The sequence below is a fragment of the Helicobacter pylori genome (assembly GCF_001998165.1).
GTDB classification, from domain to species: Bacteria; Campylobacterota; Campylobacteria; order Campylobacterales; family Helicobacteraceae; genus Helicobacter; species Helicobacter pylori_DL.
Map to the genome: position 1 here is coordinate 1 of NZ_MTWR01000030.1, position 57,671 is coordinate 57,671.

Below are 57,671 nucleotides of genomic sequence, written 5' to 3' on the forward strand. Positions count from 1 at the left end.
TTTTGTATTAGTTAGATGCTCCCTTAAAAAATGGGTTGGTGGTACACAGGGAATTGACTAGCCATGGCCTTCAATTCTTCTTTCACATGCAATTGCAAACTAACATTATTAATATCATTCAAAATATCTGATATTTTATTCCCTATGATTTCAAATTCCTTAGCTCCCATGCCCCTTGCGCTCAATGCCGCTGAGCCAATCCTTATCCCACTCGTTACAAAAGGGCTGCGCGTTTCGCCAGGAATGGTGTTTTTATTCACGGTGATCCCGGCATTCCCTAAGGCAATATCAGCGTCTTTCCCGCTATAAGGCTTATCCAAGAAATCCATTAAAAGCAAATGGTTAGAAGTGCCACCGCTCACTAATTTGTGGTTTTTTTCTTTTAATACTTTAGCCAAAACTTGCATGTTAGATTTCACTAATTTTGCATAAGCTTTAAATTCTGGTTTTAAATTCTCTTTAAACCCCACCGCTTTAGCAGCAATCGCATGCATCAAAGGCCCGCCTTGAGTCCCTGGAAAAATCGCTTTATCAATCTTAGCCGCTATCTCTTCATCATTAGTTAAAATAAGCCCCCCTCTAGGCCCTCTTAAGGTCTTATGAGTGGTGCTTGAAACCACATGGCAATGCGGAAAGGGATGGGCATGCTCATTAGCGACTACAAGCCCTGCCACATGAGCTATATCGCCTAGTAGTAACGCCCCCACTTCATCAGCGATTTCTCTGAATTTCTTAAAATCAATCTCCCTTGGATAGGCTGAAAACCCACACACAATGATTTCTGGCTTAACGATTTGAGCGATTTTTAGCGCCTCTTCATAATCAATATAGCCATCCAAACCCACGCCATAAGAAAAGCTCTGATAATGCTTGCCGGTTAAACTCACTTTAGCGCCATGCGTTAAATGCCCTCCACAGCTTAAATCCATGCCTAAAATCTTATCATAAGGCTTTAAAAGGGCGTGATAGACAGCGTTATTGGCTTGTGAGCCTGAATGCGCTTGCACATTAGCGAACTGGCAATTAAAAAGCTTTTTAGCCCTTTCTATGGCCAAGCTTTCTATTTTATCCACCACTTCACAGCCTCCATAATAGCGCTTGTTAGGATAGCCTTCAGCGTATTTGTTGGTTAAAATGCTTCCCATAGCTTCCATAACACTAGGAAAAGTGTAATTCTCGCTCGCTATCATTTCTAAATGCTCATTTTGCCGCTTATATTCTTCAAAGATCAATTCAAAAATTTCACTATCCGTTTGTTCTAAAAAATACGCCATTATTCTCCACTCTCAATATTAAAATCGTTTTTAACAGGACGCATCGCTGGGAATAAAATCACATCTTTAATGCTTTTAACTCCAGTGAGTAACATCACTAATCGGTCAATGCCTATGCCTTGCCCTGCAGTGGGGGGCATTCCATGAGCTAGGGCCCACACGTAATCTTCGTCCATGTATTGGGCTTCTTCATCGCCTTTTTCTTTCTCAGCCACTTGGTTTTTAAAGCGCTCTAGTTGATCTAATGGGTCATTCAATTCGCTAAAGCCATTAGCGATTTCTTTTCCTGCAATGAACAATTCAAACCTGTCAGCAATATTAGGGTTACTATCGTTGCGTCTGGCTAAAGGGCTAATCTCAATGGGATATTCGGTTACAAAAGTGGGGTTAATGAGCTTATGCTCTACAAAATGATCAAACGCTTCAGCGAGCAATTTGCCATGAGTGAGGTTTGGCTCTACTTTAATGCCCTGCTCTAACAAATAAGCCAAAAGCCTGTCTTCTTTTTCTAAAATGCCCTTGCTAATGCCCCCTATTGTTTCTAAAGCGTCCAAATAAGAAATCACGCTCGTTTGGTTGAAATCCACTTCCATATCGTTGTAAATGATTTTTGAATCTAAATTTAAAGTCTTTAGCAAGTAGTCAAACAATCTCTTACTGAGTTCAATCAAATCTTCATAAGTGTGATACGCCCAGTAAAACTCAATCATCGTAAATTCGGGGTTATGGCTGTGATCCATGCCCTCATTCCTGAAATTACGATTGATTTCAAACACCGCTTCAAAACCCCCCACAATCAAGCGTTTGAGGTATAATTCTGGAGCGATTCTCAAATACCTTTCAACTTCTAAAGCGTTGTGATAAGTGATAAAAGGCCTTGCGTTCGCCCCGCCAGGAATGGGGTGCATCATGGGGGTTTCCACTTCTAAAAACCCTTCCATTTCAAAGAATTTCCGCACGCTAGAGACAATCAAACTGCGCTTTTTAAACACATCTTTAACGCTAGGATTGACGATCAAATCCAAGTAGCGCTGGCGGTAACGCAATTCTATATCGCTTAATCCATGAAACTTTTCAGGTAAAGGCACAATGGTTTTGCTTAAAATATGAAATTCTAGGGCATGAATGCTTAATTCACCGGTTTTGGTAGCAAAAGGGAATCCTTTCACCAACACAATATCGCCCACTTCTAAATGCTTTTTCAAGCTTTTAAATTCATCGTTCAATTCATTTTGCGAAACATAAGCTTGCAAAATCGCGCTTTCATCTTCAACTTTAATAAAACATGCCTTACCCATTAAACGCAAAAGCTTGACCCTCCCTACAATACTCTCGCGTTTTTCTTTGTCTTTAGGCTCTTCTAAATCCTTAACATAAGCGTATTTTTCTAAAAAAGCGGCGTTGGTTAGGCTTCGTTTCAAGCCATTTTTATAAGGATTTTTGCCTTCTTCTCTCAAGCTATTGGCTTTATGGATGCGTTGTTGGATGTATTGGTTAGAAAACATGTTGTGCCTTTATAGGGGTTCTTTATTAGATGGGGTTGGGATTGGTGGGGTTTGGTTGGGTTTATTGTGTTTTGGCTCTAGCATGTTTTTAGGCAAATCTTTAGCCTTTTCTTTTAAAGCTTCTACGCCCTTATCCGTAGCCTTATTAAAAGATTCTTTGGCGTTATCAATAGATCCTTTATTTTTGACTTCATCGCTCATTTCTTCAAGGTTGTCTTTAAGGTTTTTCTCCACATGTTTGACGCCATCAAGACGCATGATCTTACTAGCGACGCTTTTCATGGTGGGGAAAATAGCACTCTTTTCTTGCAAATAGGCGTTAGCGTCTTTCATTAAATCCATTTTAGAGAGCGCATAAAGGATGAAAGAAAGCACTAAAAAAGTCTTCAAACATGAAAAAATAAACCCTAACGCCTTGTCTATAATGCCTAGACCGCTAAAGACTAACACCTTGCCTAGCAACACTCCAAGAGCTAAAAAAAACACCCAAATGGACGCCAACACCAATAAAAAACCAATGAGATTGGTCATGGTTTCATTTCTTAGATCATACAAATGCTGTGAAAATAAATTCCCAACAGCCACAGAATAGCGAGACGCCAAATACACGCCAAGCACAATCCCTAAAGTCCCCGCCACTTCACTCACGAAGCCATGATAAAACCCCCTAATCCCAAAGGCTACCACCACCACAAGTAACGCCAAATCAATATAGTTCAAACCCTAAACCCAAACCTTTCTCTCATATATCTCGCATAAAGATAGTCATAGCGTCTTAAAACAAACACCCATCACTCTTAAATCATGCCAATTCACGCTCTTTAGACTTGAAATTTGAAAATAATAACACAACTTAAAAAAAACTACCCTTAAAAAAATCAATCTAAAATTCTTAAATTAAAATATAGCTATAATACACTAAAACAATCTCAAGGTTTCAAAATTTAGCCATGCGTCTTATTCTGTTCAATCAAAACGCTTTTTTATTAGCATGCATGTTTGTTTCAAGCGTGTATGTGAACGCTGTTTTAGACGCTTATGCGATTGAAAACCCTTATATCACTATCATGCTCACAAGCCTATTAGCCCCTTTAAGCATGTTGGCGTTTTTAAAAACCCCTAGAAATAGCGCTTTTGCTTTGGGGTTTTTCGTGGGGGCGTTATTGTTTTACTGGTGCGCTTTAAGTTTTCGCTACTCGGATTTCACTTATTTATTACCCTTAATCATTGTTTTAGTAGCGTTAGTTTATGGGGTTTTATTTTATTTGCTGCTCTATTTTGAAAACCCCTACTTCAGGCTTTTGAGTTTTTTAGGCTCTGGTTTTATCCACCCCTTTGGATTTGATTGGTTAGTCCCGGATAGCTTTTTTTCTTATAGCGTGTTTAGAGTGGATAAATTATCGCTAGGGCTTGTTTTTTTAGCTTGCATTTTTTTGAGCGCTCAAAATCTTAAAAAATACGGGATCATAGCGGTTTTATTGCTGCTTGGCGCGTTGGATTTTCATTTCTTTAAAACAAGCGATTTAAAAGAGGTTGGAAATGTTGAATTAGTTTCCACAAGAACGCCCCAAGATTTGAAATTTGACTCAAACTACCTTAACAATATTGAAAACAACATCCTTAAAGAAATCAAACTCGCTCAAAGCAAGCAAAAAACCTTGATTGTTTTTCCAGAGACCGCCTACCCTATCGCTTTAGAAAATTCCCCCTTTAAAGCCAAGCTAGAAGATTTAAGCAATAATATTGCTATTTTAATAGGGACATTACGCACCCAAGGCTATAGCCTTTATAACAGCTCGTTTTTATTTTCTAAAGAGGGCGTTCAGATCGCTGATAAAGTGGTTTTAGCCCCCTTTGGCGAGACGATGCCTTTACCCAAGTTTCTTCAAAAACCCCTTGAAAAGCTCTTTTTTGGCGAGAGCGCTTATCTATACCGCAACGCTTCTAGTTTCAGCGATTTTACATTAGACGATTTTACTTTTCGCCCCCTGATTTGCTATGAAGGCACCTCCAAACCCGCTTATTCAAACAGCCCTTCAAAAATTTTTATAGTGATGAGCAATAACGCATGGTTTAGCCCAAGCATTGAACCCACCCTACAAAAAACGCTTTTAAAATACTATGCAAGGCGTTATGATAAAATCATCTTGCACAGTGCGAACTTTTCAACTTCTTACATTCTAAACCCTAGTTTATTAGGCGATATTCTTTTTAGGAAACGATAATGATTAAAGCGATTAATATTTCTCATGCTTTCGAAAAGCCTCTTTATAATGGCGTGAATTTACACATCAAGCCCAAAGAAAGCCTAGCGATTTTAGGCGTGAGCGGGAGCGGTAAAAGCACGCTTTTAAGCCATCTAGCCACCATGCTAAAACCGGATAGCGGGACGATCAGTTTGTTAGAACACCAGGATATTTATGCCCTAAATTCCAAAAAACTTTTGGAATTACGGCGCTTAAAAGTGGGCATAATCTTCCAATCGCATTACCTTTTTAAGGGTTTTAGCGCTTTAGAAAATTTGCAAGTCGCTTCAATTATAGCCAAGCAAGAAATAAATCATTCTATATTAGAACAATTAGGTATAGCCCACACCCTAAAACAAGGCGTGGGTGAATTGAGCGGCGGCCAGCAACAACGCTTAAGCATCGCCAGAGTGCTTTCTAAAAAACCCCAAATCATTATCGCTGATGAACCCACCGGGAATTTAGACACCACTAGCGCTAATCAAGTCATCAGCATGCTGCAAAATTACATTACAGAAAACGAAGGGGCGTTAGTCTTAGCCACGCATGATGAGCATTTAGCCTTCACTTGCTCTCAAGTCTATCGCTTGGAAAAAGAATCTTTAATTAAGGAAAAATAAGAAAATGTTACAACGCCCTAAAATTGTCGCTGAATTGAGCGCTAATCATAACCAAGATTTAAACCTAGCCAAAGAAAGCCTTCATGCCATTAAGGAAAGCGGCGCGGATTTTGTCAAGCTCCAAACTTACACGCCAAGCTGCATGACTTTAGATTCTAAAGAAGATCCTTTCATCATTCAAGGCACTTTATGGGATAAAGAAAATCTGTATGGATTGTATCAAAAGGCTTCTACCCCCCTAGAATGGCATGCTGAATTGTTTGAGTTGGCTAAAAAGCTTGATTTAGGCATTTTTAGCTCGCCTTTTAGCTCAAAAGCTTTAGAGCTTTTAGAGAGCCTAGATTGCCCCATGTATAAAATCGCTAGTTTTGAAATCGTTGATTTAGACTTGATTGAAAAGGCCGCTCGCACACAAAAGCCCATTATCCTTTCTAGCGGTATCGCCACACACGCCGAATTGCAAGACGCTATTTCTTTGTGCAGAGGCGTGAATAATTTTGACATCACCCTTTTAAAATGCGTGAGCACTTATCCCAGCAAACTAGAAGACGCTAACTTGTTGAGCATGGTTAAATTAGGCGAAACCTTTGGCGTTAAATTTGGCTTGAGCGATCACACGATTGGCTCTCTTTGCCCCATTCTAGCCACCACTTTAGGGGCGAGCATGATAGAAAAGCATTTCATTTTAAACAAATCCTTGCAAACCCCAGACAGCGCTTTTAGCATGGATTTTAACGAATTTAAAAGCATGGTTGGAGCCATCAAACAAAGCGTTTTAGCCTTAGGCGAAGAAGAGCCAAAAATCAATCCAAAGACTTTAGAGGAGCGAAGATTTTTTGCGCGCTCTTTATTCGTCATTAAGGACATTCAAAAAGGCGAAGCATTGACTAGCGATAATATCAAAGCCTTACGCCCCAACCTTGGCTTACACCCTAAATTCTATAAAGAAATTTTAGGCCAAAAGGCATCAAAATTCTTAAAAGCCAACACCCCTTTAAGCACTGATGATATAGAACGCTCATTGTAGGTTTGTTTTGATTAAAAAATGGGATTTTCAATTTTGTTTTATGGTTTTAGATTTGATTTTTGATTAAAATTTTTAAAAATTATTTTTAGTTTCTTTCACATTTTTTGCTAGTAACTTTAAAAGATCATTGGATTTCTTATTATAGTTTTGCATTAAAAATTTAGTGTCTATTAAAATTCCTTGTATATTTTCATATTGCTTTAGGTTGTCTCTCCACTCTCCATTTGCAAAGCCTATATTTTCAAAAATATTGCTCAATTTTAGCGGATTGTTAAATCTGTTGAATGGCATTAAAAAGATATTGTAAACCTCTTTTTTTGTTTCTAGTTTTGCCACATATTCGCCATAAACAATCTGTTTTATTATGGATGCACTATTGGGTAAATCGCTTGCAACTCCACTTATGCCATATCTATAATATTTTGCATCTAATATGTAAATTTTATCGTCAAACAGCATGATGCTATCTGGTTGCAATAAATAATCAGGGTTTTGATTAGAACACCGCAAATTCCACTTCGTTTTAGGAAAATAAACTTCTTTATTTTTTATACCAAATGCTCTGTCTATCATTCTTTCCCAAACAACATAAAAATGATATGTTCCAAATTTAAAATCAGTCTTATCCAAAATATTATCATCTTGTAAAAGAATATTTTTCATGGATTGAAAAAGGATTTTCTTGTCATCATTAAAGGTGTTGTGTAGCTTGTTTTCAAGCAGATAAATGCAATAATTTTTATCAGTGGGTAGGTTAAATTTTGGTGGCATAAACGAGCTAAAAACAAAGCCAAATTTAGAAAACGCTTCATGCACACAATATTTGTTTATAGCTGTTATCAATTCATTTTCATTTATCATCTTCCTTTTAACTTGAAAACGAGTATAAACAAAAGAGTTTTTATTGTTAAAAGTTTGAATAATAGGTCTATTTTTCTTAATCGTTTTGGAAAAATTGATTTTACCTTTTGCGTTATTTTCATAATAGCTTTTATTTTCTGCATAATAACCATGCGATAAAAAATATTCTATGATATTTTTATACGCTATGAGTGGAAAATTTGAGTTTATAATCTCATTTTTATTATTTAACAAATTTTCACATGCAATTGTTTTATTGTATTCTAAAAGAATAGAAATGAGCTTTTTTACATCTGCTCTAATGTTTTTATCATCGCCTGCATCAAATCCTAGTGGGAAACAAATTTGTAAATCATTATTGATGCTTCTAATACCTACAAAATTGTCGTTCAATTCATTGTCTGTAAAACAGTGCTCTTTTAAATTAAACATTGAATAAAAGTTCTTTTATATCATCACTAAAAACATCAAATTGGGTTCTACCTTTTTCTTTGATAAAATTTTTTACAACAGCTTCAAGTGTATTAAATTTTATAGTGTTAAATATTATATTTCTATCAAATTTAAAGACATCGTCCCAAAGGTATTTTATAACTTTATGTGCAAAATTTTCTTTGCTCTTTAGATCATCAATATTTACAAAATAAACGCCAAATCGCTTATCTTCCATAGAACTCAGCCCCTCGTTATTTGAAGCTATTTTTTCATTGATGGTGGTGCAAAATTTTTGCCAAGTTATATCAGTATCTAAAATTTTCATATTTTTAAAATCATCATCAACATTTTCAAAGGAATTTTCAATGAGTTGCATAGAAAATCTACGCTGAAACGCAGTATCTAGTGTGAATACATTTTGATCGCTCGTATTCATTGTAGCGATTATCCATAAATTTGATGGGATTCTTATACTTGCATGTTTATCGTTATGGACAATATTGGCAATATCCATATTATTGATAGCATACTCACTAGAACCTTTTTTAAAGCCATCTTTGTCATATTTTAGTCTGTCAAGAAGTTGAAAAATTTCTCCAAATATGGCAGGTGCATTACCACGATTTATTTCATCAATCACTAGAACATGCTTAGTTTGTGGGTTATGATACGCTTTTTTAAGGATATTTGTAAAAGGTCCAGGATTAAATTTGTAACTAACGATACCGCTATCATCTACACTTGGCATAATCTGTCCCACAAAATCACTATAAGAATAATCAGGATGGAACACTATCTTTTCTACCACGCTATTATTGCAATAATCTCTTTGCAAAGTATAACTTTTGCCGCTACCAGGAACACCATAAAGGATGATATTTTTTCCCCCATCTATTCTAACGCTTTCATCTATTTTACCATCATCTAAAGTTCTCGTTTCATTCTTGCTAAAAACCAATAAATGCTTGCTATTATTGATTAAGCCATTTAAAACATTGTATCTTGTATCAGCTGGTAAAATGATTTCTAATGTGTATTTTTTATAAGATATGTAAGTAAAAAGCAGAATATCATCAACATTTAATTCATAGTTTGATCGGTTTTCTTTTATTTTATCAACTTCTGCACTGATGATTTTCTTAATGCCTCCACCAAGTCTAGGGTCTGTTGCTAAGAGGATGCTAACTTTATCACTATAGTTAGATAAGATACCACTCATATCTACTTCGTCTTGGTCGTTGGCTTTATCAAAAAAATGCTCTAAAATACCTCTTGTAATACTAATTTGCTTGTTGATGCATTGGTTATCAATTTTCCTTAAATAAACTTTCATTTTTCACCTTTTTAAACACCTCGTTTTTTACAAACTCCCCCCACTGCTCTGCCATCGCCTTTGCAAACCCTGGAAATGTTTTACTCCTCCAAATTTGACGCTCTTTAGCTGATTTTGTTTTAGTCAGTCCATCGCTATACCATTTTGCTATTTTTTTACCGCTTTTAAATTCTATAAACTCGCCAGGATCAACGATGTTTGTATGTTTTAAAGGCGGTAAGTTTTTAAGCCACAAACAAGTCTTTTTTGATGCGCTATCGCCAAAGTGGTAAGGTTGGACTATTTGATTGGGTTTTTTGTATCTTGTATTCATTATACCAATAGGGTTTTCTATTGCAATATAAGGGATTTTTGCATCCACTAAATCCATAAAGAATTTTGAAGCTTCTTCTCTGTCTTTTGCACGGTTTGGGAATTTGGGGTGAGGTCTTTTTTGCTCTACGGGCAAATCTTTATCTTTAGGGTGGTAATACCACTTTGCTCCACTAACAGCCAAGAAAGTGCAAGGCGGGTGCGCTATCATCATATCCCATTGCGAAACTTTTGCATGTTTGCCATTTTGCAAAACACCGCCTTTATTTTCAATCACTTCAAAAACATCGCAATTAAAATGCCACTCAGGATGCCCGCCACTACACTCTAATAAATCACAACTATAAGCGTTGAAACCAAGCTTTCTAAATTCATTGCACACTCTTTGGCTTTCTTCACAAGCTATTAAGATATTTATATTAGTTTTTTTCATCTAAAACCTTTGCCACTGCTAGGGCTATATTTGTGGCAAAATTGACTGGCACTGCATTGCCTATCATTTTAAAACAAGCCGCTTGTGATCCGATAAATTCAAAATCATTAGGAAAAGTCTGCAAAATCGCTGCTTCTCTTATGGTGATTGAGCGGCTTTGATCGGCTTCTGGATGTATAAACATAAAACCATCTTTTTGCAAATGCGCCACTAAGGTTGGCGATGGTTTATCCCATTCTAAATTTCTGTATTTGTTATGGTTTGAGACTTTTCCTGTAATCTTAGTGTAAAAGTCAAGCTTTTCTTTTGCGGAAGCGTTATTCATGTTGTTTTCAATCCAAAATTTCATCGCTTTTAAATCTCGTAAATTATTATATCGTGGAAAATTTTGTGTCAAATTATTTGTGCCAATAAGTTCATGAGAAATGTTTTTATTATTGATTTTTAGGGGCGTTTTGAGCGGTCTAAACTTGGGCAAATGGCCAATAGCGTCTTTAACGGTAAGCGGTGGGTTTTTTGATTTGAGATTGTCTAGGTTTTGATAAAATTTGAATAACCATTCTTTATTGTCTTTACGAACGCCAAATACGATCACTCGTTTTCTGGTTTGTGGGACTTCGTAATCATCGCTAGAATAGATTATCTCTTTCATTTCATTTGGTTTTTTAATTTCATACCCTATTTTTGAAAAAGCTTCATAAATCCTGTCTTTTACAAATTGATTACCCGGTTTTGCACTAAGCATGCCAGGAACATTTTCAAACACAAAACATTGTGGTTGGTAATAATCAACTATCTTAACAAAACTTTCAAAAAGATAATTCCTATAATCATATTTCATAGAGTGCTTATCTTGCGCTCTCCCCACAAGAGAATAAGCTTGACAAGGAGGACCGCCAAAGATAACATCTATTTTTTTACCACTAATTACGCCATTTAGCCCAAATTGGCTAACGCTTTCATCATTATCAGATCCATAAATTTTAAGAGTTTCATCACTCCAAGAGCCATTTATCAATTCATCAGTTTTTTGAATATCAAATTTGATAACTCTTTTTTTTGTTTCTTTTTCACTGATCTTAAAGCGTTTGATTAGAGCATTTCTCAGTGTAGTAACCATAGGTTTTTCCCATTCAATGTGGGCTAAAATATTAAATCTATTTGTATTCGCAAAGCCCAATGATAAACCGCCAGCCCCACTAAATAAATCTATGCAATTATATTTGCTCATTTAAACTCTTAACGCCATCATGGTTATAGTATTGTAAAGCCTATTTGATATTTTATTTCTTGTTTCATTTTATCCGCCAACTATCTTCTGCTTTATGATTGTAGCAAAATAAATTAGGGTCAAAATAACTTAAGTGGATTTTTTGTATCTATTTCAATAAAACTCGGTGCAAGTTCTCATTATGCCTAAACCCACACTCTTTTAAATGGGGTAAAATTCTCTCTCTTTTATCCCCTAACCCCCAAAGAATGCTTTTTAAGAGGTTATCCGTTTGATTAAATCAATCTCTTATGTTTAATCTTAAAAAATGCCTTTGAATATTTTTATTGATGATCAATAAAAAAAGTCAATCCATTTTAAATAATTTTTAACTACAGATTTCACATGCACTTTAAACAAAGTTCAAATAAGGGGGCTGATAATACCCCTTATGACAAAAAGGCTGTGTCTAAAGCACTAGCTCAGTAAAAAGATAATTTCATTTCACTTTTTCAAGATACTCTTCTGTTTCCGTATTCACCTTAATCGTCTCACCCTCTAAAACATGGAAAGGCACTTGCACGACCGCACCGGTTTCTAAAGTCGCTGGTTTTTTGCTCGCGCTGGAAGTATCGCCCTTAAAATTAGGAGCCGTTTCCACAATCTTTAAAGCCACAACTTGCGGCACATCCACTGAAATCGCCTTGTCATTATGCAATAAAACCTGCACTTGCATACCGTCTAGCATCCATTTAGAAGCCTCGCCCACTTGAGAGTCGTTTAAAGCGATTTGCTCATAGCTCTCTATATCCATGAATTGGTATGTATCGCCATCGTGATAAAGGTATTGCATCGTTTTTTCAACTAGGTTAGGTTCTTCGCACTTATCCCCCGCATGGAAAGTCTTTTCAATCACCTTGCCATCTAAAAACGACTTGATTTTCGCACGCACGAAAGCCGCGCCCTTGCCGGGCTTGACATGCTGGTATTCTACAATCCTATAAGGCACACCGCCCAATTCAATTTTCAAGCCCTTTTTGAGCTCGCTCATCCCAATTGCCATGTTACACTCTTTCCTTGTTGATTAAATTTTATTAGCGCTACCCAAAAGTTTCATGCGCTCCTTGACCACATTTTTAAGCGCTAATTGGGCCGGAGAAAAAAACTTCCTCAAATCAAATTGGCTCTTATCTTCATTGGCCACCTTGCGCACTTCTGCGATGAAAGCGATCCTTAAATCCGTGTCGGTATTAACCTTATTGATCCCCCCTTTTATGGATTCTTGTAAAAATTCAAAAGGCACGCCCTTAGAGCCTTTCAAATCGCCTCCAGCGTCCAAATAAGATTTCCTCACATCATCCGGTATCGCGCTCGCTCCGTGCAAAACTAAAGGGATATTAGTGAGCCTTTTGACTTCTTGCAAGCGTTCAAAATCCAATTTGGGCTCGCCCTTAAACTTAAACGCTCCATGGCTTGTCCCAATGGCTGGGGCTAAGTAATCCACTTGAGATTCTTTGACAAACTGCTCCGCTTCTTTAGGATTCACTAACACCGCGTCTTTTTCATCTACTGAAATATTGTCTTCAATCCCCATCAAACGCCCCAGCTCCGCTTCCACGCTCACTCCAGCGTTATGCGCCATTTTGACCACTTTAGAAGTCAATTCCAAATTTTCTTCAAAAGCATGATGAGACGCGTCAATCATCACAGAAGTGAAACCCGCTTTCACGGCTTTTTCGCAGCTTTCAAAAGTCGTTCCATGATCTAGGTGTAAGGCTACAGGAATGTGCGGGTAGCGTTCGCACATGATTTTCACCATGCCCACCGCCATATCAATCCCCATGTATTTGATCGCTCCTTCACTCGCTTGAATGAAAAGCGGAGAATTTTCCTCGTTTCCTGCTTCAAAAATAGCGTTTAGCATTTCAAAATTCACGAAATTAAACGCCCCTACCCCATAACCTTCTTTATGGGCTTTCAATAAGATTTCATTGCCTTTAACTAACATGATAACACCTCATCTACTTGTTGATAACAATTTTAGCGTGCTTCCTTAATTCCTCGATTCGTTGATTCATGCGTTCTTGGAAAAGCTTTTCTTGTAACATCCCCTTAATGGTGGGTTTGGCTTGCTCATAAGTATAAGTTACAGGGCTGTCTTTTGAAATCAAATAGATAATATGATAACCAAACTCCGTTTTAACAGGGGTTTTAGTGTAATCCCCAGGAGTTAGAGCGAAAGCGGCTTTAGAAAAATCCGGAGCCATTTGGTTTTTCTGGAATTTCCCCAAATCGCCGCCATTTTGCGCGTTCTTGCTGTTAGGATCAATCGTATCCCGATTGGCTAACTCAATGAACTTGGCTTCTTTTTTAGCCTTTGGCTGTTTGTCAATCTCAGAAATAATCCGTTTAGCCTCATCTTCGGTTTTCACTAAAATATGCCTAGCATGGGCTTCTTGCTTGACAAAAAGCTGATCTTTATTAGCGTTGTAAAAATCCTGCATTTCTTTTTCTGGGATTTGGACTTTTTTCACTTCTTCAGCCTGTTTTTTAGCCCAAAATTCCACTAAAGCCTGTTTTTTAACCGCTTCCATCATCGCTTTAAATTCTGGAGTCTGATTAAGCTTTTCTGCCTTAGCCTCATTTTCTACAAGCACGGTGCGGATAGCTTGCTCAATCAAGGCTTCTTTTTCTTTCTCTTTAAGCTTGTCAAAATCAAAATTAGGATTTCGTTGCTTAATCATGTCAAAATCGCTTTTGGTGATAGGCCTGCCATCCACTGTCGCTAACACGCCTGCTGAAGAATCAGTCGTTTTTTTCGTGTTATGTGCAGCGTTATTCGCATTATGAGCCGGCTTAGCCACCAAAAACGACATGCTCAACGCACCCACTAACGCTAAATTTAAGATATTTTTTTTCATTGTGTGTTCTCCACTCTAAACTAATTTTCATCATTAAATTCACATTATAGCAAATTTAAAACAAAATCAGCTATCATAATTATAGAAAACTCACATTGAGGGGTAAGAAATGCTTAAAGTTATTCATTCCATTCAAAGCGGGTAAAAATGTTCGCCTCAGATGTTGTAATAATATTGATTATCTTTTTTGGTGTTAGTTTTATTCTTTTTGGAAAGAAAAGGATATTAAAGAAGATTCAAAATTTCATAAAACAATAATGAATATTGTATTTACCATTGTTGTTGTAATCGTTTTGTGTCCTTGGATATTGATGGTATTGTTTTACCCCATAATGTATTTATTACTGCATGTTATCCCATCTTAAATAACTTCTATACTCTTTTAGCCAATCTCATATTGATAAGTTTACTATGTAAGATTAAGGGACTTTGTGCTTAAATTACCCTATCAAAGCGAGAAGGATTTCAAGTTATGGTTTTGTCTTTATCTATCCTTAAAAAAAGCTTTAATGATTTTTTAAGCGTTAGAATGCTTTTAATCAATCTTGGCCCTATCCTTTTGAGTTTGGCGTTTTTTGGAGCTGTTTTTTACTACAATGGCGGGAGTATTGTGGGTTATTGCCAAACTTTATTACCGCAATCTTTGAATGATTATTCCCATTCTCAAGGCTTTTTTGCTGGTGTGTTCGCATGGGTTTTTAAAGCGTTAGTGTATTTTCTTATTTTTTGGATCGTGATTCTTTTGAGTTTAGTCATCAATATTTTTGCGTCTATTTTTTACACCCCTTTAGTGGTCTCTTATTTGCACCAAAAATATTATCCCCATGTCGTTTTAGAAGAATTTGGCTCTATCCTTTTTTCTATTAAATATTTTTTAAAATCGCTCGCTTTTATGCTTTTATTCTTAGCGGTTTTAACGCCCCTTTATTTCATTCCCTTTATAGGGGTCTTTGGGGTCTTTTTTTCTATAGTCCCGCATTTTCTTTTTTTCAAAAACACCATGAGTTTGGATATAGCCAGCATGATTTTTAATTATCAAAGCTATCAAAATTTACTCAAACAGCACCGGTTAAAGCATTATCGTTTCTCGTTTTTTTGCTATCTTTTTTCCTTAATCCCTTTTTTTAATTTTTTTGCCACCTTGTTGCAAACCCTAATGCTAGCGCACTACTTTTTTATCCTTAAAGAAAAAGAATGTTAGATTTTCTCCAAGAGCTTAGCACCCCCCATGTCAGGGATTTTTTCTTGTTGTTTTTAAGGGTTAGTGGCGTGCTGTCTTTTTTCCCTTTTTTTGAAAACCATTTAGTGCCTTTGTCGGTGCGTGGGGCTTTGAGCTTGTATGTGAGCGCGATTTTTTACCCCACTTTAGAATTTTCAAGCGCCACTTACACGCCAGAGGGTTTTATTATCGCTTGCTTGTGCGAGCTGTTTTTAGGGGTGTGCGCGTCTGTCTTTTTACAAATCGTTTTTGCGAGCTTAGTGTTTGCCACTGACAGCATTAGCTTTTCTATGGGGCTTACCATGGCGAGCGCTTATGATCCCATTTCAGGATCGCAAAAACCCATTGTGGGGCAAGCCCTTTTATTGTTAGCGATTTTAATTTTATTGGATTTATCGTTCCACCATCAAATCATTTTATTTGTAGATCACAGCTTAAAAGCCGTCCCTTTAGGGCGATTTGTCTTTGAGCCAGAATTAGCTAAAAACATTGTCAAAGCCTTTTCGCACTTGTTTGTCATAGGGTTTTCTATGGCGTTCCCTATTTTATGCTTGGTGTTATTGAGCGATATTATTTTTGGCATGATCATGAAAACCCATCCTCAGTTCAACCTGCTCGCTATCGGGTTTCCGGTTAAAATTGCGATCGGGTTTGTGGGCATTATTTTAATCGCTTCGGCTATCATGGGGCGTTTTAAAGAAGAAATCAGCTTGGCCTTTAGCGCCATTAGCAAAATCTTTTAAAGGATCAATATGATTAGTTTTAAAGAAGCCCTAAAAATCCATTCTAGCATTCCCTTAAAACCCTTAGAAATAGAGGTTGTCTCTTTGTTTGAAAGCGCAGGGCGCATTTTGGCAGAGGATATTATTTGCGTTCACGCCTTGCCTAAATTCAATCAAAGCGCAATGGATGGCTATGGGTTTAAAATGCAAGATTTAGGTCAAAAAACTCAAGTCATCCAACACATTTTTGCCGGAGATGATGTGAGCGCTTTAGAAGTTAAAGAAAATGAATGCGTTAAAATCATGACTGGAGCGATGGTGCCAAAGGGAATAGAAACGATTATCCCTATAGAATGCATGCTAGAAAGCCATAAAAATTCCGCCCTAGCTCCCAAAGATTTTAAAATAAACGCCAATATCCGTCAAAAGGGCGAAAACGCTTCTTTAAACAGCGTGTTAGTCCCTAAAAATACCCGTTTGAATTACGGGCATATCGCGCTCATTGCCTCTCAAGGGTTAAAAGAAATCAAAGCGTTTAGAAAATTAAAAATCGCTCTCTTTAGCAGCGGTGATGAATTAGTGCCTTTAGGGCAAAACGCCCTAGAATGCCAAGTTTATGATGTCAATTCAGTGAGTGTTTTTAACATGCTTAAAAACTACAACACGCATTTTCTAGGGGTTTTAAAAGATGATAAAAATTTACAGCTTAAAATACTTGAATTGCAAGGCTATGATGTCATCCTTTCAAGCGCGGGGGTGAGCGTAGGGGATAAAGACTTTTTTAAAGACGCCTTGAAAGAAAGAAACGCCCTTTTTTATTATGAAAAAGTCAATCTCAAACCTGGAAAACCGGTAACTTTAGCCCAACTCAATCAAAGCATTATTATAGGCTTACCGGGTAATCCTTTAAGTTGCTTAGTCGTTTTACGAGTTTTGATTCTACCCTTATTGGAGCGCTTATCCTTAAATAAAGATTTTAAATTAAAACCCTTTAAGGCTCAAATCAATGCCCCTTTAAAGCTTAAAGGCGAACGCGCGCATTTAATCCTAGGCAACTATTCAAACCACCAATTCATTCCTTATAATAACAACCGCTATGAATCAGGAGCGATTCAAGCCCTTGCTCAAGTGGATTCTATCGCTCTAATTGATGAAGGAGTGGGATTGGTTCAGGGCGAAATTGAAATTTTAAGGTTTGAAAATTAAAATGGCTTTTAACAATGCTATAATGATAGGTTTAAAACCCCACTCATAAAGGTTCTGTTTGTGGATAACTACACCTATAGCGAATTGTTAAAAAGCTTGCAAAACAAATGCGATAATATCGCTTTAATCATCAAGCCTGAAAAGATCAAACAAGAATTAGAACGCATTGAAAAAGAGCAAGAAGACCCTAATTTTTGGCAAGATGTCTTAAAGGCTAGAGACACCAATAAAGAAAAAGTGCGCCTGAACCGCTTGCTAGAAACCTATCAAAAAACGAAAAATTCTTTAGATGAAAGCGTAGAATTGTTTGAACTCGCTCAAAACGATAACGATGAGGTTACTTTATCCTTACTCTATGAAGAGGCTCCTACTTTAGAACACAGCGTGCAAAAAGTGGAAATTGAAATCATGCTAAGCGGTGAAAACGACGCTTCAAACGCTATTATCACCATTCAGCCTGGAGCGGGGGGGACTGAAAGCCAGGATTGGGCGAGTATTTTATATCGCATGTATTTGAGGTGGGCAGAAAGAAGGGGCTTTAAAAGCGAGATTTTAGATTACCAAGATGGCGAAGAAGCGGGCATTAAAGGGGTCGCCTTTATCATTAAGGGCGAAAACGCTTATGGCTATTTGAAAAACGAGAGCGGGGTGCATAGGCTTGTAAGGATTTCGCCCTTTGATGCGAACGCCAAACGGCACACGAGTTTTGCGAGCGTGCAAATTAGCCCTGAATTAGACGATGATATTGATATAGAAATTGATGAAAAAGATGTCCGTTATGATTATTACAGAGCCAGTGGGGCAGGCGGTCAGCATGTCAATAAAACAGAAAGCGCGGTTAGGATCACGCATTTTCCTACCGGCATTGTGGTGCAATGCCAAAACGACAGGAGCCAGCATAAAAACAAAGCGAGCGCGTTAAAAATGCTTAAATCCAAGCTTTACGAATTGGAATTAGAAAAGCAACAAAGCAGCGCCAAAAATGAAGAAAAAAGCGAGATTGGTTGGGGGCATCAAATAAGAAGCTATGTCCTAGCCCCCTACCAGCAAGTCAAAGACGCGCGCTCCAACACCGCTTATAGCAATGTGGAAGCGATACTAGATGGCGATATTGATGCGATTTTAGAGGGCGTTTTGATTGCTAAAGCTTAAGTGCGCTAAAATGACAGCTAGGAATTATGGTTAAAAACGCTTTTTAAAACCAATTGGCAAGGAACAACAATGACACAAGAAGAATTAGACGCTTTGATGAATGGTGGCGATTTGGAAAACTTGGAAGCCATAGAGGCTAAAGAAAAGGCCAAAGAGGAGGCTAAAGAAGAAACTAAAGAAGAGCCTAAAGAGAGTAAAGAGAATTCCGGTTCTAGTGAAAAAATGACCGTCAAAAAAGAGGACGCTGAAAAATACGGCAAGATTAGCCCCAATGAATGGCCACCCCCTCCCCCCACTGAAGAGCATAAGGTCGTGCATCAATTAGACGATGTTACAAGAGATTCTGAAGTGAAAGCCACGCAAATTTTTGATCAATTGGATTTGATCGGAGCTAGCGCTGAAAAGATCGCTAAAATGGTTAAAAAAATCCAAGAACCTTTGCAAAAACACCAGGAAATTTTTGACAATTTGCATGGTCATTTCCCCCATGTTGAATCTTTTAAAACCGCGCTCAATGAGCAACAAGAAATCCTAAACGCCCTTAAGAGCATTGAAGAAGAGGCCACCAATTGCTCTGATAGCTCCATGCAAGCGATGGATATTATGCAGTTTCAAGACATCCACCGCCAAAAAATTGAGCGAGTGGTTAATGTCATGCGAGCGCTCAGCCAATACATGAATTCGCTTTTTGAGGGCAAAATTGATGATTCTAAGCGCGTGAGTTCAGCGACTTTTATCACCGGCGATGACGACAAAGATTTAGCCAGTGCTGATGATATTGAAGCTTTGATCGCTTCTTTTGGAGCCAAGTAGTTTTGAATCAAGTTGAATTACTCTCTCCAGCCGGTAATTTAAAGAAACTTAAAATCGCTCTCAACTATGGGGCTGATGCGGTTTATGGGGGGGTGAGCCATTTTTCTTTACGCAATCGCGCTAGCAAGGAATTCACTTTAGAGACCTTTAAAGAAGGGATTGATTACGCCCATGCCTTGGATAAAAAAGTCTATGCAACCATCAATGGTTTCCCTTTCAATTCACAGCTCAAACTTTTAGAAGAGCATCTTTATAAAATGGCAGAGCTAGAGCCAGACGCTTTCATTATCGCTGCGCCTGGTGTCATCAAGCTCGCTTCAAAAATCGCCCCGCATATTCCCATCCATTTATCCACGCAAGCGAATGTCTTAAATTTGCTCGATGCGCAAGTGTTTTATGATTTAGGGGTTAAACGCATCGTGTGCGCTAGGGAATTGAGCCTGAATGATGCGATTGAAATTAAAAAAGCCTTACCCGATTTAGAATTAGAAATCTTTGTGCATGGGAGCATGTGCTTTGCCTTTTCAGGGCGTTGCTTGATTTCGGCTTTACAAAAGGGGCGCGTGCCTAATAGAGGGAGTTGCGCGAATGATTGCCGGTTTGATTATGAATATTATGTGAAAAACCCTGATAACGGCGTGATGATGAGGTTGGTTGAAGAAGAGGGCGTAGGCACGCATATTTTTAACGCTAAAGATTTGAATCTCTCTGGTCATATCGCTGAAATTTTAAGCTCCAACGCCATTAGCGCGCTTAAGATTGAAGGGCGCACCAAGTCCAGTTACTACGCCGCACAAACCACGCGCATCTATCGTTTGGCGGTTGATGATTTTTACCATAACACCTTAAAGCCGAGTTTTTATGCTAGCGAATTGAACACGCTTAAAAACAGGGGTTTTACGGACGGCTATTTGATGCGAAGGCCTTTTGAAAGGTTGGATACTCAAAACCACCAAACAGCCATTAGCGAAGGGGATTTTCAAGTCAATGGCGAAATCACAGAAGATGGGCGCTTTTTTGCATGCAAATTCACCACCACCACTAACATAGCTTATGAAATCATCGCCCCCAAAAATGCGGCTATCACGCCCGTAGTCAATGAAATTGGCAAGATTTATACCTTTGACAAACGCTACTATCTAGTGCTTTATAAAATCCTTTTAGAAAATAACACCGAGTTAGAAACTATCCATAGCGGGAATGTGAATTTGGTGCGATTGCCCGCGCCTTTGCCGGCTTTTAGTTTTTTACGCACCCAAGTAGAGTCTAAAAATGGCGTTTAGAGATTAGGTATTAAAAATAAGAGAAACGCATGCCCTTAGAAACCATCACGCTCGCTCATATTTACGAAGAACAAGGGTTTTTTGAAGAAGCGTTGCAAATTTATACTAATATTTTAAAAAAAACCCCTGACCATGCAGAGGCGTTAAAACAAATAAAGCGTTTGGAAAAAATCCAAAAAAATTGCACTCCTTTCAAGCACGATGCAATCTTAGAGCGGCACTATTTGAATTTTATCAAAGGGGATTTTTTGAGCGTTGAAAATTTAGAAAAATGGCTGGTAGAATGGAATTGAAAAACATTATTTCAGAAACCCTTAATGAAATTGAAAAAATGGCTAAAACGATTGATAATAACTTTGATGCGGCGCAAAAAACGCCCTCTTTTTTCAAAACACCCCCTTATTTGCAAAACACCCCAAACCCTCAAAACACCCCTTTAGAGCCAAAAAACGCTGCTAAAATAGAAACCCAAGAAAAAATCACAGAAGAAAATACAGAAGAAAATACAGAAGAAAAAGAAGAAGCAAAAGGAATCATTACAGAAGAAATCACGCTAGAAACCCCCACGCAAGCGCCAATTTCAAGCGAGCGGGTTTTTTTAAAAAACTTACTGGAAAGAACCTTAGTGTTATTGAAAGGCATGCAAGCTTTAGAAGAAAAGGAAGCCCTAGAGCGATTGGATTTAGTGGCGCGTTTCTTGCAATACCAATTGAGCGTGCTTGAAAAACGATTGGAATCTTTGGAGCGAGAAAACACAAAGTAGCATGCAAAAATAAAGTTTTGTTTTAATTAAATACTGACGCTGAAATTTTATTTTAATTTTAAAAAATGGGGTTTTAGTTACTTTATTTTAAACCCATTTCCTTAAAGGGGATAGAGGTATTTTGAAATCATTCTCCCCCTTTTAACCCCCCTAAAATAAGAAATTATCGCTTGCTTACGCAGGCTCTTTTGAGGGTAAAAAACACTCAAAGTGCTTTTTAATTTTTAATATTCCATGAAAACAAAGCCTTAAATTCCCATTAATAACTATGATAATGTTTTGAATTTTTATTTTTAAGACATCTTTAAGGTATCTTTAGTAATAAAATGCTAGAATCAAGCCCTTAAAACATTAACAAAGTTAATCGTTTTTAAAGTTGTAGAAATCATTGAAGGAGTTAATTGAAGTATGATAGAAGTTTTAATGATAGAAGATGATATAGAATTAGCCGAGTTTTTGAGCGAGTTTTTGCTCCAACATGGCATTCATGTAACCAATTACGATGAGCCATATACCGGCATTAGTGCGGCTAACACACAAAATTATGATTTGTTGTTGTTGGATTTGACTTTGCCTAATTTAGACGGGCTTGAAGTGTGTCGACGCATCTCCAAACAAAAACATATCCCTATTATTATTTCTTCAGCAAGAAGCGATGTGGAAGATAAGATTAAAGCGCTAGATTATGGGGCTGACGATTACCTCCCTAAACCCTATGATCCTAAAGAATTACTAGCTCGCATCCAATCCTTGCTCAGGCGTTCTCATAAAAAAGAAGAAGTGAGTGAGCCAGGCGATGCGAATATCTTTAGGGTGGATAAGGATAGCCGAGAAGTGTATATGCATGAAAAAAAGCTAGACTTAACTAGGGCTGAATATGAAATCCTTTCGCTTCTCATTAGCAAAAAAGGTTATGTGTTTAGCCGTGAAAGCATTGCGATTGAAAGCGAGAGCATCAACCCTGAAAGCTCTAATAAAAGCATTGATGTGATCATTGGCCGTTTGCGATCCAAGATTGAAAAAAATCCTAAACAACCGCAATATATCATCTCTGTTAGAGGGATTGGCTATAAATTAGAATACTGACATTCTAATAAGGAGTTAAGGGGTTTTGCGTTTTTCTATCTTTTTTAAAGTTGTCGCTTTGTTTATGATAACGCTCTTTAGTTTTGGAGCGTTCGCTTACTATTTCGTGTCTTCTCAAATCAATCATGAAAACTATCAAAACGAAATGCGTCATTATCAGTTTGTTACCACCATCAATGAAATTTTAAATAACTACTCTGATTATAGAGCCATAGAAGATTACCTCTATAAAATTGGTTTTAAAGAAACCACAATGGAAAATTTAGAAAAGGTTTTAGCCAAAAGACGCCACCAGTTGCACCATAGGAATATTGGGTATGCTGAAGTGTTTAAATTCAACGATATGGTTTTTATCCTTTTAAAAAAGGATGAGCATTTTGTGCTTTATAAAGATTTGCATTCGGTTTCTTATAGGAATTATTTCTTATCTATTATGGTGGGTTTATTATTGATTTTATTCCTTTTTTTATTTGTTTTGCAGAGTTTATTGCCCTTAAGAGAGTTGAGATCTCAAGTGAAACGCTTCGCTCAAGGGGATAAAAGCGTGAGTTGTAAAAGCAAGCAAAAAGATGAAATAGGGGATCTGGCTAACGAATTTGACAATTGCATCCAAAAAATCAATGCGATGAATGAATCTCGGGTTTTATTTTTGCGCTCCATCATGCATGAATTACGCACCCCTATCACTAAGGGCAAGATACTAAGCTCTATGCTCAAAGAAGAGCTGCCTTACAAACGCTTTTCATCTATATTTGATCACTTGAACATGTTGATTGAGCAATTTGCCCGCATTGAGCAGTTCGCTTCCAAAAATTATGGGAGCAATAAAGAAAAATTTTTAATGAGCGATTTGATAGACAAGATTGAAAAAATGCTTTTAATTGATGAGAATAAAAAAAGCCCTATCCATGTATCCTCTTCCAATTACATCATTGAAGCGGATTTTGAATTGTTTTCTATAGCGTTAAAAAACATGGTAGATAATGCGATCAAATACAGCGATGACAAACAGGTGTTTTTGGATTTCATAGGAAATGATTTAGTGGTGTCCAATAAAAGCGAACCTTTAAAAGAAGATTTTGAAAAATATTTGCAACCCTACTTCAAATCTTCTAACCCCAGCCAAGCCCATGGTTTTGGGTTAGGCATGTATATCATTAAAAACGCTTTAGAGGCTATGGGATTGAATTTGAGCTATCATTACGGCAATGGAAGAATTTGTTTCACTATCCATGATTGCGTTTTTAATCATTTTTACGATTTAGAAGAAGATGATGAAGAGCTACCCCCCCCCCCCCCGAAAATTTGAGAGAGGTGAGCGGAATGAAGGGGATAGAAAAAGCCAATTGTGGGGTTAAAGAAAAACAATAAAGAGAGAACATGTTCAAACGATTGAGAAGATTACGAAGCAGCGAAAACTTAAGAGCGATGCTAAAAGAAACGCGTCTGAATATTGATGATTTCATCGCTCCCTTATTTGTCATAGAGAGCGATAGTTGTATTAAAAATGAAATCAACTCCATGCCTGGCGTTTATCAAATGAGCGTAGAATCTCTTTTAAAAGAATGCGAAGAATTAGTGGGTTTAGGCATCAAAGCCGTTTTATTGTTTGGCATTCCTAAACATAAGGACGCTACAGGAAGCCATGCGTTAAATAAAGATCACATTGTCGCAAAAGCCGCTAGAGAGGTTAAAAAACGATTCAAGGATTTAATCGTTATAGCGGATTTGTGTTTTTGCGAATACACCGACCATGGGCATTGCGGGATTTTAGAAAACGCTTCTGTGTCTAACGATAAAACGCTAGAGATTTTAAACCTTCAAGGGCTTATTTTGGCTGAAAGCGGTGTGGATATTCTAGCCCCAAGCAACATGATGGATGGGAATGTTTTAAGCTTGAGAAAAACGCTAGATAAGGCCGGCTATACCCACACGCCCATCATGAGCTACTCCACTAAATTTGCGAGCAGTTACTATGGGCCCTTTAGAGATGTGGCAAACTCTGCGCCGAGTTTTGGCGATCGCAAAAGCTATCAAATGGATTACGCTAATAAAAAAGAAGCGCTTTTAGAAAGTTTAGAAGATGAAAAACAGGGTGCGGATATTTTAATGGTGAAACCGGCTTTGGCGTATTTGGATATTGTTAAAGAAATCAGAGATCACACTTTGCTCCCTTTAGCGCTCTATAATGTGAGCGGGGAATACGCCATGCTCAAACTCGCGCAAAAACACAACCTGATCAACTATGAAAGCGTTTTATTAGAAACGATGACTTGTTTTAAAAGAGCGGGAGCGGATATGATTATTAGCTATCATGCCAAAGAAATGGCTAACTTATTACAAAGGAATTGAATGGGACGAGCGTTTGAATACAGAAGAGCGGCTAAAGAAAAACGATGGGATAAGATGAGTAAGGTTTTCCCCAAGCTCGCCAAAGCGATCACTCTAGCGGCAAAAGAGGGCGGGAGCGAGCCGGACACGAACGCCAAACTACGAACGGCGATTTTAAACGCTAAAGCGCAAAACATGCCTAAAGACAATATTGACGCAGCGATTAAAAGAGCGAGCAGTAAAGAGGGGAATTTGAGTGAAATCACTTATGAGGGTAAGGCGAATTTTGGCGTGTTAATCATTATGGAATGCATGACTGATAACCCCACTAGAACGATCGCCAACCTTAAAAGCTATTTCAACAAAACGCAAGGAGCGAGCATCGTGCCTAATGGCTCTTTAGAGTTTATGTTTAATAGGAAAAGCGTGTTTGAATGCTTGAAAAATGAAGTGGAAAATTTAAAACTCAGCCTAGAAGATTTAGAGTTCGCCCTCATTGATTATGGCTTGGAAGAATTAGAAGAAGTGGGAGACAAGATCATTATTAGGGGGGATTATAACAGCTTCAAGCTTTTAAATGAGGGGTTTGAAAGCTTGAGATTGCCCATTTTAAAAGCGGGTTTGCAACGCATCGCCACAACGCCCATTGAATTGAATGACGAACAAATGGAGCTTACCGAAAAATTATTGGATAGGATTGAAGACGATGATGATGTGGTCGCGCTTTATACGAATATTGAGTGAAATTTGACATATTCCCTATAGCTAAAGCTAGGGGTTTTACGGTGTTAGGTGGTAAGCAATAAAGTCCCATAAGCCACGCTTACCTGCAATAACTTCTCGCTTGTCAAAAGAGCGTTTTTTATTGTTGGGTGTGATAAGTTTAGCCTTGATCATTTTTTTCTTCAGTTTCCTAAACTCGCACTTCCAAAGAGATCATCAACTTTTTTATTCGCCCCTATGTCTCTAGTTTGAAAAAAGTGTTTTTTGCCCATAAGGATCATTTTGTATAGAATATTAACTTTTTGTAAAAACACTCAAAAGCATTTTTTAACAAGGAAAAATAACAAAAAATTTTATTACTACAACTTTATAAAATCCTATAAAGAATGATAAAACTCTCTTTAATCTTTCATTGGATTTTTAAACGAAAGCGCGTTATCCCTTGCTGCTGATACGCTCACTTTAGGAGCTAGCAAAGATTTTAAAACCGCTAGCTAAAGCGCCTTTAAATTAGCCAAAATGAGCATGCCTTTCAATTCATAAAAAACTTTTTTACGGGCAACACCAAAGCGCGCAAGTGAAATCATTGAAAACACGCTATCTAAAAAAACAGCAAGGAGTCTTAAAAAATTGATAGTGGACACTACAGATCAAATGTTTCAATCCATCTTGGCTCTCTGTTAGTGTGAGTTTTCTATTTTGAAACTTTTTTAAATTTGATTAAACTCTAAAAAATGAGCAAAAAAAGGGCTTATTAAAAAGGATTTTTAAAACTAAAAATTAAAGCTTTAGTTTTTTAAAAATAAGGTTTTGACTACTTTGTTTTAGATTTTAAAAGTTGTTTTCTTAAAGGGGGTTTTTGAAATAATCCCTCTAACTACCGCTCTTTATAAAGCTGTAACTTGTTAAAATCAAGCCCTTACTATTTAATCTTTAAAGAACGCTAAAGGCAAAAATGACTCAATAAAAGCAGTTCCCAATCCTAAAATTTTAGATTTTTAATCTCAATACCCATCAATAGAGAAGATTAATCCCTATTTGATGATAGGAGAGGTGAAAGATTCCTATAAGATGAGTTTTAACGATTAGCCCTAAACTTTAGCTTATTGCGTATCGTCTTGCGTGTCGTTTTGCGCGTCATCTTGCAAATTATCAGACTTCTTGCCAATCACTTCTTCTAACACTTTACAACTACCACTAAAGCCTAAAGTGCACCCTTTCTTATAATACGAAATGGCTTTATCCAAATCCTTTGGAGCGCCCTTACCGGTGTAATACATCACCGCCACATTATGACAACCGCTCCCCCTTTTTAAATAACAACCCTTTTTATAAAGATTCAAGGCTTGCTCTCCATTTTGCTTGACATCCATACCGACTTCATACATGTATCCCAAACTCACACAGCTCGCCCCATCTTTTAAATGGCACCCTCTTTTAAAATTCGCAAGGGCTTTTTTCAAATCCTTCTCCACACCTTTGGCGTTCCTATACATATACCCTACAAAGTTACAACTAATGCCGTAATTCAAACTGCAAGCGTATTTAGAAAGAGAAAGGGCTTTGGCATAATTTTGCTTAACGCCCGTGCCATTAAAATACATAAAACCTAAACTACCGCAGCTCACCCCACCTTTTAAGTGGCACCCTCTCCTATAATAATAGATAGCCTTTGGAAGGTCTTTTTGAACGCCATCGCCATCTTCATACATAGAGCCTAAACTCGCACAAGCGAGATAATTCCTTAAATTACACCCTCTTCTGTAATAAAAAACGGCTTTTGGAATACTCTGATCCACGCCATCGCCATCTTCATACATAGAGCCTAAACTCGTGCAACCAACCCCCACCCTCAAATTACAGCTCCTCTTATAAAAAGCCACCGCTTTATGGTAATCCCCTCTCTTAAAGGCTTGATTGGCCATCTTAAAGTATTTCTCACCGGTTGTAGCCACCAAATGACCAAAACAACTTGCCATTAAAAATAAAATCAAAAACCACTTTTTAGTCCAACTCTTTATCATCTCATTCCTTACAAAACTAAGCCAAAGCTCACACAAAGAAAATCAGTAAAACCCCAATCTAATTGGTTATTATAGTATAATATTGTCAAAAAATAAATTCAACTTTTAGATTAAATTTAATTAAAAACCTATTTTAGGGAAACCACTTAAAATGAACATTACTATTCCTATTGTCATCGCTTTTGATAATCATTATGCCATTCCGGCTGGCGTGAGCTTGTATTCCATGCTAGCTTGCGCTAAAACAGAACACCATGATAAAAAACTTTTTTATAAAATCCACTGCTTGGTGGATAACTTAAGCCTTGAAAACCAGCGCAAACTAAAAGAAACTCTAGCCCCCTTTAGCGCTTTTGCGAGTGTGGATTTTTTAGACATTTCAAACCCCAATCTTTGCACCCCTTCAGTAGAACCCTCTGTAATTGATAAAATCAACAAAGCTTTTTTGCAACTCAATATTTACGCTAAGACTCGCTTTTCTAAAATGGTCATGTGCCGCTTGTTTTTGGCTTCTTTATTCCCACAATACGACAAAATTATCATGTTTGATGCAGACACTTTGTTTTTAAACGATGTGAGCGAGAGCTTTTTCATCCCACTAGATGGCTATTATTTTGGAGCGGCTAAAGATTTTGCTTCCGATAAAAGCCCTAAACATTTTCAAATAGCGCGAGAAAAAGACCCTCGTAAAGCTTTTTCCCTTTATGAGCATTACCTTAATGAAAGCGATATGCAAATCATCTATGAAAGCAATTATAACGCCGGGTTTTTAGTCGTGAATTTAAAGCTGTGGCGCGCCGATCATTTAGAAGAACGCTTATTGGATTTAGCCCATCAAAAAGGCCAATGCGTGTTTTACCCTGAACAGGATCTTCTAACGCTCGCATGCTATCAAAAAGTTTTGATCTTACCTTATATTTATAACGCCCACCCTTTCATGGCCAATCAAAAACGCTTCATCCCTAACAAAAAAGAAATTGTCATGCTGCATTTTTATTTTACAGGGAAACCTTGGGTTTTACCTACTTTTTCATATTCTAAAGAATGGCATGAGACTCTTTTAAAAACCCCTTTTTACGCTGAGTATTCCGTGAAATTCCTTAAACAAATGACAGAATGTTTAAGCCTTAAAGACAAACAAAAAACCTTTGAATTTCTTGCCCCCCTACTCAACCCAAAAACCCTTTTAGAATATGTCTTTTTTAGATTGAATAGGATTTTCAAACGCTTAAAAGAAAAATTTTTTAACTCTTAGCGTTCTCGTTTGGGCAACACGCTATAGGCGAATTTAACATAAATCGCTAAACTGATCAAAAGCACCGCCACACCAACAGCCAAATACACCGCATAAGTGATTTTATCCGGTTCGCTCACGCTGAATTTAAACACTAACATTAACGCTTCAATGGCTAATGCGATAATGATAGAGCCTAAAAACCTGATCATCGTGCGGTGGATCGCATGGTGGTTGTCCCCGCTATTTTTACCCAAAACTTCCTCTTCAAAAATCGCCTTGACTAGATCAAAGGTGGCTAAGGCTAGGGTTAAAAGTACAATGGGGTGGAACACTTCTTTAATGTCAAAACTGCTAAAATTGACAATCGCTGTCCAAAAGCTAGAAATGCATTTCACAAATAAGAGCAACGACACTAAAGTGAGCATGATAGAAATCATAAAATACATGACCATGCTCCCTTCGCTAAAGGTCCTGAAATACTTTGAAGGCGAGCTGATTTCAATCGCCACCCTCAAAGGGATTTGCAAGCACACCACAAACGCCAAATCGTTATTTTGATCATACACCGGGTAAGATGCGCTCACTACTAAATGGTTTCCTTTTTTAGAAGGATAGGGGTCCGTTAAAATGCAACGCTTTTCACTCACGGCTTGATAAAAATAATATTTATCGCTAAAACTGGCATGCGATTCTAATTCAATCCCTTCTGTTAAATCATGCTCTAATATCCCTTCCTTATGCCCCTGCTCTTTAAATTGGCTTGGCTTAAGAGCTAACATGCCCTTAGCGTCTAACACAAAAAAACTTTTTGCCATTTTGATTTCAGCTTGCATTTTACTGATTTGTTTGATCAGATAATCCAAAGTGATTTCAGGGAGATGGTTGCGGATATTGTGCGAAAACAAATAGGTAAGATAAGCGTATAACTCGGTGCGGATCTTGGAATATTGGACAATGTCTCTACTTAACATCAAAAGGCCTTTAAAAAAAATTTATGCGATGAATTGTAGCACTTGTTTTAAAGAATTATTTAAACCACCCCTTGCATCAATGATAAAGGAGGCGTTTTTTTCATAGAGGGCTTGGCGTTTTTCAAAAAGCTCTTTGGCTTGAGTGAGGTTATTCAAAAGGGGGCGTTTTTCCCTTTCTTTTTGATTCAAACGCTTAATCAAGGTCTCAAAATCCATTTTGAGGTAAAAAGTTGTGCCTAAACCCTTAAGGTTATCATGCATCACAATGCCCCCACCGGTAGAAATGATATGGGGGGTTTTGAGCGTTTTTAATTCATCAATCAAATTTTTTTCAAACATCCTGAAATTGTCTTCGCCAAGCTCTTCAAAAATCTCCCTCACGCTCAGGCCCACCCTCTCGCTAATGATCATATCCGTATCCAACACTTCCAATTTCAAAGCCAGCCCCAATTCTTGCGCTAAAGAGCTTTTACCGCTCCCCATAAAACCGATTAAGACTAAATGCTGCATGCTTTTATTTCAATTTTAATTCATACGCCCCGTTTTTTTCTTCCAAAAGATAGCGGTATTTCCCATCTAAAATGAGCGTGATGCGGTAATAATCTTTGTGTGTACCGACTTTAATGTGAGAAAAAAACTTCTGGTTTAAATCCATGTTTTGATAAATATCCAAAGGGCCTTTTTGCGTGTCTAACACGATTCTATAAGGATTGACCAGCACAAAAGAGCGCAAAATTTTATAAGGGGAGCGCAAAATCATCGTGTTGTTTGCCATGGAAAAATCAAAATCTTGGATCTGGTAGCGTTTTTCAAAGGCGGCTTGATTAAGGGTGTGTTGGGAGAGCTTTAAGGGGTAATGCCAATCAATGCTCTTATCAATGCCCACGACTTTAGAATGGATAGAGCCATCAATATCCTGGTAAGTGAGCGTGATTTGTTTTAAAATCCTAGCGCTCGTGGGCAAATCCACATGGATTTCTTTAAAATAACTATCATAGATCCCATTAAAGCCCCCTTGCAAATTCTTGGAATTGATTTCAGACTCAAAAGGGTTGTCTCTAGCCAATAAAACGCTTAAAACCACCACCAAACCTATCATCTTTTTTAACACGATCATTCCTTAAATCTAATCTCTAGGTCGTAATTCCTTCAACTCAAACAAACGCTTTTGCAAGCGCACATTCTTGCTTTGCAATTCGGTGATTTCTTGTTGCAAGCGTTCATGCTTGTCTCTTAAATCCAAATAAACCTCTAAAGAAGAGCCCCCAAAAAGCAACTTCCCTAAATAATACCCAAACCCAAGCAGTAAAAGGAAAAAGACAATCAGGGAGCTATGGCTATAGAAAAAATCTCGCGCTTTGTTGTCTTTGATTTCATCGTTTTCAAAAAGGCCACTAGCCATGCTTAAACAACTCTTTACCGATATAAATCCCCCCTTTTAATTCATGCTCAATCTCTAAAAGGCGGTTGTATTTAGCGATCCTTTCGCTCCTTGCGGTGGATCCGGTTTTGATTTCTCCCGTATTGAGTGCGACTGCAAAATCAGCGATAAAGCTGTCTTCACTCTCCCCGCTTCTATGGCTCATCACGCATTGATAGGCATGGTGTTTGGCTAACCTTATGGTTTCCAAAGTCTCACTAATGGTGCCGATTTGATTGGGTTTGATCAAAATGGCGTTTGCGATGTTTTTTTCAATGCCTTTTTGCAAGATGCTCGCGTTCGTTACAAACAAATCATCGCCCACTAATTGGATTTGACGCCCTAATTCCTTGCTCAAAAACGCCCACCCCTCCCAATCGTCTTCGCTCAAACCATCTTCAATGGACACGATCGGGTATTTTGCCACCAACTCTTTATAATAAGCCACTAATTCATGCGAATCTAGAATCTTATTTTCACCCTTTAAATGGTAATTGAAATTTTCATCCACTAACTCGCTGCTCGCTACATCTAAAGCGAGCGCTATTTCTTCGCCTAATTTGTAGCCGGCTTTTTCAATGGCTTGAGAAATGACTTCAAGGGGTTCTACATTGTTGTTAAAATTAGGTGCAAAACCCCCCTCATCGCCCACGCTTGTGAGCTGATTCTTTCCATCTAAAAGTTTTTTAAGCGTGTGATAGACTTCCGCGCTCGCTCTTAAGGCTTCTCTAAAACTCTCAAACCCTAAAGGCATGATCATGTATTCTTGAAAGTCTATGGAATTATTCGCATGCGTTCCGCCGTTGATGATATTGAGCATCGGCACAGGCAAAGTCAGAGCGTTAGCCCCCCCTAAATAGCGGTATAATGGCAGATTTAAAGCCTTCGCGCTAGCCCTTGCTAACGCCATAGAAACGCCCAAAACAGCGTTCGCCCCTAAATTAGCGTAATTAGGCGTGCCGTCTAAAGCCCTTAACCTCTCATCCACAAAGGCTTGGTTGATCGCTTCAAGCCCTATTAAATGGTGTTTGATCACGCTATTGACATTTTCGCATGCCCTTAAGACCCCTTTACCCAAAAAACGGGTTTTGTCATTATCCCTTAATTCTAACGCTTCTCTTTTACCGGTGCTCGCCCCGCTAGGCACAATCGCGCTCGCTTTAGTGTTATCGCTTAAAATCACGCTGGCTTGAATGGTAGGATTGCCCCTACTATCCATCACTTCTAAAGCATGAATATCTTTAATGGTTAGCATCAAAACCCTTTCTATTCCATTTCTTCTAAAGGCTCATCTGGTAAGGGCATGATCTCTTCATTAGAGCCAATGCTCTCTTTAATCTTAAGAGTGATTTCATTCGCTAGGGCTTTGTCTTCTTTCAGTAAGGCTTTAGCGTTTTCTCGGCCTTGCCCTAGCTTTTTATCCTGGTAACTAAGCCATGCCCCACTCTTATCCACAATGTCTAATTTCACGCCATAATCAATGATTTCGCCCTCTTTAGAAATCCCTTCCCCAAACATGATGTCAAATTCCGCTTCTCTAAAGGGCGGAGCGACTTTATTTTTAACGACTTTGGCTTTAGCCCTGTTACCGATATGCTGTTCGTTTTGTTTTAAAGCCGCAATCCTTCTAATATCAATCCTAACGCTCGCATAGAATTTTAAGGCATTACCCCCGGTTGTGGTCTCTGGACTCCCATAACCCATCATGCCAATCTTCATCCTGATTTGATTAATAAAAACGAGAGTAGTGTTCATTTTGTGCAAGACACCGGTGATTTTTCTTAACGCATGGCTCATAAGCCTTGCTTGCAAGCCCACATGCTGATCGCCCATATCCCCATCAATCTCTGCTTTAGGCGTAAGGGCCGCCACCGAATCCACCACCACTAAATCAATCCCTCCGCTTCTGGTGATCGTTTCTAAAATCTCTAAAGCTTGCTCACCTGTATCAGGTTGGGAAACGAGTAGATTTTCCGTATCCACGCCCAGCCTCTTAGCATAATGCACATCTAGGGCATGTTCAGCGTCAATGAACGCGCACACGCCACCATTTTTTTGGCATTCTGCAATAATATGCAAACTTAAAGTGGTCTTCCCGCTTGACTCTGGCCCATAAATTTCAATGATCCTGCCCTTTGGAATGCCCCCAATCCCTAAAGCTAAATCCAATCCTAACGAGCCTGTAGAAATAGCGTCAATCTTTTCTACTTGCTTATCCCCAAGGCGCACCAACGCCCCCTTACCAAAAACCTTATCAATTTGTTTGATCGCTAAAGAAATCGCTTTTTGTTTGTCTTCATCTATTGCCATTAAATCACCTTATTGAATTTGATTTGTTTATTCTATCAAATCCTAGCCTAAAATCTATTATAATAAAAGGACTTACCCTATCACAAAAGGATTTTACTTTGATTAGTGTCGCTCATAGCCCTGATGCTGATGATATTTTCATGTATTATGCGATTAAGTTTGGCTGGATAGATTGCCCCATTAAAAATAAAACATTCAAAAACATTGCCCTTGATATTGAAACCCTAAACCAAGAAGCCCTAAAAAACACTTATGATGTGAGCGCGATAAGCTTTGGGCTATACCCTAAAATTGCGAACGATTACGCCTTACTCCCCACAGCGACGAGCTTTGGGAATGGCTATGGGCCTAAATTAGTGAAAAAAAAGGGCGTGAAATTGAAAAAAGATTTTAGAGTCGCATTAAGTGGGGAGCACACCACCAACGCCCTCTTGTTTAAGATCTATTACAAACACGCGCGCATCACTTATATGAATTTTTTAGACATTGAAAAAGCGGTTTTGGAAGAAAAAGTGCATGCGGGCGTATTGATCCATGAGAGTATCTTGGATTTTCATAATGAATTAGAAGTGGAAAAAGAATTGTGGGATGTTTGGAAAGAACTCATTGAAGTGGATTTGCCCTTGCCTTTAGGGGGCATGGCAATTAGGCGATCCATCCCTTTGTATCGCGCGATTTTGATTAAAAAGGCTTTAATTAAAGCGGTTGAAGTCGCGCTAAAACACCAAAATTTGCTCTCTGAAATGCTGTTAGAGCGCTCGCTCATTCGTGTCAATAAAGAGCGCTTACGAACTTATTTAAGCTTGTATGCGAACGAAACTTCAACGCACTTAAGCGAGATTCAAATTCTCGCCATAGACAAGCTTTTTGAATTGGGCTATCAGCATGGGTTTTATGCCAGTTTGTTAAAGACTAAAGATTGCTTGCTCACTGATGAATATTTAAAATACCGCTTTTCTTAATCCAATTCTAATTTATGCGTAAGCAAGTAACGGATCACCCCATACAATAAAAGGATTTTTAAAAAATCCACCCCCCATAAAAGATAGTATTTATTTTCTTGCAATTCTTGTTGTTGCAAGAAATAATAAAACCCCTCATTGATGCTTAAACTAGAGCTCATTAAGGGCAATAACGAATTGAACGCTAATTCCAAAACAACTCCCACCAAAATGAATAACAGCCCTCCTAGTAAAAAACGCGCTTTTTTGATCCTAGCAGCGTTTAAAACGCTCAAAACAAATAAAAATTTCATTAAAACAAGCCCTAAAAACAGCGCAACGCCTATAGTTTTAGTGGGTTTTAACGCAAAGGTTTTTAAAGCGGTGTGCAAGATAAACAGCACGCTGGATTGCGCGTTAAAAAGGTAATAGCCCAAACGAACGCTCGCTACAAACCAGAACAAACTGAAGATAAAAAACACCATAGGGAGCAAGATTTTAGGGAGCAATAAAGATTCCAAACTAATGGGTAAGGAAAAGCTTAAAACCCCCCTTTTAGAAAAAAGCGCGTTGAGGTTTTTGATCGCTCCCACACTGATTGCAATCAGTAAAAACGCCCCCAAGACAAAAAAGAGCGTGTAGCTTAGGGTGAGCATGGTCGTTTCTTCAGCGCTTTGAGAGGAAAAACAAACCGCTAAAACAGTGAGCGTTATTAAGAAATTCCCTATAACAATATTCCCTACTTGCCCCAAGGCATCATGTTTAAAAACTTTTAAAAAACCCATAGCCTTATTATACTCGTTTGGATAGAAAATTCAGGCTTTTTAATGATTGAGTGCCAATAAAAAACGCCAAAGGCATTTTTTAAACGCGCTACTTAAAAAAAGCCAGTTGCTCTAAAATCAATTCTTCTTTGTTTTTAAAAGTGAATTTAAAAAGGATCTTATAGCGCCCCACTTTATCGCCCTCTAACAAATCAAATTTTAAAGGCTCGCATGCGTTTGCGCAATCAAGCGTTCCTAATAATCTGGGCTGTGATTGGCTGGGATAAAACGCTAAATACACTTGAATATTTGGCGAATCTAAATCGGGTTTGAGCGGTTGCAATCGCGCATAAAGCGTGTTGGACTTTTCTAAAATCAAAGCGTTATTTAAAAGGTTTTCTTGGAGTTTTTTATCCCCATGCGTGCCTTTAGAAAAATAGGGCAAAATAGGGGTTTTAGGGCTTTTAGTAAGGGGCTTTAAACCCACTAAAAAACGATAATTAGCTTTAAAATCTTCATAGGTTTTAAGCATGGCGTTAAAGTTTAAATCCACTTCGTTATGCCCTTTGAAATACACTAAATCGTTTTTAGGCGAATTTTTTAAGGCAAACACCACCAAAAACACCACGATCCCAAGCCCAAAAATAAGCACGCTCATGATCCCTAAAGGCCAAAAGTTTTTTTCTTTCATTGATTTTCCCTCTTAAGATTTTTTAAAAAAATAAAGCCCCAAAAACGCGCCCAAAAGCGTCAACAATAAAATATAAATAACCACCTTTACAAAAGTTACTCCCTTAGGAGCGTTAAAATTTTGCGTGATATTCACACGATATTTTTCCGCTAAAGCATCTACTGCGACCGAATAGCCATTAATAAGCATGGCTGAAATCCTTTGGGGCGTGTATTCTTTAGGGTTTGTAGGGAGTAAGGGAGCGATTTTTTCAAAAAAGATTTTATCAGTGTCTAGCAAATCTTTAGGGTTAGCCACCAATTCTATTTTTTGAGCGTCATGGTAAAAAAAGAATACCACAAAAGGGGGTTTGAGCTGCTTTAAAAAGCCCTCTTGATAGCTTTGGCGCTCTTTTTTAGTCGCTAGAGCGATAGGATTTTTTTCAAAATCCGTCATATCAATCGCAAAACGCACGCCTGTTTTAAGATAAAGCTCTTTAGAAACGCCCTCCACAAACACAACGCTTTTTTCTACCAAACGCCCTTTAGCGTTATTAAAAACATAGGACTCATCAGCCCCCAAACAACAAACAAAGGCTATTACAAGCCATAAGATCCTCATGTGCTAAACAAAAACAAGTTAGGCACAAAAGAAATAACAATGGTCATTAAAATGGTCGCTACTACCATTAAGGCTAAGATTTTTTCTAAAGTCGTGAATTTCATTTTTTACTCCCTTGATTGACTAATTCATAATTGGCCCGGTTTTGGGTGTTTTTTGTCTCTAAAGCGTTAATATCCTTATAGCGGTAATAATTGGTGGCTTGCTCTTTTTGGATATGGATCGCTTTGAATGTAAAAAAAACGGCCACACACAATAAAATAACCACAATCAGTAAATTCCCTGCTAATCCGTTTAAAAATTTCATCTCTTTTCCTTTAATCTTCTAAGGGTTTTAGCGATTGGATAAATTCGGCTAACGCTTTAACTTGCAAATCGCTAAAGTTTTTATATTTGAATGATGGCATATGCCCTATGTTGCCCTTTTTGCCATGCGTTAAGATATTTCTTAAAAAATTCTCTGTGCCGTAAGCGGTCAAATCGGCCGCAAACACTTGATTTTCTTGCAAGCCCTTACCATCATTGCCATGACAGCCTGTGCAACCCATGCTTTCAAACAGCTCCTTGCCTTTATCAATGAGTTGAGGGTTTTTCGTCTTTTTAATGCTAGAAAGTTCTGCCATCACATAGCTCGCGATCGCTTTAGCGTCTTTTTCGTCCAATTCCATAGCGGGCATTTCCCCAGCGAGATAATCCATGCCCTTAGAGCCATGCTTAATGGTGTCCATAATGCCCTCTTCTTTACCCCAACGCACCAGATTTTGAGCGCTCCCATGCAAGCCTTCAGCGGTAATGCCATGGCATTGCGAACAATGGACTAAAAAGATGCCTTGACCCATATCCACCAATTCCTTTTGACCCAAATGCTTCCACTTGGCTTCAAATTTTTGGTTGTGCGCTTTAACTTCTTCATTGTATTGCCCGATTTGAGAAAAGCTATTCAGCGGATACCCAAAGAAAAAATACCAAAAAGCCCACACAATCGTGCACATAAAGCTTGCGATCCAGCCTACTGGCACATTATTGGCAAACTCCCCTATCCCATCAATCAAATGCCCATTTTCTACAAGCTCACCTTGAGATTTGCTGTCGCGCATTTCTTTAATGAGCGAACTGGATTCATAGATGGTTAAAACTAAAATCACAAGTGCTGCAATCAAGCCAAAAACATTTATATGGTCGTTTAAAAAATCCATTTCAACTTTCCTTTATGCCCTTATCATGAACTTCTTTATGGCGTGGTTCAATCAACTCATCTTCTAAAGCGTCATTTAACGCTAAATACCCGTATCGCTCATAATCCACAATGCCCTTTTTTTGCTTTCTATACATGCTAAAGATATAAGCGTACAAAAAGAGCGTAAAAAGAATGGTAAAAAACGCATACGCAAAACCTCTCAAACTTTCCAAATCCATCATTCACCCCTTATTTAGCGTTTTGATTAGCGTTGATCCTGGAATTACCCAAGCTGTTCAAATAAGCGATCAAAGCCACAATTTCTAAGACTTCGCCCCTTTGAATGGCGTCTAGCACCCTCTTGTCTTTCATGTCGGCTGTGATTTTTTTCGCTTCTTCTAAATAGGCTTTTTTCGCTTCTTCTACGCTCCCTAATTTCACGCCGTTTTCGGTGTCATAAGGCACGCCAAAAACCTTTTTTTGCGTCAAAGCTTCTGCATAAGCGGTGTCAAAATCGCTCTTTTTTATGAATAAATGCTTATAGGCGGGCATGATGCTGTGCGGCACAACGCTTTTAGGATCCAGCATGTGTTTTTCATGCCAATCGGTTGTGCGATAATCCCCCACCCTGTGCAAATCAGGGCCAATCCTTTTAGAACCCCACAAAAATGGCCTGTCATACGCATATTCCCCGCTCAAACTATACGCGCCATATCGATCCACCTCAGCTTGGAAAGGGCGGATAAGCTGGGAATGGCAATGATAACAACCTTCTTGGATATAAATTTGCCTCCCTGCTGTTTCTAAAACCGTATAAGGCCGTAAGCCTTCAATCGGGCGAGCGGATTTGAAGAAGTTAGGCAAAATCTCCACCAAGCCCGCAATCGCAAACACAAAAATAAACGCAAGAGTGAAAAAGAACGGGTTTTTTTCTAAAAAACTAAACATCTTCAACCTCCCTTATCTAGACATAGGCGTGGCGTAATTGGGCTCACGCTCTAATTTTTTGCCTGCCGTGATTGTCATAAAAATATTGTAGGCAAAAATAATAAATCCAATAAAATACATAAGACCCCCAACGCCTCTAATATTGTAATAAGGGATTAGCACCTTAACCGTGTCAATGAACTGGTAAGTGAGATTCCCATACTGATCCACATCTCTCCACATCATCCCTTGCGTGATCCCTGCAATCCACATGGACGAAAAGTAAAGAACAATCCCTAAAGTCATGATCCAAAATTGGAAATCCACAAGCCTGCCTGAATAAATCTCTCTTTTGAAAAGCCTAGGCGTCATGTGATACATGCTCGCAATCAAAGTGAAGCCTACCCAACCAAGCACGCCGTCATGCACATGCCCTATAATCCAATCGGTGAAGTGGGCCAACGCATTCACGCTCTTAATGGCTTGAATAGAGCCTTCTAAAGTGGAAAGCATGTAGAAAGTTGAAGCTAAAACTAAGAATTTGATCAAAGGGCTTTCTTTGAGCTGGTGCCATTGGCCTCGCATCGTTAAAAGCATGTTAATGGCTGTCCCCCACGAAGGCAAGATCAACACCACTGAAAACACGCTAGAAAGGGTTTGCACCCAATCAGGCACGGTGGAATAAATCAAGTGGTGTCCGCCCGCCCAAATATAAACAAACATCAAGCTCCAAAAAGAAAACAAAGTGAGTTTGTAAGAGAATATAGGCTGACCGCTCTCTTTAGGCAAGAAATAATAAATCGTGCCAATCACCCCACTCGTAAAGACAAAAGCGACCGCATTATGCCCCCACCACCATTGGATGAGCGCATCATTACTGCCTGAATACATAGAAATAGAATGCCAAACGCTCCCCATATCAGCGACAAAATAGGTGGGGACAGAAAGGTTATTGAAGATATACATCACCGCTATACCCACATAAGTAGCGATGTAATACCATAAAGACACATAAATGGTATTTTCCCTCCTAACGCTCATGCTCCCAAACATATTAACCCCCCATAGCACCCATGCCACAACCACAATAATATCTAAAGGCCACATCAATTCAGCGTATTCTTTAGATTGAGTAAGACCAGCAAACAAGCTAATAACCCCTAGGACTAAAAGAAGAATCCAGAGCCAAAAATGCAATAACCCTACAATTTTCAAAAAGGGGTGTTGGTGGTAAGTGATTTTAAGTACCCTTTGACCGATATAATACCAACTCGCCCAAATCCCTCCAAGAGTGAAACCATAGATCACCGCATTCGTGTGTAAAGGGCGTAAGCGGCCAAAAACGCCATACTCCCCTGCAATGTAGTTCAAACTAGGGAAGGATAACTCAAAGGCTAACACGATCCCTATTAACATGCCTATTATCCCAAAAGCGATCATCGCATAAAGAAACAATTTGCTAATGGAATAATCATAACTCAAAGGCACATTTTCTTGCATGCAATACTCCTATTTGTAGTAAATTCAACAAAGATAAACATACATTATAATGTTTTATCTTTTTCAAAAAGCTTAATTTTTAATCTTTTTCGGTAACATTGTAATAACTCAATCCCATTTGAATGGCATTTTTAAGCCAAATTGCTACTATCTTTGGCTAAAGGTTAAACATGATTAAACAAACTCTCACCATCATTGCCCCTTTTTTTATCGCAGCATTATTGTATTTTTTAGGCGCACCGGATGGGTTAAACCCTAACGCATGGCTTTATTTTTGTATTTTCATGGGCATGATTATAGGGCTAATTTTAGAGCCGGTGCCATCAGGTTTGATAGCGTTGAGCGCGTTAGTGTTGTGCATAGCGTTAAAAATTGGAGCGAGCGATGGAGTAGCGAGCGCTAATAAGGCTATTTCATGGGGTTTGAGCGGGTATGCGAATAAAACGGTGTGGCTTGTGTTTGTCGCTTTTATTTTGGGTTTAGGGTATGAAAAAAGTTTGTTAGGGAAACGGATCGCTCTTTTACTGATTAGGTTTTTAGGGCAAACCCCTTTAGGTTTGGGCTATGCGATCAGTTTGAGCGAATTGTGTCTAGCCCCCTTTATCCCTAGCAATTCCGCTAGAAGTGGGGGCATACTCTATCCCATAGTTTCTTCTATCCCGCCTTTAATGGGTTCTACTCCTAGTAATAACCCTAACAAAATCGGCGCGTATTTGATGTGGGTCGCTTTGGCTTCAACTTGCATCACTTCGTCCATGTTTTTAACCGCGCTCGCTCCTAACCCCTTAGCAATGGAAATCGCTACCAAAATGGGGGTGAATGAAATCTCATGGTTTTCGTGGTTTTTAGCGTTCTTGCCTTGTGGGGTGGTTTTGATCTTGCTTGTGCCTTTATTGGCGTATAAAACCTGCAAACCCACCTTAAAAGGCTCAAAAGAAGTGAGTTTGTGGGCTAAAAAAGAATTAGAAAGCATGGGGAGATTTTCTTTAAAAGAAATTTTAATGTTGAGCCTCACTTTATTGGCTTTACTGGGTTGGATTTTTGGCAAACCTTTAGGCTTGCATGCGAGCGCGACGGCTTTGATTACCATGGTGTTAATGGCGTTTTGTAAGATCGTAAGCTATGAAGACATCATTAAAAACAAGAGCGCGTTCAATATTTTTTTATTACTGGGATCGCTACTCACGATGGCTGGCGGGCTTAAAAATGTGGGTTTTTTAAATTTTATTGGCAATGCGGCCCAAAATTTTTTAGAGCATGCTCACTTGGATCCGTTAATAGCGGTATTGTTTATTGTAGCCTTATTCTATCTGTCGCACTATTTTTTCGCTAGCATCACCGCTCATGTGAGCGCGTTATTCGCACTTTTTGTAGGGATTGGTTCGCATATTCAAGGGGTCAATTTGCAAGAATTGAGCTTGTTTTTAATGCTTTCTTTAGGGATTATGGGGATTTTAACCCCCTATGGCACAGGCCCATCCACCATTTATTACGGGAGCGGGTATATTCCAAGCAAGGATTTTTGGAAATTAGGGTTTATTTTTGGCTTTGTGTATTTAATCGTGTTTTTAAGCGTGTGTGTGCCTTGGGTCAAATTCATCGCTTACAGGTGGTTGTAGCTGGAAACTTTACACAACGCCCTTTTAGAATGGTATGAAGAATGTGGGCGAAAGGATTTACCTTTTAGGAATTTAAAGGGCATTAACGCTCCTTATGAAGTCTATATCAGCGAAGTGATGAGCCAACAAACCCAAATCAACACGGTGGTTGAGCGTTTTTATTCCCCTTTTTTAGAAGCTTTCCCCACTTTAAAAGACTTAGCGAACGCTCAATTAGAAGAGGTTTTATTGTTATGGCGAGGGCTTGGTTATTATTCAAGGGCTAAAAATTTAAAAAAAAGCGCTGAAATTTGCGTGAAAGAACATAACTCACAATTACCTAATGACTATCAAAGCCTGTTAAAACTCCCTGGGATTGGCGCATACACGGCTAATGCGATCTTGTGTTTTGGCTTTAGAGAAAAGAGCGCATGCGTGGACGCTAATATCAAGCGCGTGCTTTTAAGGCTTTTTGGTTTGGATCCTAATATCCACGCTAAAGACTTACAAATTAAGGCGAATGACTTTCTTAATCCTAATGAAAGCTTTAATCATAACCAAGCCCTAATTGATCTAGGGGCTTTAATCTGCTCCCCTAAACCCAAATGCACGATTTGCCCCTTGAATCCTTATTGTTTAGGTAAAAACCACCTAGAAAAACACACGCTTAAGAAAAAACAAACAATCATTCAAGAAGAGCGTTATTTAGGCGTTGTGATCCAAAATAACCAAATCGCTTTAGAAAAAATAGAGCAAAAACTCTATTTTGGGATGCACCATTTCCCTAATTTAAAAGAAAATTTAGAATGCAAACTCCCCTTTTTAGGCGCCATCAAACACAGCCACACTAAATTCAAGCTCAATTTAAACCTCTATTCAGCTGCAATAAAGGATCTAAAAAACCCTGTTCGTTTTTATAGCCTTAAAGACTTAGAGACCTTACCCATAAGCTCTATGACGCTTAAAATCTTGCATTTTTTAAAACAAAAAAATTTATTTGAGGGTTAAACCCTGCTAAATCTAAAATGGCTCTACTTTATCGCAGGCACCACTTCAGGGATCAAATACGCAATCGCGCTGATCACAACTCCCATGATCGCTACAAAAATAAGGGAGTATTTAACCGTGAATTTGAACAAATCGCTCTCTTTCCCGGCTAACCCCACCGCCGCGCAAGCGATAGCGATGCTTTGAGGGCTTATCATCTTGCCCAAAGTGCCACCCACGGTATTAGCCGTTAGGGTTAAAATCTCAGGGAGGTGCAATCGTTGGGCGGTGAGTTGCTGTAAAGAGCCAAACAAAAGATTAGAGCTCGTATCGCTCCCGGTTAAAAACACGCCTACCCACCCGATCAGGGGCGAGAAAAAAGTAAAAGCCAAACCCGTATGGGTGAGCGCTAAGGCTAGAGTGGAAGAAATCCCGCTGTAATTAGACACATAGGCAAAGCTTAAGACTAAACCAATGGTGAGAATGGGGTAGCGCATTTCTTTTAAAGTCTCGCCAAAGACGCTCACTGCATCGCTCACTCGCACCCTTAAAACGAGCATGCTAATAAGAGCGGCTAAAAAAATGGAAGTGCCAACCGTGTTGATTAAGAGAAATTTAAACACCACAGGAAAACTCACGCTTTGATTGGCTTCTACAAAAGGCGGGCTTTTAAAGATGTGGTTGCTGATGTTATTGAATTCAAAATAAAAATTAGAAAAAGCTAACAAGCCGTCTTTTTCAAATAAAGCTTTAAAAAAAGGCTGTATCCATAACACAATCACTAAAACCAAAATCACAAAAGGAGACCAAGCGACATAGATTTTACAGATATGATGGTTAGTTTTAGTGAATGAGACGGCTTTGCCGTCGCTTCTAAAAATCGCTTTAGGCTGCCAAAATTTCAAAAAGAGCGCTGTCGCAACGAGTGAAACAAGGGCTGAAATAATACCAGGCAATTCTGGCCCTAAATAATTAGAGCTTAAAAATTGTGCGCCAGCGAAAGAAAAAGCCGCGATAAAAACGGCCGGAAAAGTCTCTTTAATCCCTTTAAAGCCATCCATTAAAAACACAATGAAAAACGGCACTAACAAGCTCACAAAAAAGAGGATTTTACCCGTCATGGCTGAAATTAAAATCGCTGGCACCCCTACCGCGCTCGCCATAGCGCTTATAGGGATACCCACCGCGCCAAAAGCCACAGGAGCGGTGTTAGCGATTAGGCATAACCCGGCAGAATATAAAGGGCTTAACCCTAAGCCCACTAAAATCGCTGCGGTAATGGCAATAGGCCCTCCAAAGCCGATCGCTCCTTCTAAAAACGAGCCAAAACAAAAGCCAATCAAAATCACTAAAATCCTGTGATCTAAAGTGATGGACTGGACGCTTTCTTTTAAGATTTCAAAATAGCCGGATTTAACGCTGAGTTTGTATAAAAAAATCGCCGCAATGATGATCCAAGCGATCGGCCATAGGCCATAAAGGAAGCCATAAAGGAAGCTTGATCCCACCATGCTAACAGGCATTTTATACACTAAAACCGCAATAATGGCTGATAAGGCCACGCTCAAAAAGGCCGCTGTATAACCTTTGAGTTTAAAAACCATTAAAGATAAGAAAAATAATAAAATCGGCAATAAGGCTACAAGAGCGCTCAGCCAAATATTACCCAAAGGGTCATAAACTTGATGAAATTCTGACACTAAAAATCCCTTTAAAAAATATTCTCTTACTCCACTAAACCCCCTCCATTAAGTAGGAGTAACTGGAATAATAAAGGGGAAGACATAAGCAATAAGAGTGAAGACAATCCCCATAATGATTGCCAAAGCGATAGAGTATTTTACTGTAAATCTGAACAATTCGCTCTCTTTCCCCACTAACCCCACCGCCGCACAAGCGATAGCGATACTTTGAGGGCTTATCATTTTACCCACAACGCCCCCTGAAGTGTTGGCCGCTAAGAAAAGCACTTCAGGCAAGCCAAGCTGTGTAGCGATGAGCATTTGCAAAGAGCCAAATAAAAGATTAGAGCTCGTATCGCTTCCGGTTAAAAACACCCCAAGCCAGCCTACAACAGGCGAAAAGAAAGTGAAAACATGCCCAGTATCCGCTAACGCTAAAGCGAGCGTGGCGCTCATGCCGCTATAATTAGCCACATACGCGAACGCTAAAACCACGCCAATGGTTAAAATCGGCAAACGCATTTCTTTTAAAGTGGCCCCAAACACCCCTATCGCATCGCTGATTTTCACGCGCAGCAAAAACACGCTTAAAAGGGCAGCTAAAAAAATGGAAGTGCCTGTCGTTAGGATCAAAGGGAATTTGAACACGACAGGAAAGCTTTTCGCTTCAGTGACAATGGGAGCGGTCTTGAAAATCTTTTGACTGATAGAATTAAATTCAAACGCAAAGCTAGAAAACGCCAAAACTCCGCCTTCTTTAAAGAGCGCTTTAAACCAGGGTTGCGTCCATATGATGATCGTAATCGTGAGCAACACAAAAGGCATCCACGCCACGATCACCTTACAAATATGGTGTTTTTCTGTGCTGATTGTGGGCTCTTTGCCATTGCTGGTGAAAATGTGCTTGGGCTGCCAGAATTTTAAAAACAAAGTGGTAGCAATCAATGACACTAAAGCTGAAATAATATCCGGAAGCTGCGGCCCTAGATAATTAGAGCTTAAAAATTGTGCGATAGCGAAACTAAACCCGGTAACAGCCACTGCAGGAAAAGTCTCTCTAATCCCTCTAAAACCATCCATTAAAAACACGATGAAAAAAGGAATGCCAATGGAAAAAATGGGTAACACCCTGCCCACCATTTGAGAAATCTCTAATTCAGGGATACCCACCACGCTAGCCATCGCCGTAATAGGGATGCCCACTGCACCAAAAGCTACAGGAGCGGTGTTAGCGATCAAACATAACCCAGCAGCGTATAAGGGGTTTAGCCCAAGACCCACTAAAATCGCCGCTGTGATCGCTACCGGGCCTCCAAAACCGATCGCTCCTTCTAAAAACGAGCCAAAACAAAACCCGATCAAAATCACTAAAATGCGATGATCCGGCGTCAAGCTTAAAATGCTTTCTTTTAAAATCTCAAAATACCCGGATTTCACTGAAAGATTGTAAAGAAAAATCGCAGCGATCACAATCCATGCGATCGGCCACAAGCCATAAAGAAAGCCATAGAAAAAACTCGCGCTCACCATTTGAGCGGGCATTTTATACACAAATAACGCGATAAGGATTGAAAGCGCTAAGCTTAAAAACCCAGCGCTATACCCCTTAAGTTTAAAGACAATAAGAGAAATAAAAAAGAGCGCAATAGGCGAAAGTGCGACTAAAGCGCTCAGCCAAATATGGCCTAATGGGTCATAGACTTGATAAAATTCCATAAATTTTCCTTGAATAATTAAAAGTATTTCTTTATCTTACTTAAAAGAAAAAACTAATTTTAAGTAGCATTTAATATTAAGTCAAATTTAATGGGTTTGTGGTTTATTTTAGTAACAATATTTGAGCGAGTGGGTTTATCAACTTGTGGTTACAATCTTACTAATTTTGAGTATTATATTGTGTTTGAAACTCTTAATTTAGAATTTTAAGGAGTCTTCTTTGAAAGTCAATTTCTTTGCTACTTGTCTAGGAGCAGCCATATACAGCAACGCATCGCTTAACGCTATCAAATTACTCCGTAAGGAAAATTTGGAAGTGGTTTTCAAAAAAGACCAGACATGTTGCGGCCAGCCAAGCTATAACTCAGGGTATTATGAAGAGACAAAAAAAGTCGTTTTATACAATATCAAGCTTTATTCCAATAACGACTACCCTATTATTTTGCCTAGCGGTTCATGCACAGGGATGATGCGGCATGATTATTTGGAATTGTTTGAAGGGCATGCGGAATTTAACATGGTTAAAGATTTTTGCTCTAGGGTGTATGAATTGAGCGAATTTTTGGATAAAAAATTGCAAGTCAAATATGAAGATAAGGGCGAACCCCTTAAAATCACATGGCATTCTAATTGCCATGCCTTAAGGGTGGCTAAAGTGATTGACTCGGCGAAAAATCTCATCAGACAGCTTAAAAATGTGGAACTCATTGAATTGGAAAAAGAAGAAGAATGCTGCGGGTTTGGGGGGACTTTTTCGGTTAAAGAGCCTGAAATTTCAGCGGTTATGGTCAAAGAAAAGATTAAAGACATAGAAAGCCGTCATGTGGATGTGATTGTTTCAGCGGATGCGGGGTGTTTGATGAATATCAGCACCGCTATGCAAAAAATGGGCTCTCTAACAAAACCCATGCATTTTTATGACTTTTTAGCCTCAAGGCTTGGACTTTAACATTAAAGAATTATTTTAAGGAATGATCATGGAAAAATATCATAGCGACCAGGAATACGAAGAAATCATCACCGACCAATTAGGCGATATGCAATTAAGGGAAAATTTGCGTTCTGCAATGGATACCTTAAGGGCTAATCGTAAGAATCTGATTAAAAATCGTTACAGCGAGTGGGAAAATTTAAGGGAATTAGGCAAAGAAGTCAAGCTTAAAATTTTATCCAGGCTTGATGAATATTTGGAATTGTTTGAAAAAAACGCCACTCAAAACGGCTTTAAAATCCATTACGCTAAAGACGGCGATGAAGCTAATGAAATCATTTACAACCTCGCTAAAGAAAAGAATATCAATCGCATTTTAAAGCAAAAATCCATGGCGAGCGAAGAAATTGGCTTGAACCATTACTTGAAAGAAAAGGGCATTCAAGCGCAAGAAACGGATTTGGGCGAATTGATTATCCAACTCATCAATGAACACCCTGTGCATATTGTCGTGCCGGCTATCCATAAAAACCGCAAGCAAATCGGTAAGATTTTTGAAGAAAAACTCAACGCCGCTTATGAAGAAGAGCCTGAAAAGCTTAATGCGATCGCCAGAAAACACATGCGCAAAGAATTTGAAAGCTTTAAAATGGGGATTAGTGGAGTTAATTTCGCTATCGCTAATGAGGGGGCGATTTGGTTAGTGGAAAATGAGGGTAATGGGAGAATGAGCACCACCGCATGCGATGTGCATGTCGCAATTTGTGGGATTGAAAAATTAGTAGAAAGCTTTGATGATGCAGCGATTTTAAACAATTTGCTCGCCCCAAGTGCGGTGGGCGTGCCTATCACATGTTATCAAAACATTATCACAGGTCCTAGAAAAGAGGGCGATTTAGACGGCCCTAAAGAAGCCCACATCATTTTATTAGACAACAACCGCTCCAATATTTTGGCTGATGAAAAGTATTACCGCGCTCTTTCATGCATCCGTTGCGGGACTTGTTTGAACCACTGCCCTGTGTATGATAAAATCGGTGGGCATGCTTATCTTTCTACTTATCCTGGCCCTATAGGCGTGGTGGTATCCCCCCAACTCTTTGGCTTGAATAATTACGGGCATATCCCTAATTTGTGCAGTCTTTGCGGGCGTTGCACTGAAGTATGCCCCGTAGAAATCCCTTTAGCCGAACTCATTAGAGATTTACGATCGGATAAAGTGGGCGAGGGCAGGGGCGTAATTAAGGGGGCTAAAAGCACCCAACACAGCGGGATGGAAAAATTCTCTATGAAAATGTTTGCCAAAATGGCAAGCGATGGGGCTAAGTGGCGTTTCCAATTGAAAATGGCTCAATTTTTCTCGCCTTTAGGCAAGCTTTTAGCCCCCATACTGCCTTTAGTCAAAGAGTGGGCGAGCGTTAGGACCTTACCCAATATGGACACGAGCTTGCATGCCAAAGTCCAACACTTAGAAGGGGTGATTTATGAGTAAAGAGCTTATTTTAAAGCGCATTAAAGAAGCCAGAGCCAAACATGCCATTCAGGGAGCAAACCCTGCTTATAGAAATATCATTAAAGTGGAGTTTGAAGACTTGGTGGAAGAATACAAGCATTTCCAGGTGTTGAATAAAGCCGAAGTCATTGAAAGTGCTAAAGAAAATTTAGAGCAAGCCATTTTAAAGGCTTTAGAAAATTTTCAAAGCAAAAAAGTCTTACACTCTACGGATTTGAATTTGAATTTTGAAGCGTTTAAGGATTTCACTTTACAGCCCTATGATAAAGAAATTGAAGCGATGCGTGAAGAGTTGTTTGAGATTGATACGGCTTTATTGCATGGGGTTTGTGGGATTTCAAGCTTGGGCATGATTGGGGCGGTTTCTTCGCATGCAAGCCCGCGATTGCTTTCACTCATCACCCTTAATTGCATCATTTTATTGAAAAAAGAATCCATTGTGCGCAATTTAAGCGAGGGCGTGCAAGCTTTAAAAAATCAAGGCCAAAACGGCGCATTACCCACAAACATGCTCCTTATTGGCGGGCCTAGCCGGACAGCTGATATTGAATTAAAAACCGTTTTTGGGGTGCATGGGCCTCAAAAAGTCGCTGTCATTCTCTATTAAAGGATAAGAATGGAAAAATTAGAAGTAGGGCAATTAGCCCCTGATTTTAGATTGAAAAACAGCGATGGCGTAGAAATTTCTTTAAAAGATTTGCTCCATAAAAAAGTGGTGCTGTATTTCTACCCTAAAGACAACACCCCAGGATGCACTCTAGAAGCCAAAGATTTTAGCGCTCTGTTTAGTGAATTTGAAAAGAAAAACGCTGTTGTCGTAGGCGTAAGCCCTGATAACGCGCAATCGCATCAAAAATTTATCAGCCAATGCTCTTTGAATGTGATTTTGCTCTGCGATGAAGATAAAAAAGCCGCCAATCTTTACAAAGCTTATGGCAAACGCATGCTTTATGGGAAAGAGCATTTGGGGATTATCCGCTCCACTTTCATTATCAACACGCAAGGCGTTTTAGAAAAATGCTTCTACAATGTCAAAGCGAAAGGGCATGCTCAAAAGGTTTTAGAGAGTTTGTAGTTTCGCTCTCTAGATTTCGCCCGTTTTAGTTTTAAGCTTTTTAGCCATTCTCTCACTTTTAAAAACTTGTTTTTTAAACTTCGTTTGATAATAAACTTCATAAGGGATAAGGAATGTTTTGAAATCATTCCCCCTACAACCCTAAGATCGCTTTACAAAAAACTATCACCCACTAGCTTTTTGATTGTGTTTATTTTAAAAAATGCCTTTGAGTATTTTTACAATTTTTATTTTTGTTCAGGTTGCCAAATGGTTTTTTCTGAAGGGGTGCTATCGGCTTCGTTTTGTAAGATTTGTTTTTTAGTTTCGTGGCAAGCCACAAACAATAACGCTAAAATTACAGCTAAAAGAGAAATTCTCATTTCAAGCTCCTTTGAATATTAAAATGCCTACAATAATTATAAAGAAAAAGAGTTAAAGATAGATTAATATTTGGCTCTGTTTTCATCAAATGTCGGCACTCAAAACCTTATTTAACCTTATTATCCTTTAATTTTTAAAACTTTATTTTACACAAAACTCATTCTCTTAAGGGGATAACTGGGGTATTTTGAAATAACTCCCCCCCTACAACCCCCAACTAAATCCCCCTATAGAACGCGCTACAAGAAACGATCGCTTGACTAAAGCCTCTTATTATTTTGATTTCAATCAAGATCGTTGTTTTTTAAGCATGTCAGCGATTAAGAAAGCGAGTTCTAGGGCTTGAGTGGCGTTTAGTCTTGGATCGCATTGCGTGTAGTAATGGTAGCTCAAACCCTCTTCGGTGATCGCTTGCGATCCACCGATACATTCTGTAACATTTTCACCCGTCATTTCCAAATGAACCCCTGAAGCCAAACTCCCTTCAGCCCTATGGATTTCAAAAAAGCTTTTCACTTCATCTAACACGCTATCAAAAGCCCTTGTTTTAACCCCCAAGCTGGTTTTAACCGTGTTGCCATGCATGGGATCAATGCTCCATAAAATATGGCGTTTTTCTTTCAACACCCCTTGTAAAAGCTTAGGCAAACGCTCTTTAATCATCTTAGAACCCATGCGCACGATCAAATTCAAACGCCCCTTAATGTTGTGCGGGTTTAAGACATCGCACAATTCTAACACTTCGCTCACGCTCGCATTAGGCCCGATTTTCACGCCAATAGGGTTACAGACTCCCCTTAAAAACTCCACATGCGCGCCCTTAGGGTCTCTTGTCCTTTCGCCAATCCATAGCATGTGCGCGGAACAATCATAAAACTGGTTAGTCAAACTATCCTTACGCACCAACGGCTCTTCATAATGGAGCAGTAACGCTTCGTGGCTGGTGTAAAATTCCACTTCCCTAAGGATAGGCGTTCGTTCTATCTCCACCCCACACGCTCGCATAAACCCTAAAGCTTGCGTGATCCGATCAGCGATTTGCTGGTATTTTTGCCCAAAATCGTTGTTTTTGACAAAATCCAAATTGAAACGATGCACTTGTTCCAAATCCGCTAACCCGCCTTGGGCAAAGGCTCTGATAAGGTTTAAAGTCGCTACGCTTTGATGATAAGCTTTAAGCATTCTTTCAGGCTTTGGCTCTCTTTCTTTTTTGGAAATCCCATTGATAATATCCCCTCTGTAACTCAACACTTCTTCATCATCTAGTATTTCAGTCGCATTAGAGCGAGGCTTGGCAAATTGCCCGGCAATGCGCCCCACTTTCACGATTGGTATAGAGCCAGCAAAAGTTAAGACAATCGCCATTTGCATCATCACTTTAAACATGTCCCTAATCCGGTTAGCGCTAAATTGAGAAAACGACTCCGCGCAATCGCCCCCTTGCAACAAAAACGCCTTATTGTCAATGACTTGGGCTAAACGCTCTTGCAAATTCCTCGCTTCGCCAGCAAACACTAAGGGAGGGTAGGAGTGCAATTCTTTTTTGACCCTTTCTAATTCTTGCTTATCTTTATAAGTGGGGTGTTGCTCTATCTTAAAAGAATGCCATGAAGTGGGCGACCAGGTTGTGTTTGACATTTCTATAATCCTTTATTAATCTTTTTTTAAGCGTTATTATAGCTTGTGCGGGTTAAATCGTGGATTTTAGAAAATAAATGCGTGCCCAAAACCACCCCCATAATCTCAAAAAACCCCAATCATAAAAAGCTTTATGCTACAATGAGAGCTCTTTAACACGATACAAGGGCGGTTTAATAGCATGGCACAAGAAAAAGCGGTTCTAAGAGATCCTAAAAAACTCAATTTGTTTGATTTGCGTTGGATGGCGTCCTTGTTTGGCACGGCGGTGGGGGCTGGGATTTTATTTTTGCCTATTAGAGCCGGTGGGCATGGGGTATGGGCTATTGTGGTAATGAGCGCGATCATCTTCCCTTTAACTTATCTAGGGCATAGAGCTTTAGCTTATTTCATAGGATCTAAAGACAAAGAAGACATTACCATGGTCGTTCGCTCTCATTTTGGCGCTCAATGGGGTTTTCTTATCACTTTGCTTTATTTCTTAGCGATTTATCCTATTTGCTTGGCTTATGGGGTGGGCATCACGAATGTGTTTGATCATTTTTTCACTAACCAGTTGCATTTAGAGCCTTTTCATCGGGGCTTACTGGCTGTGGTGTTAGTTTCTTTAATGATGTTGGTGATGGTTTTTAACGCTACGATTGTTACACGCATTTGTAACGCTCTAGTGTATCCTTTGTGTTTGATTTTATTGCTTTTTTCTTTGTATCTTATCCCTTATTGGCAGGGCGCTAATCTTTTTGTGGTGCCGAGTTTTAAAGAATTTGTGTTAGCGATTTGGCTAACCTTACCGGTGCTTGTGTTTTCATTCAACCATAGCCCCATTATTTCAACTTTCACCCAAAATGTGGAAAAAGAATACGGCGCTTTCAAAGAATATAAACTCAATCAAATTGAATTAGGGACATCGCTGATGCTTTTAGGGTTTGTGATGTTTTTTGTGTTTTCGTGTGTCATGTGCTTGAATGCTGATGATTTTGTGAAAGCAAGGGAACAAAATATCCCCATTTTAAGCTATTTTGCTAACACCTTAAACAACCCTTTAATCAACTATGCGGGGCCTGTGGTGGCTTTTTTAGCGATTTTTTCATCTTTTTTTGGGCATTATTATGGGGCTAAGGAAGGTTTAGAAGGCATTATTATCCAAAGTTTAAAATTAAAAAAAGCTTCTAAAACCTTGAGTATTAGCGTAACGATTTTTTTATGGCTGACTATCACGCTTGTGGCTTATATTAACCCTAATATCTTGGATTTTATTGAAAATTTAGGCGGCCCCATTATCGCGCTCATTCTGTTTGTGATGCCCATGATAGCTTTTTATAGCGTTTCTAGTTTGAAGCGTTTTAGAAATTTCAAAGTGGATATTTTTGTGTTTGTCTTTGGGAGCTTGACGGCTTTGAGCGTGTTTTTAGGACTATTTTAATGGCTAGTTTTTCTATTTTATCCATTTTTAAAATCGGCGTGGGGCCTAGCTCTTCACACACCATAGGGCCTATGGAAGCGGGGGCGAGATTTTGCGGGTTGTTAAAAGGCGTTTTAGAGCAGGTTGTGCGCGTTCAAATCACCTTGCATGGCTCATTAGCTTTAACCGGTAAAGGGCATTTGAGCGATGAGGCGGTTTTAATTGGCTTGCATGGCATTTACGCTAACGAATTAGATATAACAACCAAAAAAGCCTTATTGCATGAAGCACTTGAAAACAAAGTTTTAAAACTCGCTAACCAACATCGCATTCCTTTTGATTATGCTAAAGATTTGATTTTTGACAACAAACCTTTAGCCAGACACCAAAACGCTCTCATTCTAAAAGCTTTTAACGCTAAAAATGAGGTTTTAAAAGAAGAGACTTACTATTCTGTCGGTGGAGGGTTTGTCTATACTGAAAAAGAATTAGACAACTTATCTAAAGAGGGTGGAAATGAAAGCATTGCCTATGATTTTTCAAGCGCTAAGGAATTGCTAGAATTGTGCCAAAAACACCAAAAAAGCATCGCTGAAATCGTGCGTTTGAGAGAAGACGCCCTGAAAAACTGCCCTGATGCAACGATGGCTAAAATTTACCATGCGATGCTTGAGTGTTATGATAATGGGGCTAATTCTAAAGAAAAGTATCTGCCTGGTTCTTTGAGGGTAACACGATTAGCCCCAAGCATTAAAACGCGCCTAGAAAAGCACCCTACAAGCGGGAAAGACCCCTTAGCGTTGATTGATTACATTTCGCTTTACGCTCGCGCCATTGCTGAAGAAAACGCTAGCGGAGGAAAGGTAGTAACCGCCCCCACTAATGGAGCGTGCGCGGTGGTGCCAAGCGTGCTTTTATACGCTAAAAACCATTTGTTTGAAAATTTATCGCAAAAAGCCATCAATGATTTTTTACTCACCAGCGCGGCGATTGGCTATCTTTACAAAAAAAACGCTTCCTTGAGCGGTGCAGAAGCCGGATGTCAGGCTGAAATTGGCGTGGCAAGCTCTATGGCTGCGGGGGGGTTAGCCCATTTGTGCCAAGCGACCACGCAACAGGTTTTGATCGCTAGTGAAATCGCTATGGAGCACCATTTAGGATTGACATGCGATCCGGTGGGGGGCTTGGTGCAAATCCCTTGCATTGAACGCAATGTTTTAGGGGCGATTAAAGCGATCAGCGCTTCTAAATTAGCCTTAGAAGATGAATACAAGCCTAAAGTGAGCCTGGATGAAGTGATCGCTACGATGTATGCGACCGGGAAAGACATGAATGAAAAATACAAAGAGACTTCGTTAGGGGGGTTAGCTAAGACTTTAGAATGCTAAGGGATAGCTCTAATCTTTAGGGGTTTTATTTCCTAAAAAAGGCTTTGTTTTTATCAAATGCAAATAAATCTTATCCAACTTTAATATCCTTCAAAAATTTTAAACATAGGGTTTTAAAGCGTTATTGCATCGTTTTGGATTTCATTTTGTAGTAAAAAGTTTATTTAAAACTCATAAGGGGATGGGGATATTTTTTGAAATCATTCCCCTACAACCCCTTTTAAAAATCCCCCTAACTCCATAAGAGCATGTTATGAGAAACTATCACTCGCTTTTTGCAAACTTTTTTTGATTGTGAAAAACACTCAAAGGCATCAATGCCAATACTCCAGTGAAGTGCCCAACCGCTAAAGCGATTGGGCTTCCTAGGCTGATGTTGCCCATAGGGAGAGTTTGGTTCTCACTCTGTGTCCCTATAGTAGGGATTTTACAGAGTTTGAGCTCCAACGCATTCCCTACAGGTCTCACACATCATATCGCCAAAGGCGTAACTTTGCACACTTCCTACGCTAGATACGAATGTATGGGGATATGATACCATGAATTGGTAGCATTCATCCCAAACACTAAAGACGATTGGGATTTCTGCTAATGAGTATTAAAAACTTTTTACACTCTATAAAATGCGTTGGAATGTCTTGAGGTTGTGTTTAACTCTATCAATCGCTATATTTCAAAGATTTTTGCATAACAAAACCTTAAGCTTACCAATCGTTACCACAAAAAAAGCCAAAAAGCTTAAAGTCTAAAGATTTTAAAAAAGCGGTGGTTTTTAAAAAGATAGTCTTAAACATAGGATAGAGTGATAGGGAGCTAAAAGTCCAAATATAAAGCCTAAAAAGGAGTGCTTAAGAGATTTGTTGAAAGCCCCCTAAAAAGGTAGGCTAACTATTTTACTATTTTTCAGACTTACTAGAGTCGCTAATTTGTTTTTCAAACTCCTGTTGCAAGGCTTGTTGTTGCCTTTCTTTCTTTGAAAGGCGACGTTTTTTCTTAGACTTTTTCTCTTTTTTTGAAGAAGCCTCTGGCTCTTTTGAAGCTGTTTCTTTGAGTGCGTTAGCATTGGTCGTAGAATCTAGATCCGAATTAGAAGCGTTCTGTGTCCTCTTAGAAGAGCTTATAAATTCAGGGCTATCAGTATGGCTTTCAAGCTCCCCACTGCTCCTCTTTTGAAACGCTGCCTTAGTGTCTTTCTCAGCTTGCTCTTCCATTCTCTTAAAAGTGGCTACATCCAGTTTTCTAGCCTTTTCTTTTTGACTCACCCTAACCATGCTGATCAAATATTTGATATACCCATCATACATGTCCCCAAACTGCTCATGCAAAGCCCCAAAATCCGAGCCTTTGTAAAGCCAGTTAAACAAAGGGAGTGAAAGCTCTGTCCCTAAATCTTTAAGCACATGCTTATAAAACTTTTCTCTGTCATTCACCACAAAAGAAACCTTACCATTCCTATGCTCATAATAACAAATCTTTTGCTCCACGCAATATTCCAAACTCCCCTTAAAGAAAGCTCCAAAAGCGGATAAATCGCCCTTACTCATCTTGGTTTCAGAATACTGGTTAAAATTCTTCACGCGCTCTTTTTCCAAATCAACCATACTCTTTAAAACCCTCTTGCGGTCTTTTTTCACATTCCCTGTGGAGCTTTCAGAAAACATAACATTGGGATCAACTGTAGTGTTAATAGTGGCAGAATCCGTTTCTGCTCTCAACAAAAAAGTCGTGGCCGCTAAAAAAAATAAAATCCGTTTCACACCAAACTCCTAACTAATATATAACCGCAACAAAAATAGATACCGTTCTTCATAAAAGCTCTCTTTTGAAATCTTCTTCTATTTATAAAAACCACTTAGAATTCAAGCTATTTTAATCATCTTAAAATACAGACTTTCAAAGGGTATTTATCATTTGGGTATGATACTATAAATATCCAAAAAATACAAACACTCCAAAAACTTTAACCCTAAAAATTTGAGACGCTCTTTACAGCTAAGGGATTTTAAGAGTAGCAAGACCCACCCACCAGATAGATAGCCTCTATTTTAAGAGTCAACGCCCAAACGCTATGACAGAATTATAACAAAAAAAACGCCTTATATCCCCACAGCCAAAAGCTAGGGACTTGCGGCGTGGTTTTACAAAAATCAAAAAAAGTTAGCACACCCTAATCGCTAATGCTTATGATGGTCTGATTTTTTCCCTTTTTTTCCCTTTTTTTCCCTTTTTTTCATGATCATGAAAAGGGCCTTCACATGTGCAATCATGCAAATCTAACCCTTCTTCACGGTATTCTTTCATGGTCATTGTTTTCTTTTTGTTAGCAATCACTTCAAGAATTTCTTTTTTACGCTTGTTGCGATCTTCTTGACTTAAAGAAGCCAAATTCTTATCCATCGCTTTCTTAAAATCCGCTTTATAATTTTTACGATCTTCTTCGTTCATCACTGCTAATCGCTTATTGACTTCTGTGCGAAACTCTGGAACTTCGCTAGGAGCGACTTTCCCTGCTTGCTCCAATAGTTGCTTATCATTCATGCTCTTAAAATCACTCGCATTCAAAAAAAGCCCCAAAAAAGTCCCTGTAAATAATAAAGAAACCGCTAATTTTTTCATCAAATGCTCCCAATTCAAAAATAAAAGACAGATTCTATCATCTGATTGATTAAAGATAACTTATAGCGCTTTAATAGCCAATTGATTTTTAGATTTTACAATCAGCACTCCATTAAAACAGCTAACCTATATTCCCTATCATTATTTTCAAAAATAATGAACTCATTTTTGATTTTTCAAAGATTTGTTTGTGTGCGGTTGTTGGTAAGTTCAATTGCTTGTAAGGATTGTGCTTTAATTTTTGCGCCGTATTGATTTTTTAAAGCCTTTGATACAAGAAAATCATAAAGGACCATAAAGAGCAAAAGCCCTTTTCTATACCCCCCCATAAATTAACCCTAAAACACCTTAAAAGCTTACAATGTAACGCCAATAAAAGGCATAGGGGCGGTGAAAGGTGAACCTATAGGTAGTCCTTTCAGGAACATTATCCGCACTAGCGGTATAATAATTGTTGCGAATGGTTTGGATTTTCAAGCCAATTTCAAAACCTTGGTGTTTAGTGCCTAAGCGGATCCCACCATTCACTAAGACCTGGAAATTTGATGGGTGGAAACTCCCTCTATATTCTTCAGCTAAGTCCTTAAAATAATAGTTTGTTGGACCCCAAGAGGTGCCACCAATCGCAACGCCCAAGAAAAACCCAAAATGCAAGTTCTCACGATTGAAAATAGCCGGGTTAAACAACACATCTGTGCCAGCCCCATAGCCAAACATGAAATTTT

57 protein-coding genes and 3 pseudogenes (1 of these 60 running past the window's edge) are annotated in these 57,671 nt (G+C 38.8%); 27 read left to right on the top strand and 33 right to left on the bottom strand.

All coding sequences use genetic code 11. The features are described 5' to 3' along the window. Positions 1-23: 23 nt before the first annotated feature. Genes glyA through BZK24_RS04100 form a run of 3 tightly spaced genes read right to left on the bottom strand, consistent with a single transcriptional unit; the run spans position 24 to position 3,499 of the window. Positions 24-1,274 carry a serine hydroxymethyltransferase gene (gene glyA, locus BZK24_RS04090; protein WP_077656657.1) on the bottom strand — a complete coding sequence of 417 codons (1,251 nt, stop codon included), beginning with the start codon at positions 1,272-1,274 and terminating at the stop codon, positions 24-26. Further along, positions 1,274-2,779 carry a lysine--tRNA ligase gene (lysS, locus tag BZK24_RS04095; RefSeq protein ID WP_077656658.1) on the bottom strand — a complete coding sequence of 502 codons (1,506 nt, stop codon included), beginning with the start codon at positions 2,777-2,779 and terminating at the stop codon, positions 1,274-1,276. The genes glyA and lysS overlap by 1 nt, the downstream gene beginning before the upstream one ends. Before the next feature lie 9 nt (positions 2,780-2,788). Further along, the gene (locus BZK24_RS04100; protein ID WP_077656659.1) at positions 2,789-3,499 is read right to left on the bottom strand and encodes a CvpA family protein; all 711 of its coding nucleotides are present in this window, start codon (positions 3,497-3,499) and stop codon (positions 2,789-2,791) included. 230 nt (positions 3,500-3,729) lie between these two features. Between BZK24_RS04100 and BZK24_RS04105 the strand changes: the two genes are divergently transcribed. The 3 genes from BZK24_RS04105 to pseI are packed head-to-tail and all read left to right on the top strand — an operon-like array spanning position 3,730 to position 6,672. Continuing rightward, positions 3,730-5,004 (top strand): apolipoprotein N-acyltransferase, encoded by a 1,275-nt coding sequence (locus BZK24_RS04105; protein ID WP_077656660.1) that lies wholly within the window; start codon positions 3,730-3,732, stop codon positions 5,002-5,004. Continuing rightward, positions 5,004-5,645 carry an ABC transporter ATP-binding protein gene (locus tag BZK24_RS04110; RefSeq protein WP_077656661.1) on the top strand — a complete coding sequence of 214 codons (642 nt, stop codon included), beginning with the start codon at positions 5,004-5,006 and terminating at the stop codon, positions 5,643-5,645. The genes BZK24_RS04105 and BZK24_RS04110 overlap by 1 nt, the downstream gene beginning before the upstream one ends. Before the next feature lie 4 nt (positions 5,646-5,649). Beyond that, positions 5,650-6,672, top strand: a complete 1,023-nt coding sequence (gene pseI, locus BZK24_RS04115) for a pseudaminic acid synthase (protein WP_077656662.1) — start codon at positions 5,650-5,652, stop codon at positions 6,670-6,672. Positions 6,673-6,744: 72 nt separating this feature from the next. Here the strand turns inward: pseI and BZK24_RS04120 are convergent, their stop codons facing one another. The 7 genes from BZK24_RS04120 to cbf2 form a co-directional block, all read right to left on the bottom strand. Continuing rightward, complete coding sequence (locus BZK24_RS04120; protein ID WP_077656663.1) at positions 6,745-7,965, bottom strand: LlaJI family restriction endonuclease; 1,221 nt, start codon at positions 7,963-7,965, stop codon at positions 6,745-6,747. Continuing rightward, positions 7,958-9,301: an McrB family protein gene (locus BZK24_RS04125; protein WP_077656664.1), complete on the bottom strand. Its 1,344-nt coding sequence runs from the start codon at positions 9,299-9,301 to the stop codon at positions 7,958-7,960. The genes BZK24_RS04120 and BZK24_RS04125 overlap by 8 nt, the downstream gene beginning before the upstream one ends. Beyond that, complete coding sequence (locus BZK24_RS04130) at positions 9,276-10,046, bottom strand: hypothetical protein (RefSeq protein WP_077656665.1); 771 nt, start codon at positions 10,044-10,046, stop codon at positions 9,276-9,278. The genes BZK24_RS04125 and BZK24_RS04130 overlap by 26 nt, the downstream gene beginning before the upstream one ends. Then, complete coding sequence (locus BZK24_RS04135) at positions 10,033-11,277, bottom strand: DNA cytosine methyltransferase (RefSeq protein ID WP_077656666.1); 1,245 nt, start codon at positions 11,275-11,277, stop codon at positions 10,033-10,035. The genes BZK24_RS04130 and BZK24_RS04135 overlap by 14 nt, the downstream gene beginning before the upstream one ends. 478 nt (positions 11,278-11,755) lie before the next feature. Next, positions 11,756-12,319 (bottom strand): elongation factor P, encoded by a 564-nt coding sequence (gene efp / locus BZK24_RS04140; protein ID WP_000974266.1) that lies wholly within the window; start codon positions 12,317-12,319, stop codon positions 11,756-11,758. Between the two features lie 21 nt (positions 12,320-12,340). Continuing rightward, on the bottom strand, positions 12,341-13,264 hold the full coding sequence (locus BZK24_RS04145; RefSeq protein ID WP_000960439.1) for a class II fructose-bisphosphate aldolase: 924 nt from the start codon (positions 13,262-13,264) through the stop codon (positions 12,341-12,343). A 13-nt stretch (positions 13,265-13,277) separates the two neighbouring features. Continuing rightward, positions 13,278-14,177, bottom strand: a complete 900-nt coding sequence (cbf2, locus tag BZK24_RS04150) for a peptidylprolyl isomerase CBF2 (protein WP_077656667.1) — start codon at positions 14,175-14,177, stop codon at positions 13,278-13,280. Between the two features lie 147 nt (positions 14,178-14,324). On the opposite strand from cbf2, the pseudogene BZK24_RS09600 reads away from it, so the two are divergent. The 13 genes and pseudogenes from BZK24_RS09600 (at position 14,325) to BZK24_RS04215 (ending at position 25,496) form a co-directional block, all read left to right on the top strand. Continuing rightward, a pseudogene (locus BZK24_RS09600) lies at positions 14,325-14,542 on the top strand (hypothetical protein). A 107-nt stretch (positions 14,543-14,649) separates the two neighbouring features. Beyond that, complete coding sequence (locus BZK24_RS04160) at positions 14,650-15,378, top strand: EI24 domain-containing protein (protein WP_077656668.1); 729 nt, start codon at positions 14,650-14,652, stop codon at positions 15,376-15,378. After that, a complete protein-coding gene (fliR, locus tag BZK24_RS04165) occupies positions 15,372-16,139 on the top strand; it encodes a flagellar biosynthetic protein FliR (RefSeq protein WP_077656669.1) in 768 nt (255 codons plus the stop codon). Before BZK24_RS04160 ends, fliR begins: the two co-directional genes overlap by 7 nt. 9 nt (positions 16,140-16,148) lie before the next feature. Further along, on the top strand, positions 16,149-17,324 hold the full coding sequence (locus tag BZK24_RS04170) for a molybdopterin molybdotransferase MoeA (RefSeq protein ID WP_077656670.1): 1,176 nt from the start codon (positions 16,149-16,151) through the stop codon (positions 17,322-17,324). Between the two features lie 60 nt (positions 17,325-17,384). Then, positions 17,385-18,476 carry a peptide chain release factor 2 gene (gene prfB / locus BZK24_RS04175; protein ID WP_003014059.1) on the top strand — a complete coding sequence of 364 codons (1,092 nt, stop codon included), beginning with the start codon at positions 17,385-17,387 and terminating at the stop codon, positions 18,474-18,476. Positions 18,477-18,545: 69 nt separating this feature from the next. Next, on the top strand, positions 18,546-19,289 hold the full coding sequence (gene cheZ, locus BZK24_RS04180) for a protein phosphatase CheZ (protein WP_077656671.1): 744 nt from the start codon (positions 18,546-18,548) through the stop codon (positions 19,287-19,289). 2 nt (positions 19,290-19,291) lie between these two features. After that, on the top strand, positions 19,292-20,572 hold the full coding sequence (locus tag BZK24_RS04185) for a peptidase U32 family protein (protein WP_077656672.1): 1,281 nt from the start codon (positions 19,292-19,294) through the stop codon (positions 20,570-20,572). 29 nt (positions 20,573-20,601) lie between these two features. After that, on the top strand, positions 20,602-20,865 hold the full coding sequence (locus tag BZK24_RS04190) for a tetratricopeptide repeat protein (protein ID WP_077656673.1): 264 nt from the start codon (positions 20,602-20,604) through the stop codon (positions 20,863-20,865). Then, positions 20,856-21,335 (top strand): CiaD-like domain-containing protein, encoded by a 480-nt coding sequence (locus BZK24_RS04195; protein WP_171972395.1) that lies wholly within the window; start codon positions 20,856-20,858, stop codon positions 21,333-21,335. Before BZK24_RS04190 ends, BZK24_RS04195 begins: the two co-directional genes overlap by 10 nt. Before the next feature lie 408 nt (positions 21,336-21,743). Then, positions 21,744-22,421, top strand: coding sequence for an acid response regulator transcription factor ArsR (gene arsR / locus BZK24_RS04200; RefSeq protein WP_000573710.1), 678 nt, complete (start codon positions 21,744-21,746; stop codon positions 22,419-22,421). 25 nt (positions 22,422-22,446) lie between these two features. Next, positions 22,447-23,730, top strand: coding sequence for an acid-sensing histidine kinase ArsS (arsS, locus tag BZK24_RS04205; protein ID WP_143424375.1), 1,284 nt, complete (start codon positions 22,447-22,449; stop codon positions 23,728-23,730). 71 nt (positions 23,731-23,801) lie between these two features. Further along, the gene (hemB, locus tag BZK24_RS04210) at positions 23,802-24,773 is read left to right on the top strand and encodes a porphobilinogen synthase (RefSeq protein WP_077656675.1); all 972 of its coding nucleotides are present in this window, start codon (positions 23,802-23,804) and stop codon (positions 24,771-24,773) included. Then, the gene (locus BZK24_RS04215) at positions 24,774-25,496 is read left to right on the top strand and encodes a YebC/PmpR family DNA-binding transcriptional regulator (RefSeq protein WP_077656676.1); all 723 of its coding nucleotides are present in this window, start codon (positions 24,774-24,776) and stop codon (positions 25,494-25,496) included. A 51-nt stretch (positions 25,497-25,547) separates the two neighbouring features. On the opposite strand, the pseudogene BZK24_RS09960 reads toward BZK24_RS04215, so the two are convergent. After that, positions 25,548-25,738, bottom strand: a pseudogene (locus BZK24_RS09960) (hypothetical protein); the annotation flags it as partial. Between the two features lie 840 nt (positions 25,739-26,578). Next, the gene (hcpD, locus tag BZK24_RS04225) at positions 26,579-27,499 is read right to left on the bottom strand and encodes a Sel1-like repeat protein HcpD (protein WP_077656677.1); all 921 of its coding nucleotides are present in this window, start codon (positions 27,497-27,499) and stop codon (positions 26,579-26,581) included. A 151-nt stretch (positions 27,500-27,650) separates the two neighbouring features. Here hcpD and rfaJ point away from each other — a divergent pair, with 151 nt between their 5' ends. Continuing rightward, complete coding sequence (gene rfaJ, locus BZK24_RS04230; protein ID WP_077656678.1) at positions 27,651-28,754, top strand: HP0159 family lipopolysaccharide 1,6-glucosyltransferase; 1,104 nt, start codon at positions 27,651-27,653, stop codon at positions 28,752-28,754. Here the strand turns inward: rfaJ and BZK24_RS04235 are convergent. The 6 genes from BZK24_RS04235 to recA are packed head-to-tail and all read right to left on the bottom strand — an operon-like array spanning position 28,751 to position 33,437. After that, positions 28,751-29,707: a PDC sensor domain-containing protein gene (locus BZK24_RS04235; RefSeq protein ID WP_077656679.1), complete on the bottom strand. Its 957-nt coding sequence runs from the start codon at positions 29,705-29,707 to the stop codon at positions 28,751-28,753. The two genes, rfaJ and BZK24_RS04235, sit on opposite strands and share 4 nt — an antisense overlap. 21 nt (positions 29,708-29,728) lie before the next feature. Next, positions 29,729-30,217, bottom strand: a complete 489-nt coding sequence (locus tag BZK24_RS04240; RefSeq protein ID WP_001164274.1) for a shikimate kinase — start codon at positions 30,215-30,217, stop codon at positions 29,729-29,731. Positions 30,218-30,221: 4 nt separating this feature from the next. Further along, on the bottom strand, positions 30,222-30,818 hold the full coding sequence (locus BZK24_RS04245; protein ID WP_171972396.1) for an AMIN domain-containing protein: 597 nt from the start codon (positions 30,816-30,818) through the stop codon (positions 30,222-30,224). A gap of 15 nt (positions 30,819-30,833) precedes the next feature. Then, positions 30,834-31,109, bottom strand: coding sequence for a hypothetical protein (locus BZK24_RS04250; RefSeq protein WP_000146211.1), 276 nt, complete (start codon positions 31,107-31,109; stop codon positions 30,834-30,836). Continuing rightward, positions 31,102-32,382, bottom strand: coding sequence for a phosphopyruvate hydratase (gene eno, locus BZK24_RS04255; protein ID WP_077656681.1), 1,281 nt, complete (start codon positions 32,380-32,382; stop codon positions 31,102-31,104). Before eno ends, BZK24_RS04250 begins: the two co-directional genes overlap by 8 nt. Before the next feature lie 11 nt (positions 32,383-32,393). Continuing rightward, the gene (recA, locus tag BZK24_RS04260) at positions 32,394-33,437 is read right to left on the bottom strand and encodes a recombinase RecA (RefSeq protein ID WP_077656682.1); all 1,044 of its coding nucleotides are present in this window, start codon (positions 33,435-33,437) and stop codon (positions 32,394-32,396) included. Positions 33,438-33,535: 98 nt separating this feature from the next. On the opposite strand from recA, the gene BZK24_RS04265 reads away from it, so the two are divergent. Further along, the gene (locus tag BZK24_RS04265; protein ID WP_077656683.1) at positions 33,536-34,399 is read left to right on the top strand and encodes a menaquinone biosynthesis family protein; all 864 of its coding nucleotides are present in this window, start codon (positions 33,536-33,538) and stop codon (positions 34,397-34,399) included. On the opposite strand, the gene BZK24_RS04270 is transcribed toward BZK24_RS04265, so the two are convergent. The 8 genes from BZK24_RS04270 to ccoN form a co-directional block, all read right to left on the bottom strand. Further along, positions 34,396-35,163: a hypothetical protein gene (locus tag BZK24_RS04270; protein ID WP_077656684.1), complete on the bottom strand. Its 768-nt coding sequence runs from the start codon at positions 35,161-35,163 to the stop codon at positions 34,396-34,398. The two genes, BZK24_RS04265 and BZK24_RS04270, sit on opposite strands and share 4 nt — an antisense overlap. A gap of 88 nt (positions 35,164-35,251) precedes the next feature. Then, positions 35,252-35,833: a hypothetical protein gene (locus BZK24_RS04275; protein ID WP_077656685.1), complete on the bottom strand. Its 582-nt coding sequence runs from the start codon at positions 35,831-35,833 to the stop codon at positions 35,252-35,254. Positions 35,834-35,845: 12 nt separating this feature from the next. Continuing rightward, on the bottom strand, positions 35,846-36,433 hold the full coding sequence (locus BZK24_RS04280; RefSeq protein WP_077656686.1) for a hypothetical protein: 588 nt from the start codon (positions 36,431-36,433) through the stop codon (positions 35,846-35,848). A gap of 100 nt (positions 36,434-36,533) precedes the next feature. Continuing rightward, positions 36,534-36,740, bottom strand: a complete 207-nt coding sequence (locus BZK24_RS04285; RefSeq protein WP_000670499.1) for a DUF4006 family protein — start codon at positions 36,738-36,740, stop codon at positions 36,534-36,536. Between the two features lie 10 nt (positions 36,741-36,750). Beyond that, positions 36,751-37,629, bottom strand: a complete 879-nt coding sequence (gene ccoP, locus BZK24_RS04290; protein ID WP_077656687.1) for a cytochrome-c oxidase, cbb3-type subunit III — start codon at positions 37,627-37,629, stop codon at positions 36,751-36,753. Position 37,630: 1 nt separating this feature from the next. After that, a complete protein-coding gene (locus tag BZK24_RS04295) occupies positions 37,631-37,849 on the bottom strand; it encodes a cytochrome c oxidase, cbb3-type, CcoQ subunit (protein ID WP_001876875.1) in 219 nt (72 codons plus the stop codon). Between the two features lie 10 nt (positions 37,850-37,859). Then, positions 37,860-38,558, bottom strand: coding sequence for a cytochrome-c oxidase, cbb3-type subunit II (gene ccoO, locus BZK24_RS04300; protein WP_000490795.1), 699 nt, complete (start codon positions 38,556-38,558; stop codon positions 37,860-37,862). Positions 38,559-38,570: 12 nt separating this feature from the next. Beyond that, entirely contained in the window at positions 38,571-40,037 is a 1,467-nt protein-coding gene (gene ccoN / locus BZK24_RS04305; protein WP_077656688.1) for a cytochrome-c oxidase, cbb3-type subunit I, read from the bottom strand. Positions 40,038-40,207: 170 nt separating this feature from the next. Here ccoN and BZK24_RS04310 point away from each other — a divergent pair, with 170 nt between their 5' ends. Together BZK24_RS04310 and BZK24_RS04315 are read left to right on the top strand one after the other, a co-directional pair. Beyond that, positions 40,208-41,656, top strand: a complete 1,449-nt coding sequence (locus tag BZK24_RS04310) for a DASS family sodium-coupled anion symporter (protein WP_077656689.1) — start codon at positions 40,208-40,210, stop codon at positions 41,654-41,656. Continuing rightward, positions 41,657-42,643, top strand: a complete 987-nt coding sequence (locus tag BZK24_RS04315; protein WP_077656690.1) for an adenine-specific DNA glycosylase — start codon at positions 41,657-41,659, stop codon at positions 42,641-42,643. It abuts the gene before it with no gap. Positions 42,644-42,666: 23 nt separating this feature from the next. Here BZK24_RS04315 and BZK24_RS04320 read toward each other — a convergent pair whose 3' ends face one another. Further along, on the bottom strand, positions 42,667-44,322 hold the full coding sequence (locus BZK24_RS04320; RefSeq protein WP_077656691.1) for an L-lactate permease: 1,656 nt from the start codon (positions 44,320-44,322) through the stop codon (positions 42,667-42,669). A gap of 48 nt (positions 44,323-44,370) precedes the next feature. After that, a complete protein-coding gene (locus tag BZK24_RS04325; RefSeq protein ID WP_000397996.1) occupies positions 44,371-46,020 on the bottom strand; it encodes an L-lactate permease in 1,650 nt (549 codons plus the stop codon). Positions 46,021-46,240: 220 nt separating this feature from the next. On the opposite strand from BZK24_RS04325, the gene BZK24_RS04330 reads away from it, so the two are divergent. Genes BZK24_RS04330 through BZK24_RS04345 form a run of 4 tightly spaced genes read left to right on the top strand, consistent with a single transcriptional unit; the run spans position 46,241 to position 49,539 of the window. Then, positions 46,241-46,969, top strand: coding sequence for a (Fe-S)-binding protein (locus tag BZK24_RS04330; protein ID WP_000867254.1), 729 nt, complete (start codon positions 46,241-46,243; stop codon positions 46,967-46,969). Between the two features lie 28 nt (positions 46,970-46,997). Beyond that, entirely contained in the window at positions 46,998-48,443 is a 1,446-nt protein-coding gene (locus BZK24_RS04335) for a LutB/LldF family L-lactate oxidation iron-sulfur protein (RefSeq protein ID WP_077656692.1), read from the top strand. Continuing rightward, positions 48,436-49,071, top strand: coding sequence for a LutC/YkgG family protein (locus BZK24_RS04340; protein ID WP_000032032.1), 636 nt, complete (start codon positions 48,436-48,438; stop codon positions 49,069-49,071). Before BZK24_RS04335 ends, BZK24_RS04340 begins: the two co-directional genes overlap by 8 nt. Positions 49,072-49,080: 9 nt before the next feature. Beyond that, positions 49,081-49,539: a peroxiredoxin gene (locus tag BZK24_RS04345; protein ID WP_000412952.1), complete on the top strand. Its 459-nt coding sequence runs from the start codon at positions 49,081-49,083 to the stop codon at positions 49,537-49,539. Between the two features lie 227 nt (positions 49,540-49,766). On the opposite strand, the gene BZK24_RS09805 is transcribed toward BZK24_RS04345, so the two are convergent. Continuing rightward, positions 49,767-49,901 carry an HP0135 family lipoprotein gene (locus BZK24_RS09805; RefSeq protein ID WP_001222899.1) on the bottom strand — a complete coding sequence of 45 codons (135 nt, stop codon included), beginning with the start codon at positions 49,899-49,901 and terminating at the stop codon, positions 49,767-49,769. A 289-nt stretch (positions 49,902-50,190) separates the two neighbouring features. After that, complete coding sequence (locus BZK24_RS04355; protein ID WP_077656693.1) at positions 50,191-51,540, bottom strand: class II 3-deoxy-7-phosphoheptulonate synthase; 1,350 nt, start codon at positions 51,538-51,540, stop codon at positions 50,191-50,193. A 181-nt stretch (positions 51,541-51,721) separates the two neighbouring features. On the opposite strand from BZK24_RS04355, the gene BZK24_RS04360 reads away from it, so the two are divergent. Beyond that, the gene (locus BZK24_RS04360; protein ID WP_000046391.1) at positions 51,722-52,963 is read left to right on the top strand and encodes a serine/threonine transporter; all 1,242 of its coding nucleotides are present in this window, start codon (positions 51,722-51,724) and stop codon (positions 52,961-52,963) included. Then, positions 52,963-54,330, top strand: coding sequence for an L-serine ammonia-lyase (locus tag BZK24_RS04365; RefSeq protein WP_077656694.1), 1,368 nt, complete (start codon positions 52,963-52,965; stop codon positions 54,328-54,330). Before BZK24_RS04360 ends, BZK24_RS04365 begins: the two co-directional genes overlap by 1 nt. Before the next feature lie 896 nt (positions 54,331-55,226). Here the strand turns inward: BZK24_RS04365 and BZK24_RS04370 are convergent. Next, on the bottom strand, positions 55,227-56,087 hold the full coding sequence (locus tag BZK24_RS04370; protein ID WP_077656695.1) for a hypothetical protein: 861 nt from the start codon (positions 56,085-56,087) through the stop codon (positions 55,227-55,229). Here BZK24_RS04370 and BZK24_RS09880 point away from each other — a divergent pair. Then, positions 56,011-56,203, top strand: a pseudogene (locus tag BZK24_RS09880) (hypothetical protein). The gene BZK24_RS04370 and the pseudogene BZK24_RS09880 sit on opposite strands and share 77 nt — an antisense overlap. A gap of 308 nt (positions 56,204-56,511) precedes the next feature. On the opposite strand, the gene BZK24_RS04380 reads toward BZK24_RS09880, so the two are convergent. Both BZK24_RS04380 and BZK24_RS04390 read right to left on the bottom strand, forming a co-directional pair. After that, complete coding sequence (locus tag BZK24_RS04380; RefSeq protein WP_143424377.1) at positions 56,512-56,946, bottom strand: DUF1104 domain-containing protein; 435 nt, start codon at positions 56,944-56,946, stop codon at positions 56,512-56,514. A gap of 348 nt (positions 56,947-57,294) precedes the next feature. Then, positions 57,295-57,671 carry the end of an outer membrane protein gene (locus tag BZK24_RS04390; RefSeq protein WP_077656697.1) on the bottom strand. It continues 484 nt past the right edge of the window, so only the last 377 of its 861 coding nucleotides appear in the window; its start codon lies off the right edge, out of view — the gene reads right to left on this strand; its stop codon occupies positions 57,295-57,297.

Excerpts from the sequence above, each read along its gene's own strand:
- glyA (WP_077656657.1), bottom strand. The coding sequence starts at position 1,274 with ATGGCGTATTTTTTAGAACAAACGGATAGTGAAATTTTTGAATTGATC.
- lysS (WP_077656658.1), bottom strand. The coding sequence starts at position 2,779 with ATGTTTTCTAACCAATACATCCAACAACGCATCCATAAAGCCAATAGC.
- BZK24_RS04105 (WP_077656660.1), top strand. The coding sequence starts at position 3,730 with ATGCGTCTTATTCTGTTCAATCAAAACGCTTTTTTATTAGCATGCATG.
- BZK24_RS04110 (WP_077656661.1), top strand. The coding sequence starts at position 5,004 with ATGATTAAAGCGATTAATATTTCTCATGCTTTCGAAAAGCCTCTTTAT.
- pseI (WP_077656662.1), top strand. The coding sequence starts at position 5,650 with ATGTTACAACGCCCTAAAATTGTCGCTGAATTGAGCGCTAATCATAAC.
- BZK24_RS04120 (WP_077656663.1), bottom strand. The coding sequence starts at position 7,965 with ATGTTTAATTTAAAAGAGCACTGTTTTACAGACAATGAATTGAACGAC.
- BZK24_RS04125 (WP_077656664.1), bottom strand. The coding sequence starts at position 9,301 with ATGAAAGTTTATTTAAGGAAAATTGATAACCAATGCATCAACAAGCAA.
- BZK24_RS04130 (WP_077656665.1), bottom strand. The coding sequence starts at position 10,046 with ATGAAAAAAACTAATATAAATATCTTAATAGCTTGTGAAGAAAGCCAA.
- BZK24_RS04135 (WP_077656666.1), bottom strand. The coding sequence starts at position 11,277 with ATGAGCAAATATAATTGCATAGATTTATTTAGTGGGGCTGGCGGTTTA.
- efp (WP_000974266.1), bottom strand. The coding sequence starts at position 12,319 with ATGGCAATTGGGATGAGCGAGCTCAAAAAGGGCTTGAAAATTGAATTG.
- BZK24_RS04145 (WP_000960439.1), bottom strand. The coding sequence starts at position 13,264 with ATGTTAGTTAAAGGCAATGAAATCTTATTGAAAGCCCATAAAGAAGGT.
- cbf2 (WP_077656667.1), bottom strand. The coding sequence starts at position 14,177 with ATGAAAAAAAATATCTTAAATTTAGCGTTAGTGGGTGCGTTGAGCATG.
- BZK24_RS04160 (WP_077656668.1), top strand. The coding sequence starts at position 14,650 with ATGGTTTTGTCTTTATCTATCCTTAAAAAAAGCTTTAATGATTTTTTA.
- fliR (WP_077656669.1), top strand. The coding sequence starts at position 15,372 with ATGTTAGATTTTCTCCAAGAGCTTAGCACCCCCCATGTCAGGGATTTT.
- BZK24_RS04170 (WP_077656670.1), top strand. The coding sequence starts at position 16,149 with ATGATTAGTTTTAAAGAAGCCCTAAAAATCCATTCTAGCATTCCCTTA.
- cheZ (WP_077656671.1), top strand. The coding sequence starts at position 18,546 with ATGACACAAGAAGAATTAGACGCTTTGATGAATGGTGGCGATTTGGAA.
- BZK24_RS04190 (WP_077656673.1), top strand. The coding sequence starts at position 20,602 with ATGCCCTTAGAAACCATCACGCTCGCTCATATTTACGAAGAACAAGGG.
- BZK24_RS04195 (WP_171972395.1), top strand. The coding sequence starts at position 20,856 with ATGGAATTGAAAAACATTATTTCAGAAACCCTTAATGAAATTGAAAAA.
- arsR (WP_000573710.1), top strand. The coding sequence starts at position 21,744 with ATGATAGAAGTTTTAATGATAGAAGATGATATAGAATTAGCCGAGTTT.
- hemB (WP_077656675.1), top strand. The coding sequence starts at position 23,802 with ATGTTCAAACGATTGAGAAGATTACGAAGCAGCGAAAACTTAAGAGCG.
- BZK24_RS04215 (WP_077656676.1), top strand. The coding sequence starts at position 24,774 with ATGGGACGAGCGTTTGAATACAGAAGAGCGGCTAAAGAAAAACGATGG.
- hcpD (WP_077656677.1), bottom strand. The coding sequence starts at position 27,499 with ATGATAAAGAGTTGGACTAAAAAGTGGTTTTTGATTTTATTTTTAATG.
- rfaJ (WP_077656678.1), top strand. The coding sequence starts at position 27,651 with ATGAACATTACTATTCCTATTGTCATCGCTTTTGATAATCATTATGCC.
- BZK24_RS04235 (WP_077656679.1), bottom strand. The coding sequence starts at position 29,707 with ATGTTAAGTAGAGACATTGTCCAATATTCCAAGATCCGCACCGAGTTA.
- BZK24_RS04240 (WP_001164274.1), bottom strand. The coding sequence starts at position 30,217 with ATGCAGCATTTAGTCTTAATCGGTTTTATGGGGAGCGGTAAAAGCTCT.
- BZK24_RS04250 (WP_000146211.1), bottom strand. The coding sequence starts at position 31,109 with ATGGCTAGTGGCCTTTTTGAAAACGATGAAATCAAAGACAACAAAGCG.
- eno (WP_077656681.1), bottom strand. The coding sequence starts at position 32,382 with ATGCTAACCATTAAAGATATTCATGCTTTAGAAGTGATGGATAGTAGG.
- recA (WP_077656682.1), bottom strand. The coding sequence starts at position 33,437 with ATGGCAATAGATGAAGACAAACAAAAAGCGATTTCTTTAGCGATCAAA.
- BZK24_RS04270 (WP_077656684.1), bottom strand. The coding sequence starts at position 35,163 with ATGGGTTTTTTAAAAGTTTTTAAACATGATGCCTTGGGGCAAGTAGGG.
- BZK24_RS04275 (WP_077656685.1), bottom strand. The coding sequence starts at position 35,833 with ATGAAAGAAAAAAACTTTTGGCCTTTAGGGATCATGAGCGTGCTTATT.
- BZK24_RS04280 (WP_077656686.1), bottom strand. The coding sequence starts at position 36,433 with ATGAGGATCTTATGGCTTGTAATAGCCTTTGTTTGTTGTTTGGGGGCT.
- BZK24_RS04285 (WP_000670499.1), bottom strand. The coding sequence starts at position 36,740 with ATGAAATTTTTAAACGGATTAGCAGGGAATTTACTGATTGTGGTTATT.
- ccoP (WP_077656687.1), bottom strand. The coding sequence starts at position 37,629 with ATGGATTTTTTAAACGACCATATAAATGTTTTTGGCTTGATTGCAGCA.
- BZK24_RS04295 (WP_001876875.1), bottom strand. The coding sequence starts at position 37,849 with ATGGATTTGGAAAGTTTGAGAGGTTTTGCGTATGCGTTTTTTACCATT.
- ccoO (WP_000490795.1), bottom strand. The coding sequence starts at position 38,558 with ATGTTTAGTTTTTTAGAAAAAAACCCGTTCTTTTTCACTCTTGCGTTT.
- ccoN (WP_077656688.1), bottom strand. The coding sequence starts at position 40,037 with ATGCAAGAAAATGTGCCTTTGAGTTATGATTATTCCATTAGCAAATTG.
- BZK24_RS04310 (WP_077656689.1), top strand. The coding sequence starts at position 40,208 with ATGATTAAACAAACTCTCACCATCATTGCCCCTTTTTTTATCGCAGCA.
- BZK24_RS04325 (WP_000397996.1), bottom strand. The coding sequence starts at position 46,020 with ATGGAATTTTATCAAGTCTATGACCCATTAGGCCATATTTGGCTGAGC.
- BZK24_RS04335 (WP_077656692.1), top strand. The coding sequence starts at position 46,998 with ATGGAAAAATATCATAGCGACCAGGAATACGAAGAAATCATCACCGAC.
- BZK24_RS04340 (WP_000032032.1), top strand. The coding sequence starts at position 48,436 with ATGAGTAAAGAGCTTATTTTAAAGCGCATTAAAGAAGCCAGAGCCAAA.
- BZK24_RS04345 (WP_000412952.1), top strand. The coding sequence starts at position 49,081 with ATGGAAAAATTAGAAGTAGGGCAATTAGCCCCTGATTTTAGATTGAAA.
- BZK24_RS09805 (WP_001222899.1), bottom strand. The coding sequence starts at position 49,901 with ATGAGAATTTCTCTTTTAGCTGTAATTTTAGCGTTATTGTTTGTGGCT.
- BZK24_RS04355 (WP_077656693.1), bottom strand. The coding sequence starts at position 51,540 with ATGTCAAACACAACCTGGTCGCCCACTTCATGGCATTCTTTTAAGATA.
- BZK24_RS04360 (WP_000046391.1), top strand. The coding sequence starts at position 51,722 with ATGGCACAAGAAAAAGCGGTTCTAAGAGATCCTAAAAAACTCAATTTG.
- BZK24_RS04365 (WP_077656694.1), top strand. The coding sequence starts at position 52,963 with ATGGCTAGTTTTTCTATTTTATCCATTTTTAAAATCGGCGTGGGGCCT.
- BZK24_RS04380 (WP_143424377.1), bottom strand. The coding sequence starts at position 56,946 with ATGAAAAAATTAGCGGTTTCTTTATTATTTACAGGGACTTTTTTGGGG.